Source organism: Paenibacillus sp. ISL-20 (assembly GCF_018613005.1).
Taxonomy (GTDB): Bacteria; Bacillota; Bacilli; order Paenibacillales; family Paenibacillaceae; genus Paenibacillus_AQ.
In genome coordinates this window covers 1-57,671 of record NZ_JAGGRD010000055.1, presented here as the reverse complement: position 1 = coordinate 57,671, position 57,671 = coordinate 1, and the positions used below count along the sequence as shown (strand labels likewise).

The 57,671-nt window shown below is 47.2% G+C and carries 48 protein-coding genes (1 of these 48 running past the window's edge); 45 read left to right on the top strand and 3 right to left on the bottom strand.

Going from position 1 to position 57,671, the window contains the following annotated elements; genetic code table 11:
* The 38 genes from metK to argH form a co-directional block, all read left to right on the top strand.
* Nucleotides 1-378, top strand: partial view of a methionine adenosyltransferase gene (gene metK, locus J7E85_RS27300; RefSeq protein ID WP_215163102.1) — the final stretch only. The gene continues 828 nt to the left of window position 1, outside the view; the window shows 378 of its 1,206 coding nt (coding positions 829-1,206); the start codon falls outside the window, past its left edge; it ends in the stop codon at nt 376-378.
* 453 nt (nt 379-831) lie between these two features.
* Nucleotides 832-3,534 carry a stalk domain-containing protein gene (locus J7E85_RS27295; RefSeq protein ID WP_215163106.1) on the top strand — a complete coding sequence of 901 codons (2,703 nt, stop codon included), beginning with the start codon at nt 832-834 and terminating at the stop codon, nt 3,532-3,534.
* A gap of 45 nt (nt 3,535-3,579) precedes the next feature.
* Nucleotides 3,580-4,734, top strand: coding sequence for a sensor histidine kinase (locus J7E85_RS27290; RefSeq protein WP_215163101.1), 1,155 nt, complete (start codon nt 3,580-3,582; stop codon nt 4,732-4,734).
* A gap of 4 nt (nt 4,735-4,738) precedes the next feature.
* Nucleotides 4,739-5,461, top strand: coding sequence for a response regulator (locus J7E85_RS27285; protein ID WP_076324006.1), 723 nt, complete (start codon nt 4,739-4,741; stop codon nt 5,459-5,461).
* A gap of 220 nt (nt 5,462-5,681) precedes the next feature.
* Nucleotides 5,682-6,104 (top strand): hypothetical protein, encoded by a 423-nt coding sequence (locus tag J7E85_RS27280; protein WP_215163100.1) that lies wholly within the window; start codon nt 5,682-5,684, stop codon nt 6,102-6,104.
* A 205-nt stretch (nt 6,105-6,309) separates the two neighbouring features.
* Entirely contained in the window at nt 6,310-8,208 is a 1,899-nt protein-coding gene (locus J7E85_RS27275) for a helicase-related protein (RefSeq protein ID WP_215163099.1), read from the top strand.
* Between the two features lie 530 nt (nt 8,209-8,738).
* Nucleotides 8,739-9,446 (top strand): ComF family protein, encoded by a 708-nt coding sequence (locus J7E85_RS27270; protein ID WP_251036084.1) that lies wholly within the window; start codon nt 8,739-8,741, stop codon nt 9,444-9,446.
* A gap of 113 nt (nt 9,447-9,559) precedes the next feature.
* A complete protein-coding gene (locus J7E85_RS27265) occupies nt 9,560-9,970 on the top strand; it encodes a TIGR03826 family flagellar region protein (protein ID WP_076324009.1) in 411 nt (136 codons plus the stop codon).
* Between the two features lie 87 nt (nt 9,971-10,057).
* A complete protein-coding gene (gene flgM, locus J7E85_RS27260) occupies nt 10,058-10,354 on the top strand; it encodes a flagellar biosynthesis anti-sigma factor FlgM (RefSeq protein ID WP_098749202.1) in 297 nt (98 codons plus the stop codon).
* Nucleotides 10,351-10,851: a flagellar protein FlgN gene (locus J7E85_RS27255; RefSeq protein WP_215163097.1), complete on the top strand. Its 501-nt coding sequence runs from the start codon at nt 10,351-10,353 to the stop codon at nt 10,849-10,851. The genes flgM and J7E85_RS27255 overlap by 4 nt, the downstream gene beginning before the upstream one ends.
* Before the next feature lie 18 nt (nt 10,852-10,869).
* A complete protein-coding gene (flgK, locus tag J7E85_RS27250; RefSeq protein WP_215163096.1) occupies nt 10,870-12,444 on the top strand; it encodes a flagellar hook-associated protein FlgK in 1,575 nt (524 codons plus the stop codon).
* A gap of 12 nt (nt 12,445-12,456) precedes the next feature.
* Nucleotides 12,457-13,350, top strand: coding sequence for a flagellar hook-associated protein FlgL (gene flgL, locus J7E85_RS27245; RefSeq protein WP_215163095.1), 894 nt, complete (start codon nt 12,457-12,459; stop codon nt 13,348-13,350).
* A gap of 12 nt (nt 13,351-13,362) precedes the next feature.
* The gene (locus tag J7E85_RS27240; protein WP_215163094.1) at nt 13,363-13,938 is read left to right on the top strand and encodes a DUF6470 family protein; all 576 of its coding nucleotides are present in this window, start codon (nt 13,363-13,365) and stop codon (nt 13,936-13,938) included.
* Between the two features lie 74 nt (nt 13,939-14,012).
* Complete coding sequence (fliW, locus tag J7E85_RS27235; protein WP_215163093.1) at nt 14,013-14,474, top strand: flagellar assembly protein FliW; 462 nt, start codon at nt 14,013-14,015, stop codon at nt 14,472-14,474.
* On the top strand, nt 14,452-14,688 hold the full coding sequence (csrA, locus tag J7E85_RS27230) for a carbon storage regulator CsrA (protein ID WP_215163092.1): 237 nt from the start codon (nt 14,452-14,454) through the stop codon (nt 14,686-14,688). The genes fliW and csrA overlap by 23 nt, the downstream gene beginning before the upstream one ends.
* Nucleotides 14,689-14,853: 165 nt before the next feature.
* A complete protein-coding gene (locus tag J7E85_RS27225) occupies nt 14,854-15,699 on the top strand; it encodes a flagellin N-terminal helical domain-containing protein (RefSeq protein ID WP_215163091.1) in 846 nt (281 codons plus the stop codon).
* Between the two features lie 76 nt (nt 15,700-15,775).
* The gene (locus J7E85_RS27220) at nt 15,776-16,114 is read left to right on the top strand and encodes a flagellar protein FlaG (RefSeq protein WP_215163090.1); all 339 of its coding nucleotides are present in this window, start codon (nt 15,776-15,778) and stop codon (nt 16,112-16,114) included.
* A gap of 14 nt (nt 16,115-16,128) precedes the next feature.
* Nucleotides 16,129-17,556 carry a flagellar filament capping protein FliD gene (fliD, locus tag J7E85_RS27215; protein WP_215163089.1) on the top strand — a complete coding sequence of 476 codons (1,428 nt, stop codon included), beginning with the start codon at nt 16,129-16,131 and terminating at the stop codon, nt 17,554-17,556.
* Nucleotides 17,557-17,607: 51 nt separating this feature from the next.
* Entirely contained in the window at nt 17,608-18,000 is a 393-nt protein-coding gene (gene fliS, locus J7E85_RS27210; RefSeq protein WP_215163088.1) for a flagellar export chaperone FliS, read from the top strand.
* Nucleotides 17,993-18,328: a hypothetical protein gene (locus J7E85_RS27205; RefSeq protein WP_215163087.1), complete on the top strand. Its 336-nt coding sequence runs from the start codon at nt 17,993-17,995 to the stop codon at nt 18,326-18,328. Before fliS ends, J7E85_RS27205 begins: the two co-directional genes overlap by 8 nt.
* 18 nt (nt 18,329-18,346) lie before the next feature.
* Nucleotides 18,347-23,380, top strand: coding sequence for an IPT/TIG domain-containing protein (locus tag J7E85_RS27200; protein WP_215163086.1), 5,034 nt, complete (start codon nt 18,347-18,349; stop codon nt 23,378-23,380).
* Between the two features lie 69 nt (nt 23,381-23,449).
* Nucleotides 23,450-24,544, top strand: a complete 1,095-nt coding sequence (locus tag J7E85_RS27195) for a tetratricopeptide repeat-containing glycosyltransferase family 2 protein (RefSeq protein WP_215163085.1) — start codon at nt 23,450-23,452, stop codon at nt 24,542-24,544.
* 9 nt (nt 24,545-24,553) lie between these two features.
* Complete coding sequence (locus J7E85_RS27190) at nt 24,554-26,434, top strand: glycosyltransferase (protein WP_215163084.1); 1,881 nt, start codon at nt 24,554-24,556, stop codon at nt 26,432-26,434.
* A gap of 79 nt (nt 26,435-26,513) precedes the next feature.
* Nucleotides 26,514-29,138, top strand: a complete 2,625-nt coding sequence (locus J7E85_RS27185; RefSeq protein WP_215163083.1) for a glycosyltransferase — start codon at nt 26,514-26,516, stop codon at nt 29,136-29,138.
* 16 nt (nt 29,139-29,154) lie between these two features.
* Nucleotides 29,155-30,897, top strand: a complete 1,743-nt coding sequence (locus J7E85_RS27180; protein ID WP_215163082.1) for a glycosyltransferase — start codon at nt 29,155-29,157, stop codon at nt 30,895-30,897.
* A 371-nt stretch (nt 30,898-31,268) separates the two neighbouring features.
* On the top strand, nt 31,269-31,466 hold the full coding sequence (locus J7E85_RS27175; protein WP_009594275.1) for a cold shock domain-containing protein: 198 nt from the start codon (nt 31,269-31,271) through the stop codon (nt 31,464-31,466).
* Nucleotides 31,467-31,663: 197 nt separating this feature from the next.
* Entirely contained in the window at nt 31,664-32,230 is a 567-nt protein-coding gene (hpf, locus tag J7E85_RS27170; protein ID WP_215163081.1) for a ribosome hibernation-promoting factor, HPF/YfiA family, read from the top strand.
* A gap of 714 nt (nt 32,231-32,944) precedes the next feature.
* Nucleotides 32,945-35,458, top strand: a complete 2,514-nt coding sequence (gene secA / locus J7E85_RS27165) for a preprotein translocase subunit SecA (RefSeq protein ID WP_215163080.1) — start codon at nt 32,945-32,947, stop codon at nt 35,456-35,458.
* 383 nt (nt 35,459-35,841) lie between these two features.
* A protein-coding gene (gene prfB / locus J7E85_RS27160; protein WP_215163079.1) for a peptide chain release factor 2 occupies nt 35,842-36,955 on the top strand; the annotation gives its coding sequence in 2 pieces (ribosomal slippage) (nt 35,842-35,913 and nt 35,915-36,955; 1,113 coding nt in all).
* 26 nt (nt 36,956-36,981) lie between these two features.
* On the top strand, nt 36,982-37,887 hold the full coding sequence (locus J7E85_RS27155) for a YitT family protein (protein ID WP_215163078.1): 906 nt from the start codon (nt 36,982-36,984) through the stop codon (nt 37,885-37,887).
* A 293-nt stretch (nt 37,888-38,180) separates the two neighbouring features.
* On the top strand, nt 38,181-38,750 hold the full coding sequence (locus J7E85_RS27150; RefSeq protein WP_215163077.1) for a GNAT family N-acetyltransferase: 570 nt from the start codon (nt 38,181-38,183) through the stop codon (nt 38,748-38,750).
* Nucleotides 38,751-39,143: 393 nt separating this feature from the next.
* Nucleotides 39,144-40,199, top strand: a complete 1,056-nt coding sequence (gene argC, locus J7E85_RS27145; RefSeq protein WP_215163076.1) for an N-acetyl-gamma-glutamyl-phosphate reductase — start codon at nt 39,144-39,146, stop codon at nt 40,197-40,199.
* 18 nt (nt 40,200-40,217) lie between these two features.
* A complete protein-coding gene (gene argJ, locus J7E85_RS27140) occupies nt 40,218-41,444 on the top strand; it encodes a bifunctional glutamate N-acetyltransferase/amino-acid acetyltransferase ArgJ (RefSeq protein ID WP_215163075.1) in 1,227 nt (408 codons plus the stop codon).
* A 31-nt stretch (nt 41,445-41,475) separates the two neighbouring features.
* The gene (argB, locus tag J7E85_RS27135; protein ID WP_215163074.1) at nt 41,476-42,312 is read left to right on the top strand and encodes an acetylglutamate kinase; all 837 of its coding nucleotides are present in this window, start codon (nt 41,476-41,478) and stop codon (nt 42,310-42,312) included.
* A 235-nt stretch (nt 42,313-42,547) separates the two neighbouring features.
* On the top strand, nt 42,548-43,768 hold the full coding sequence (locus J7E85_RS27130; RefSeq protein ID WP_215163073.1) for an acetylornithine transaminase: 1,221 nt from the start codon (nt 42,548-42,550) through the stop codon (nt 43,766-43,768).
* Between the two features lie 58 nt (nt 43,769-43,826).
* Complete coding sequence (gene argF / locus J7E85_RS27125) at nt 43,827-44,783, top strand: ornithine carbamoyltransferase (RefSeq protein WP_215163072.1); 957 nt, start codon at nt 43,827-43,829, stop codon at nt 44,781-44,783.
* Nucleotides 44,784-44,889: 106 nt separating this feature from the next.
* Complete coding sequence (locus J7E85_RS27120) at nt 44,890-46,122, top strand: argininosuccinate synthase (RefSeq protein WP_215163071.1); 1,233 nt, start codon at nt 44,890-44,892, stop codon at nt 46,120-46,122.
* Nucleotides 46,123-46,252: 130 nt separating this feature from the next.
* Nucleotides 46,253-47,668: an argininosuccinate lyase gene (gene argH / locus J7E85_RS27115; protein ID WP_076324036.1), complete on the top strand. Its 1,416-nt coding sequence runs from the start codon at nt 46,253-46,255 to the stop codon at nt 47,666-47,668.
* 134 nt (nt 47,669-47,802) lie between these two features.
* On the opposite strand, the gene J7E85_RS27110 is transcribed toward argH, so the two are convergent.
* Nucleotides 47,803-48,576 carry an alpha/beta hydrolase gene (locus tag J7E85_RS27110; RefSeq protein ID WP_215163070.1) on the bottom strand — a complete coding sequence of 258 codons (774 nt, stop codon included), beginning with the start codon at nt 48,574-48,576 and terminating at the stop codon, nt 47,803-47,805.
* 328 nt (nt 48,577-48,904) lie between these two features.
* On the opposite strand from J7E85_RS27110, the gene J7E85_RS27105 reads away from it, so the two are divergent.
* Both J7E85_RS27105 and J7E85_RS27100 read left to right on the top strand, forming a co-directional pair.
* Nucleotides 48,905-49,633, top strand: coding sequence for a bactofilin family protein (locus tag J7E85_RS27105; RefSeq protein WP_215163069.1), 729 nt, complete (start codon nt 48,905-48,907; stop codon nt 49,631-49,633).
* 11 nt (nt 49,634-49,644) lie between these two features.
* Nucleotides 49,645-49,833: a hypothetical protein gene (locus tag J7E85_RS27100; protein WP_215163107.1), complete on the top strand. Its 189-nt coding sequence runs from the start codon at nt 49,645-49,647 to the stop codon at nt 49,831-49,833.
* On the opposite strand, the gene J7E85_RS27095 is transcribed toward J7E85_RS27100, so the two are convergent.
* On the bottom strand, nt 49,820-51,256 hold the full coding sequence (locus tag J7E85_RS27095; protein ID WP_215163068.1) for a VanW family protein: 1,437 nt from the start codon (nt 51,254-51,256) through the stop codon (nt 49,820-49,822). The two genes, J7E85_RS27100 and J7E85_RS27095, sit on opposite strands and share 14 nt — an antisense overlap.
* A 206-nt stretch (nt 51,257-51,462) precedes the next feature.
* Here J7E85_RS27095 and ftsE point away from each other — a divergent pair, with 206 nt between their 5' ends.
* From ftsE to J7E85_RS27070, 5 genes are all read left to right on the top strand, one after another.
* Complete coding sequence (gene ftsE, locus J7E85_RS27090; protein ID WP_076324040.1) at nt 51,463-52,149, top strand: cell division ATP-binding protein FtsE; 687 nt, start codon at nt 51,463-51,465, stop codon at nt 52,147-52,149.
* Nucleotides 52,139-53,047, top strand: coding sequence for a permease-like cell division protein FtsX (gene ftsX / locus J7E85_RS27085; RefSeq protein WP_215163067.1), 909 nt, complete (start codon nt 52,139-52,141; stop codon nt 53,045-53,047). Before ftsE ends, ftsX begins: the two co-directional genes overlap by 11 nt.
* 27 nt (nt 53,048-53,074) lie before the next feature.
* A complete protein-coding gene (locus tag J7E85_RS27080) occupies nt 53,075-54,343 on the top strand; it encodes a murein hydrolase activator EnvC family protein (RefSeq protein WP_215163066.1) in 1,269 nt (422 codons plus the stop codon).
* Nucleotides 54,344-54,472: 129 nt separating this feature from the next.
* Nucleotides 54,473-55,942, top strand: coding sequence for a S41 family peptidase (locus J7E85_RS27075; RefSeq protein WP_215163105.1), 1,470 nt, complete (start codon nt 54,473-54,475; stop codon nt 55,940-55,942).
* Nucleotides 55,943-56,035: 93 nt separating this feature from the next.
* Nucleotides 56,036-57,358, top strand: a complete 1,323-nt coding sequence (locus J7E85_RS27070; RefSeq protein ID WP_215163065.1) for a PDZ domain-containing protein — start codon at nt 56,036-56,038, stop codon at nt 57,356-57,358.
* Nucleotides 57,359-57,468: 110 nt separating this feature from the next.
* Here J7E85_RS27070 and J7E85_RS27065 read toward each other — a convergent pair.
* Nucleotides 57,469-57,671, bottom strand: a 203-nt coding sequence (locus J7E85_RS27065; protein ID WP_483311346.1) for a transposase, incomplete at its 5' end; no start/stop codon positions are given.

Below are 57,671 nucleotides of genomic sequence, written 5' to 3'. Positions count from 1 at the left end.
GCATTTTCCGGTAAGGATCCTACAAAGGTTGACCGTTCCGCTGCTTACGCGGCTCGCTACGTGGCTAAAAACCTGGTTGCCGCAGGACTTGCGGACAAGTGCGAAATTCAATTGGCTTACGCTATTGGTGTCGCTAACCCAGTGTCGATTAGTGTTGATACTTACGGAACAGGTAAAGTGAGCGAAGAGAAGCTGGTTGAGCTTGTGCGTAACAACTTCGACCTGCGTCCGGCTGGAATCATCCGCATGCTGGATCTTCGTCGTCCGATCTACAAGCAAACCGCTGCATACGGACACTTTGGACGTACAGATCTGGATTTGCCTTGGGAACGCGTAGACAAAGCGGAAGCACTGAAAGAGCAAGCTGGCGTAAACTAAGGTAATCTTAAGATATGTTCCAGATATAAAGATTAGGCATGTGCTGATTTAATTTTTCTTCTGAAAAAATCGGCACATGCCTTTTTTCTGCTTCTTAATTCTCATAGTGAGTAGAGATTCAACTCAGCTGACATGAAAATATGACAAAAATGAAATAATTAAAAAGTTGATACCCACTATAGTTATCAGCTTTTTTAATGAATAAATGGAAAACGAGGAATAAACTTTATGACAAACTAGTTACTTTTACATAATAATATAGTAACATAGGATTGATTTACATAGACTTCTATAAAATGCCGCTACAAATTTTACAAGACTTGGTGTACGATACGCGAAAGTGTTTTTTTTTATAACAAATTCGTAACTTTTCCGCAAAAATGAAGTCTATTAATTAGAGACTTTATATGTTCGGCATCCGTGTTGAACGATAGATGGGAGAGTTACGATTACATGGTTAGTCAGGGGAAAACACTGAAGTCTACAACATCAGGTGTAGGCAAGAAATGGTTGATTATTACATTGGCAGGAGTCATCTGGGTAGGTCCTCTGCTGAGCAGCGGAATACCAGTGATAGGGAATCTATCAACATCCTCGGTAGCTTATGCGGCATCAACATCGGCTAAGAAGCTTGGCGAGGAAATCATTACTTCCGGTGCGGTTTTGATGAAGTATCAGTATATCAACAGTACAGGCGCAAAATCGCTGGCGAATGTCGTTCGGGTGGATCTGAACAACAAATACGTGAAACTGGATGTCATGACAGGCCAAGGGAATAAATTTACAACGAGACAAAGCACGGGCGGAATGGCTAAGGAGAACGGCGCGGTAGCTGCTATTAACGGTGACTTTTTTAATACCGGCAGCGAAGGGGCTCCGATGGGTGCTCAAGTATCGAATGGTCTGTTGATGTCAACGCCTTCGGATCTGAAAGGCATGTATGCTTTTGGAGTAACGAACGATGGAACGCCTATTCTGGATGAGTTTGCATTCTCGGGGGGTATTACAGCTGAGAATGGGGCCTCATTCCCGCTCGCGGGTATGAACAAAACGTCCTATGCGCCAGAGGGTACCGGAGCTACGTATAGCCATGCGAATTCAGCTTATATCTACACCAGCGCATGGAAGGCTGTTGAACGTCCTAAGAACAGCTCGACAACGCCAACGGAGGTTATGGTAAAGGATGGGGTCATAACCGATATTTCAGTAATGGCAGGATTGCCAACAGCGATACCGGAGGGAAGCTACATTTTGCGAACCCATGGGGCTGCAGCAGAGTTTGTGAAAAAAAATCTGGCTGTCGGTCAAAAGCTGGAAGCGAATTATGCACTGGTGTCCAAGAAATCAGGTAAAGAACTGGACCCATCTACACTCCAAATGATGATTGGCGGTCATACAATTCTGGTGGATAACGGCAAGGCAACGTCATTCTCTCGAAACGTGAATTCGATTGGAGGGAGCAGGGCGCGTACAGCCGTAGGTTACTCCAAAGACGGACGTTACGCCTACCTGATTGCAACGGAGAGCAACGATAACAGCAAAGGCATGACACTGCAGCAGCTTCAGGATTTTATGACGAAGGTTGGAGTATGGAAGGGAATGAACCTCGACGGCGGCGGATCGACAACGATGGTAAACCGTCCGTTAGCCGAGATGAATACGCAGTTGACCTTCAACACGGAATACGGCACCACGCAGCGCAGCATCGTTAACTCACTTGGCGTGTTCTCCACAGCACCTCAGGGCAGTTTGAAAGGCTTGAAAGTAAGTGGCAGCAACACGCTCCTGATCGGGCAAATCGGCACATATGAACTAAAGGGTTACGACACTTACTATAATCCCATTGAGGCAGGTTCGATTAAACCGACTTGGAAGTCCAGCAACGGCAATCTAGCGGTCAACGGACAAAGCATTAAAGCGACGAAGCCGGGCGCCTCAACACTGACGGCAGTAAGCGGCAGTACGAAAGCTACAATGCAAGTCAAGGTGCTGGGCGCGAATGATCTTGTTGCTTTGACTACCGGCGTATCAAGTGCACCGCTGCAGGCAGGAACGAGCGTTTCCGTGCCGGTGACGGCCGTAACGAGCAACGGCCAAAGCTTGGAGGTTCCGAGTAGCGCACTGAAATGGGAGTTTATCGGATTTGAAGGCAGCGTCAAAGACGGCCGCCTGACCGTATCTTCCGTGAATGGCAATACGAAAGTCGGTTATGCCATCGCACGCTATGACGGCTTTAGCACGGTCGTTATTTTGTCGGCAGCGGGCGAAAGCACGTGGGAGAACTTCGAGAATGTGAATTATCCGGTGAAGTTCACGACCAATGTGCCGGCCGTTACCGGGACTGCAGCGATCAAAAATGGCAGCGGAGCAAAAGCATCGTCCAAAGTCTTGAATTTGACCTATGATATGACAGGCGGATTAGGGCAAAAAATGTACGCTTACGCCGAGTTGAATGGCACAACTGGCAAAGTGATTCCTGCACAGGCCACGGCCATGACGATTGATGTGGAGGGAGATAACAGCCTGAACTGGCTGCGCGCTGAACTCCAAGACAATAACGGGAAAACCGTGTACGTTGACTTGGCAAAAGCGATTGATTGGAGCGGTTGGAAGACACTGAACCTCGATCTCAGCGGACACAACATTGCATTCCCGGCACAGATGAAGCGGTTGTATGTGGTGAACGTGGAAGAAGGCCAGGACGAGCGTGCATTGACAGGAGCTGTATCTTTTGACGATATCCGCTTCACAATGCCTTCTCTATCCGGGAATGAAGGACTTCCAACCGGCAAAGCGGTCATGACCATTGGGCAAAAATCGCTTATGCTGAATGGTTCGAAAGTGGCAATCGATTCGGCGCCAATTCTGAAAAATGGAACGACCTACGTTCCGATTAAGCACGTGCTCGACGCATTCGGCGGGCAAGCAACCTGGAACCAATCCGCTCAGCGGGTAGGTGTTCTAAGGGGCGGCATGTTCATGGAATTAACGGTCGGCAAGAAGGAATTCACTCTAAACGGTAAGCGCAGTTCGGCGGCTGTAGCACCTATGGTCCAAGGTGGTAGGACTTTGGTCCCTCTTCGTCTCGTTTCCGAGCAATTAGGCCTTAAAGTAAAATGGGACAAGAACACGAAGACCGTTACGATCGAATCGTGATATGGTATGATATGTATATGAAACGTTAGAAATGGAGTAGAGTGCGTGGATTATCAAGCCGATGCCATCGACCGTGTCATAAAAAATGCCATCAAAGTGATGGAGGACAGCAAATACCAAATGTTCGAAATATTGGAGGCGTCGCGGCAAGAGCTCACGTCTCTCAATCATGAACTGCAGCGGACATTAAAAGAAACGACGGAAACCTTAGAGAAGGTAGATCAGCTGGAGCTGAACTACCGCCGTTCCCGGATCCGGCTGACCGAGGTCAGCCGGGATTTTGTCCGGTACAAGGAAGAGGACATCAAGCAGGCGTATGAGAAAGCAACCCAGCTACAGCTTGACCTCATGATCTACCGGGAGAAGGAAATGTATCTGAAGGCAAGACGAGATGAGCTGCAGAAGCGGGTTCGTAGTGTCGAGAACTCGGTGGAGCGCGCAGAATCGATCGGATCTCAAATGGGCGTGGTGTTGGAATACTTGTCCGGAGAGCTGGGTCAGGTATCTCGAATCATCGAATCTGCGAAAAACAGACAGGTCATTGGTCTCAAAATTATTTTGGCGCAGGAAGAAGAACGGAAGCGCATATCCAGGGAGATTCATGATGGACCTGCACAATTGCTGGCGAATCTGGTTCTTAGGACGGAAATTGTAGAAAGAATGCTCGCAAAGCAGGAATTTAAGATGGTGCAGGACGAAATAGTAGATTTGAAGGGCCAGGTTCGATCGAGCTTGGAGGAAATGCGAAAAGTCATTTTCAATCTGCGTCCAATGGCACTCGATGATCTAGGATTAATCCCCACATTGCGTAAATACGTGCATGATTATGAAGAAAAATCGAAAATCCGCACGATCTTCGAGACACGGGGAAAAGAGCATCGTCTCTCTTCTGCGATGGAGGCGGCCATCTACCGGTTGGTGCAGGAAGCACTTTCGAATGCTGCAAAACATGCTTACCCGACTTATGTGCTTGTTGAAATCACGTACCAGGCGCAATTGGTCAAAATCGTTGTACAGGACAATGGCCTGGGATTCAATGTCAATTTGCTGGAGCAGAAAAGCAAGGACCACTTTGGGTTAATTGGCATGCGGGAGAGGGTTGAGCTGCTCGAAGGGAGAATGGAGATCGATTCAGCTGAGAATCAAGGAACGAAGATCGTGATTCATATCCCGACGAACGTAGAAAAGAGAAAGGAGTAATCGGATGGAACATTTGGAGAAAGAGAACGCGATTATTAAAGTATTATTAGCGGATGACCACCAGCTGTTTAGGGAGGGTCTGAAGCGTATACTGAATATGGAGGACGACATTGACGTTATCGGAGAATGCGGCGATGGAATTCAAGTGCTTGAGTTCTGTAACGAAGTGAAGCCGGATATCGTGCTGATGGATATCAACATGCCCACCGAAAATGGCGTTCAAGCAACTGAGAAACTACGTGAAATGTTTCCTGAGATCAAAGTTATCATTCTGTCGATTCATGACGATGAAAGTTATGTGTTTGAAACGCTCCGTAAGGGAGCAAACGGTTACCTCCTGAAGGATATGGAAGCCGAGTCACTGATTAATGCGATTCGTTCGGTACATGAGGGATATGCATTTATCCATCCGAAAGTTACGGGTAAGCTCATTCAACAGCTCCGCCGAATGACTTATGTAAACGAAGCAGGCGCTATGGCTGAGGGCGGTTCGCGTGAGGCTGGAGTCAAGTTTGTGGCAGGCGAGAATAACCCATTGACAAGGCGCGAAGCGGAAGTGCTTAGACTAATGGCCGAAGGCAAGAGCAACAAGATGATAGGGGAATACCTGTTCATTAGTGAAAAAACTGTAAAAAACCACGTCAGCAGCATTTTGCAGAAGATGGAAGTGGACGACCGTACGCAAGCGGTTATCAACTCGATCAAATATGGCTGGGTGACGTTGTAATCGCCGATCCGAATGCACGGACGCGTCTTACATAGGGAGGGAACTGCCAAGGGCGGTTCCTTTTTGTTATGATGATTTATAGGTTGAAGTAACACGATAGGCGTTTTTCTTATGGTGTTTGAGCCGTTCCCATTAAGTTCTGTGTGGGCTCTGGTTACATCACTGTCACCGTACCCTCCTGATCAGCATATATTGTTGATAAGAAAAGGAGGTGAGTCTCATGGTTGCCCAATTGCTGTGGATACTCGCGGTGTACGGGATTGCTGTTGCTCTGATTCATATCGTGCATGCCCGTCATCTTAGAAGAGCTGGTGAAGGCACGGAGCGGCGCAGGCATTATGTGCTGATCACGTCCAACCATGAGCAGCAGGTGGAATGGTATTTGAGAGCCCTTTCATGGTATGCCCTGCTGAGCGGGACGCGCGTGCGTGTCACCGTCCTTGATGATCAGTCGTACGATGATACGCTTAAGATTGTCCAGAGACTGACCCATTTGTCCGGAATTGAACTGGTATATGGGACTTGGAAGTCCGATGACTCGGCATCACGGGAAATGCGTGCCGTTCCGAATGAAGAAGAAGTAATACGGATCGATCTAAGAAACCCGATGGAGGCTGTTCGGATTCCATATGTACAGGGATAAACATCAGCAAGTTGTTTTGGTTACCAGGTTCGTATTCATATTGTTAAAGGCGTGAAGCACACTCCTAGCGTAAGCGAAGGGTGTGTTTTTTGCGTTTCTGGGGAGGAGCGGCTATCTAATATCAAAATGAAACATGTGCTTCTTAATAACGTACCAGCACTTGGCCTTTTACCAGCTTATATGTCTCGATATTGGAGTTGATGTCATGCAGATTGCCATTTATGCCATTCGAACATCAGAGAAATGGAAGTGTTGTCTCTCGCTGGATATGCGGGTGGATTTTCAATGGTGGTATGGAGTGAAACGATGGACGGATGAGAAAGCCGGCGCATGCTCATTAGTGCTGTTATCAACACAAGTTCCATTAGGGTGGGCCGTTGTCATTCAAGAGAGATTTCGATCCAACCGAGACATGGATCAATGGGGGAAATCGGAATGGCAGAAATATTTGTTCCAGGGCTTAAATTCGTTCTTACTACAAGAGCCTGAAGGAAACAGATCACAATGGAGTGTTTTGTTTACGGAGATTCAGCTGTTTGACGAATCGTATGTAAATTCCTTTATCGGAAAGAGGAATGTGGTTGAGGATTGGGCTTTGTTGATGCAGCAGGCGGAGCTGCTGATTCAGTGCATGGCAGGACGAGCCTTGCTTGCCGGCGAGGTCGAGGCCTTGTTGGCGGAAGTCGCCGGGGACACCGGCGACTGGCGCTCTGCGGCCCAGCTCGGCGTCCTGCTGGGCCGCCTGCGTTTGGAAGCGGGGCTGGCACAGCCCGCCCCGCAGGGTGCGCCCGGCTGGCTGCGCCGCCGGGCCATGGCCCTTCGCTGCCGGCGATGCGGCAGCGAGGCTAAGAGCCGCACGGCATGCGCCGCGTGCGGCTCGGCGGCTTGCGCCTATTGCGAGGCCTGCCTCGCGATGGGGCGCAGCCGCGCCTGTGCCCTGCTGCTGCATGGCGCAGCAGGATCGGCCGTGCGGGGCACGGCCGGGGGTTCCCCCACCGCGGCCTTGGGCCGGTGGGGGCTTAGCGCAGCGCAGAGCGCCGCTGCTGGCGCTGCGCTGCAGTTTTTGGCGGAGCCGCCCGCAGGGGGCTCCGCGGGGCCCGCCCGGTTTCTCATCTGGGCGGTGACAGGTGCCGGAAAGACCGAAATGATCTTTCCGCTGCTGCAGTCTATTCTGGATGCGGGTGGGCGCGTGCTGGTTGCCGCGCCAAGACGGGACGTGGTGCTGGAGCTGGCACCACGCTTATCTAAGGCTTTCCCGGAACAGACAGTGGTCACGTTATACGGGGGAAGTCCGGACAGATGGAAGCAAGGGAGCATCACACTGGCAACGACGCATCAACTTTTGCGTTTCAGGAGAGCTTTTGACCTGGTCGTGATCGATGAGATTGATGCGTTTCCTTATCATAATGATCCGATGCTGGATTTCGCGGCCAAAGGAGCTTGCAAATCAGGGGGGAAGTATATCTATCTGTCAGCCACTCCACCAACGCCTTTACAGCGTGCGGCAGCTGCAGGACGATTGCCGCATGCTAAAGTCCCCGCACGCTTCCACGGTCATCCATTACCAGTGCCGCAAAAGCTGAAAATCTCGACGGTGAACCGCTGTCTACAGGAAAAAAAGATTCCCCCACCCTTGGTTCGTAGTTTGAGCGCATCTCTTTCCCGTGGTGCTCAAGTGTTCCTGTTTGTTTCCCGCATTAAGCATATTGATCCGATGCTGGAGCTGCTTCGCAAGGCCATTGCCAATATGCCGATTGAAGGAACTTCATCCATCGATCCGGAACGGGCAAGCAAAGTGATGTCCTTTCGTAACCGTGAGATTCGCTTGCTTGTTACAACGACCATTCTTGAACGAGGGGTAACGGTTCCGAAAAGTGACGTGTTTATTTTAGATGCGGACAGTGAGCTTTTTGACGAAGCTGCATTGGTTCAAATGGCCGGCCGCGCGGGCCGATCCAAGGATGATCCGGCAGGACGGGTGGTATTTGGTGCGTCCCAATGGACTCGGAGCCAAAGCTCGGCAGTCCGGCAAATCAAGGCGATGAACCGAATCGCACGTAAAGGCGGGTATTTACGGCCAGTTCAGGAATTATCGAATGACTAGGGGGTTGAGTTAAACTTGATATTTAGTGTTAGCTCTCATAGACTCTCATAGCTCTGAAGTACTCCCATGGCTCTCATAGACTCTCATAGCTCATAGTTCATGAAACCTCATGGAGCCTCATAATTCTTCATATAACTCCTCTATCACAAACGATTGATAGATGAAACAGCCACAATCGAATGATAGAAGGAACAGAAATAAGGCTGGAACAGGAATCATTTTAACAATTCCAATTTAGTTGAGAAAAATACTACCAGGCATACATCGACAATCGTGGCAATGGGTATGCGATATGCACGCGCTGTATGATTTGTACTCTTTTTATTTCGTTGAACGCTGTTCTTTATTCTATCTCTCTGAGAAAGGAAGGAGCATATTTGATATCAAATGTCTTTAACCATCTGCTCGGGCATATGCATCGTTTGCTCAAACCAATTGACGAAACCTGCCTTACTTGTGGAAAAACAGGTTCATTCACCCGGGAACTTCCGGGAATATGCCGTGCCTGTTATCGGAATATCCCCTGGATTATGAAACCCAAATGTTGGCGATGCGGGCGGGGAATCGGCTGTCCCGACTGTATTCGATTAGGCATGAACGAGCGGAGTTTTATTTTAAACCGGAGTGCGGTAACCTATGATACACAGATGAGAGAGTGGTTGGCCCAGTACAAATATAGGGGGAATGAGCGTTACGCTCCTCTTTTGATAGAAATGATGTTACGGGTGTACACGCTGCTTCATCGGGAAGCGAACATCCATTTGGGCAATAAGGGGTCACGGAATTCTGGCAACATACCATGGAGTATACATGCCGTCACTTCGGTTCCGGTCAGTGAGGAAAGGCTTCAGGAGAGGGGGTTCAATCAAGCGGAGGTGCTCGCACAGGGGCTTGCACTTAGAATAAAGGTGCCTTGTGTCCGTATGCTGGAACGTAGACGTCACACGGATAAACAGAGTTTCAAGAGTCGGATGGATCGGCTAAAGGATATGGAGGGGGTTTTTGGTGCGTTGCAGGATGCACCCGATGTACTGTGGTCCATAAGCAGGCAGGGCGTAGAGCATACCCGATCTCAAGTGGGGACATCACGGATCAGAGGACCTTTACGTATATTATTGGTAGATGATATCTACACAACCGGGAGTACGATTAACGCTTGTGCTCAGGTTTTGCGGAGATATGAATCCATTGTAGAAATGCCCATCGAGATCTATAGTTTAACCTGGGCTCGTTCGTAAATGATTAAAATAGGAAAAATGTGTGGATTCTGTTACCGAATGATAGACGTAAGGCCTAAGATAATGTAATCTAGGGGTATTAAAGGTTCTATGTGGCATGGAGGTTGTTGAGCATGAATCTGGGGAATTGCCCTCGGTGCGGCAAGTTATATACGGTTAATATTCGGGAATTATGTCCTGATTGCATGAAGGTTATTGAGAAGGAATATGAGAAATGCGCAACCTTCCTTCGTGAGCAAAAAGGTGCAACGATTCATGAGGTATCTGAGGCTACGGAAGTATCTGTGCGGCAAATTACGAAGTTTATCAAGGAAGGCCGGATCTCGATTGCAAACGCGCCAAACCTGGCGTATCCTTGCGAAGTATGCGGAACATTGATTCGTGAGAGCAATATGTGCGAGTCCTGCCGGACGCGATTAACGAGGGAGTTAAGGCAGGCTGCTGCTGGCAACCAGGAACATCAGCCTGGGTCCGGAAAAGACAGAGAGACTTACAGTGCAGTCGATAAACTGCGCAAATACTAACTTTTGAACTATTAACAATGTTTCATATCCGACCGATAAACTTAGTAAAGCTTATCGGTCTTTTATTTTAAGTGAGGTGAATAGGGCGTGAAGATTAACGAATCGGGACGTGTGAACGGCATCAATTCGTATCAACGGAATATTGAATCTCGGGAGATGCAGCATATCGATAAGAAGAAGCGCCGCAAGGATGAAGTATCAATCTCCTCGGAGGCGATGGAACTGAGTGCACAGAGTAAAGTACAGGATCCGGAACGCGCGGAGAAAATTCAGCGTTTGAAGGAATCTGTAGCTAATGGTACTTATGAAGTGCCAGTCGACCGTTTGGCAGACAAATTGCTCCCGTATTTTCAATCCTACAATAAATCAGGTGAGTCCAAGTGAGTGCTAGGTCCATAATCGAATATATGAAGCGTCAGAATGAGCTGCATCAGCAGCTCATAGAGGCAGGGAAAGATAAAAGGCAAGCCATTTTGGATAATGATGTAGAACGGCTTACAGCGGTCATGACCAAGGAGAACCGCCTGCTGAAGCAGGTGGCGGAAACGGAAGCGCTACGTCAAGGTGCCGCAGATGATTTTTTACGTGAGAAGGGCATCCGCTCCCAGCTTCAGCTGACGGTTACTGAAATGACTCGTCTTGTATTTAACCCGGAGGAAAAAACAGAGCTGCAGGATGTGCAGCAGCAATTAATGGACAGGCTCATGAAACTCAAGGAGCTGAATGCGATTAACCGGGAGCTAATTGAGCAATCCCTCGCGTTTATTGATTACAGTTTGAATTTGTTAGTCAGCCGTCCGGAGGATGATTTGCTTTATCAACATCCGAAGAATCAGAATCCTGCCGGCAAGGGTCGAAGCATGTTTGATACCAGGGCATAAGCAGAAAGGAAAATGTAGATGAGATCCACATTTCATTTGCTCGAAATCGGAAAGAGGGGCTTGATTGCCCAGCAAGCTGCAATTAACACAGCTGGTCATAACGTTACGAACGCCAATACGCCAGGATACTCTCGCCAGACTACTCGCCTTGTTGCAGCCAACCCCATTGCTTTCCCGGGATTGCAGCGTTCCCAAGCGGCCGGTCAGCTCGGGATGGGCGTAGAAGCGGAAAGTATTCAGCGGGTACGGGACTTTTTATTGGATATCGAATACCGCAATCAGAATACGAATTTGTCGACATGGAGCGTTCAGCAAGAGACGCTTTCTAATATCGAGGGGATTTTTAACGAGCCTTCGGACAGCAGCTTGAGCGCAAGTATTGCCGAGTTCTGGACGGCTTGGCAGACGCTGAGCAAGAATCCGAGCGACACCGATTTATCCGCCCGTATGGCGGTTCAGCAGAAAGCGATCGCTTTGACGGAGACTTTTAACCATATTTACTCCCAATTGGATACCCTCAGCAATAACTTGACTTCTCGTATAGACACTAAGGTTGCTGAAGCAAACAACTATATCGACCAAGTTGCAGAGTTAACCCAGAGTATTAAACGGATTGAGGGTCTTGGTGACAACGCGAATGATCTGCGTGATAAGCGGGACCTGCTCATCGATCAGTTATCATTGCTAGGGAACGTAAATGTAACGGAGACCGGGGACAGTTATCAAGTGACGTTTGGCAACCAGGTCGTGGTTGACGATATGACGTCCACACCGATTACGAACGCGATTGCTGGCGCATTGACCGGCGGGGAGATCGCTGGTTATGTGACCTCTCGGGACGTGCATGTTCAAGGATATATCACCCAGTTGAACATTATGGCCAACACACTGGCTACAGGCAAAGTGGAAGTGACCCTACCGGCTGGAACGATTCTTCCGCCAGGCGTGAACATTCCGAATGCCGTTATGGATGCGAATAATCCTCGCAAGCTTGCTGAGGATGTGAAGCATACGGTTGATGGCCTCAACGGATTACATAAGCTGGGTTATACCCTCAATGAGCCGGCCACCACCGGTGGAGACTTCTTTGTATCTGCTAACGGCGGGCCAATTTCCGCCGGGAATATGAGACTAAGCCAGACGATTCAATCCGATCTGAAGAACATCGGGGCCTCCCTGCGGACAGAAATGAAGACTGATCCGACAAACGGTACGACCTCCGAGGTGGTTCTGAAAGGGAACGGCGGCATGGCACTTCTGATCGCGCAACTGTCAGAACGTACGTTTAATTTCAATCCGAATAACAACAGTGGTTCAGTAACGGACATCACGAATTTTGAAGGATATCTGCAGTCCGTTATCTCCAAATTGGGTACGGACAGCAGCAATGCCAAAAAGATGGTGGAGAACGGCACGTTGTTGGTGGAGCATGCAGATACACTCCGTCTATCGATTAGCAGTGTATCACTTGATGAAGAGATGTCGGATCTGATCCGCTTCCAGCATGCTTACAGCGCCTCATCACGTGTTGTCACTACGATTGATGAAATGTTGGATAAATTAATTAACGGTACCGGCGTCGTCGGCAGATAGGAGGAATAAATCATGCGCATAACCCAATCCATGATGACTAGCTCCATGATGAGTGGTTTGCAAGGCAACTATCGCAGACTGGATAAGTATCAGGAGCAGATGATGACCCAGCGCCGGATTAATCGTCCTTCCGACGATCCGGTGGGTGTAGCCAGTGCGCTCCAATACCGTGGCCAAATCACTGCTACAACGCAGTTTGAGCAAAATGCGGATGATGCGGATGCATGGCTAAAGTATGGAGATACGGTAATGACCGAAGTTACACAGATTATCCAGAAGCTCTCGGAGCTGGCGGTGCAGGGTGGAACGGATACTGTGCCGAAGGATGCCAGGGAAAACATTGCCGCTGAGGTGGATCAGTTATTCCAGCAGCTGGTTTCTCTCGGTAATTCGCAATTCAAAGGGAAGTATATTTTTAATGGTGAGAGAACCGATGAGAAGCCTTTTCCGGATGATCCCACCCAAACTGCGTATAAATTAGACGATGGGGAAGTCCATTATCAAGTTGGCGCTGGTATCACGGTGTCCGTGAATACGTTGGGAGAGCAAGTGTTTGGAGCATTTGGAGATGCTGCGGGAATATTTGCTGTGGTAGATAATTTTAAGAAGGCGTTATTGGCGGACAATACGGCAGGCATTCAGAATGCTATTCCTGCACTGCAAAAAAACTTGGAAACTACCATTACTGCGCAGGCCGAGATGGGAGGAAAGCAAAATCGTCTGGAATTTACTCTTAGCAGGCTAAGCGACCTGAATATTAATTATATGGACCTCCATTCTAAGGTAGAGGATGCCGATATCTCGAAAGTTATAATCGATCTAAAGACGTCTGAGAGCATCTATCAGGCTTCATTGGATACAATGGCCCGGATTATTCGCCCGAGCTTGATGGATTTTCTAAGATAAGGGGGAGTATGTATGAATATCCCACGTATTCAAATCCAGCAAGGATATTCAAAAATCGGGCTTGAAACAACAAAAGGGCAACATAGCATTGAGCAACCAAAGCCCTCTCTTAATATGAGGCAACAGAGAGGCAAGCTAGAGATGGAGAGAACTAGTTCCGAATTGAAGATTGATTCGAGCAGGGCTTGGTCAGCTCTTGGAGTGGCGCCTATTGCAGAGATGAATGATCGTATAGCGCAATCCTCATATCAGATCTCTATGCATAACATAGCGGAGATTGCCCGCAACGGTGATCGTATGATGGCCATTCAGGAAGGCGGAAATGTATTTGCGGAAATTGCCCGTGAAAATGTGTTTAAAGACCGGCCGAGAATTGAAGTGACAGGCGAACCGGGATATGACAATGTGGATATTACCTTTATCCCTGGACAGGTCAATACTACTTATATTCCAGGTGAGGTCACTTTTAATCCTGAAACTCATAAACCGGTTATTGATTACCAGCTTGGCAAGGTCAATACTTATTTAACACAAAAAAATTATATAAATATATCTGTAATTGGGAATCAACTGGATACAGTTGTCTGACTACAGGTTTACAATAGCTATAATGGACAATAGTCATTATAGCTATTGTTGTTAGAAAAGGAGGAAAGTATAGCGTGTTTATAAATACTAAGAGATTCGGGCCTGTAGAGGTGAAAGAAGATCAAGTGATTACGTTTGTAAGTCCTTTATTAGGCTTTGGAGATTTAGCCAAATATATTTTTGTTCAATTAGAAGAAGACCGACATCCATTTGAGTTTTTACAATCTATCGAGGATGAAAACCTGACTTTTATTGTGATGGATCCATTCTCATTTTATAAAGAATATGAATTCCAATTGGAATCGCACTGGATTGAAGCTCTAAATGTAGAAAGCGAGGAAGAACTTCGGGTCATGGTGATTGTAACAGCACGTTCTGCAGAAGATATAACATGCAATCTAAAGGCGCCCATCGTTCTAAATTGTGCTAAAAATATTGCTGCCCAGATTGTTTTGGAACACGGTGATTATACGACTAGGCAATCGCTGATGGAAGGGAAAGGAGAGGCTCCCGATGCTGATCTTATCAAGAAATAAAGGGCAGAAGATCATGATTAATGATAACATTGTTCTTTCCGTTATCGAAGTAAATGGTGATCAGGTCAGAATTGGTATTGAGGCTCCTGCGAATGTGACCATATATCGCGATGAAATTTATGAAGCTATCAAGCAACAGAATCAAAATGCAGTTGATTTCAATGAGGATATACAAAATATCTTGCAGACTGTCATTCCAAGAAAAAAGAAATAATTTTATTAGGAATTGTTATTCTGCTATAAACAATAGAGCAAACTTTCCGATAAATATAATATGGGTCGAAAGACATGGCAGTGACGGCCGAACGCCATGTCCCCGATCACAATAGGGTGAAGCAAGGATGCTAATCACCAACATATTCCAAGGAGGAATTTTATTATGCGTATTAACCACAATATTTCGTCTTACAATGCTCAGCGTCAATTGTCCATCAACAATAACGCTCAAGGCAAATCTTTGGAGAAATTGTCTTCCGGTTTCAGAATCAACCGTGCTGCAGATGACGCGGCTGGACTTGCAATCTCCGAAAAAATGCGTAACCAAATCCGCGGTTTGGAACAAGCCTCCAAGAACTCTCTTGACGGCATTTCCCTGATCCAAACGGCTGAGGGTGCTTTGAATGAAACTCACGCTATGTTGCAACGTATGGCTGAACTGTACGTTCAAGGCGCTAACGAAGTTTTGACAACGACTGACGCTGCGAAAATCGACTCGGAAGTTAAACAATTGTCTCAACAAATCGGATCTATTGCAACACAAACACAATTCAACACCAAGAAGCTCCTTGATGGAACAGTTACTGCGATTTCCTTCCAAGTTGGTGCTAACTCTGGTGAAACAATTGGTTTGGGCTTGCAATCTGCTACAGCAACTGCTCTTAATGTGTTGTTCGGTGCAGTTGGCTCGGGCTTGTCGGCTCTGTCGAACTCTAATGCGTTGAACTCCGACGCTGCTGCCAACCTTTCGGTTGTACAAGTGGCAATCAACACCGTATCTGAAATTCGTTCGAACCTTGGTGCTGTTCAAAACCGTCTGGAACATACCATCAACAATTTGGGAACAACTGCTGAGAACTTGCAAGCGGCTGAATCCCGTATTCGTGACGTTGACATGGCAAAAGAGATGTCGGAATTCACGAAGAATGGTATCCTGCAACAAGCTGCTCAAGCGATGTTGGCTCAAGCGAACCAGCAACCGCAAGGCGTTCTGCAACTGCTTCGTTAATCTGTTTTTTCTCAGCCGGCCGGGGATCCGGCCGGTTTTTTAATATAACCGATAGTCGGATTGGGAGGATATTAAGATGAGAGTTGATTCAAATTCTCCATCGACTTCCTTAATACCATGGTTTAAAAGTCTCACAAATGAGAATTTTATGGGGGAAGTTACTGATTCGAATTCTCTTTCAAAAGAACAGCGAAAACATACAATTCCACAGCTTGTAGATCAAGTGAACAAAAAACTTGAAGAAGCAGGTACTTATATTCAAGTTAAAGTTCATGAAAAAACCAACACGATTATGGTTGTAGTGCTGAAAGATGAAACGAACGAGGTTGTTAGAGAAATCCCTAGCGAGAAAATGATCGATGTGATGTATAACCTTAGTAATAAGGTTGGCCTGTTTGTTGATGAAAAGATGTAAAGGAGGTGGACGGGATGGCGGGTATAACTTCACCTAATCGTCTGACCGGGTTTAGCGGAACGCTCGATACGGAAAGTGTCATTAAAAAATTGATGGACGCCGAAAGAGCTCCTCTTAATAATATCTACAAGAAAAAGCAGTTGGCTCTTTGGAAACGAGAAGACTATATGTCGATGAACACCAAGATGCTGTCTTTTCGAAATACTGTTAATGAACTTCGTTTTGAAAGTAGTTTTGAAAAAGTAACTGCGACATCCTCGGATACGTCTGTTTTGGCGATTACTTCTTCCGGCCCTAACGTTTCAACAAGTAATATCGCAGTTACTCAATTAGCAGAGTCTGCTATGTTGATCGGCAAGGTACCGGGAGCGGCCTCGACAGTGGCTTCTGCCGGGAAAATAACGATCAATTCAGTAAATGTTGAATTTTCAGCCCAAGCTACGGTCGATTCGATCGTAAAAGATATCAATTCAAAGTCAAGTGACACAGGAGTCCGCGCAAGTTACGACCAGAACAGTGGGGCCTTGTACCTGACAAGTACAGCCACCGGAAAAAATTCCTTGGTTGAAATCTCGGGTGATGTGGGGTTGCTTGGCTTTAGCACATTGAAAGATGAGGGTGAAGATGCTGTATATACTGTCAATGGGGTAACTTTGAATTCTTCCACAAACTCTGTGCTCCTTAATGGGAATCAGGTTACTTTAAAGGGCAAAGGACAAGCTACGATTGGTGCGGTCACGGATCGCAGCGGGATTGTCGACAAAATAAAAGCTTTTGTAGAACAATACAACGCATTAATTGATACATTTGCCACTGCTGCTACAACGAGGAAGAATAGAGATTACGCTCCTTTAACCGACCAGGAAAAGGAGGCAATGACAGATAAGCAAATTGAACAATGGGAGAAAAAGGCGAGGGAAGGCACTTTATATAATGACTCAATATTAAAGGATGCTTTATCTTCCACGCGCATTGGTTTGAATACCCCCCTAAATGTTGATGGTGGCCAGATTTCTATGCTCTCTCAAATTGGGATCACGGTCAAGTCTTCGTATACAGAAAATGGTAAACTTGAAATTGACGAAGCCAAACTGAATGCTGCGATCAATAATAACTTTGATGAAGTTAAGCAATTGTTTGTTACAGGTTCTTCAAAAACCGAAGTGAACGGGAAAAGCAACTTGGGGATTGGAGACAGAGTATATAACATTCTTAATAATCAGATCGATGCTATTAAGGATAAAATCGGAAGCTCCGGTAAAGTTGATAATATTGACGACAGTATTATGGGGAAAGAACTTAAAGAGTTTAATACACAAGAAGCAAGATGGAAGTCAAAACTTTTGGATATCGAGAATCGGTACTACAAACAATTTGCTGCAATGGAGCAAGCCTTGCAGAAATTGAATAATCAGAGTTCGATGTTTGCTTCTATGGGTTGATAAAAAGAACATAGCATCTCTAACAATAATGAATGATGGAGCGAGGTAACGATGCAAAACGCAATTCAACAGCAGTATTTAAAGGTTCAAGTTGAGACAGCTAGTCCTGGTGAATTGACTTTAATGTTGTATCAAGGAATGGTTAAATCATTACTTTTAGCAAAAAGCCAATTTGCTCATAAACAGTACGAAGCAATGAATGAGTCTCTGTATAAAGTTCGTTCAATTATTAGCGAACTGATGATCACATTAAATATGGATTATCCCATTGCTAAGGAGCTTTATCGACTATATGAGTTTTATAATGGACATCTTGCTAGATTTATGATTAAAAGAGAAGAACCTATGCTGGATGAGGTTTTGGAGTTTGCTCGGGGACTTGCTGATACATGGAGGAAGGCCTTACACTCATTAAAAACAACTTCGGGTGAAGAGAATGTCTAAACAGGAGTCTAACCCGCTTCTTGAACTCATGCAAATTTATCGTACAATCCTGGAAAAATCGGATTTTGAAGTATATGAGAATTATGCTGATACAGTAGATCGGTTGTATGTTGAGATAAACCTGATGAAACTGACACCAAGCGACCTTGAGATATTGACAGAAGTTCGAAAGTTGCATGAGAAAATCATTCATTTTATTACGTTGGAGAAGGATAATTTAGGGCAGGAGATCATCATGCTCAAAAAAAGAAAGCGTATGACACAGGACTATGGAAAGTCTTATAACGCCTATGATGTCGACGCTTTTTTTGTAGATTTCAAAAAATAATAAAGGAGGAGTGAATATATGAAGTCTCGATATACGAGGCTACTTTCTGTTTTACTTACAGCCGTATTACTGGTGTCACAGTTCTCTTTATCTCCATCAGTGATGGCGGCAAGCGGAAGCGTCCAAGTAACAAAAGTAGTGAGTCCTTCGGAAATCACCGAGGGGAATGAAGCTGATATTCGGTTGAATGTTGTGGGTTCTCCAGATGTCAGTGTAGTAAAACCGAACGACATCATCTTAATTATCGACCGCTCGGGCAGTATGGCTGCAAGCTATGGGCCGAACAATGGCGAGGATAAGATGAAAAATGCAAAGAATGCAGCCAAAGGATTTATTGACCTTGTGGATTTTAGTAAGCACCGGGTTGGGGTTGTAGATTTTGCGAGTGATAAAAAGTCTACAGGGTTATCAGATAATCCCACAGAACTAAAAAATTATATTGATAAAATAACCGCTGGAGGAGGAACTGGTACAAGGGATGCCATAGCCTTGGCACAACAGCTTCTTAAAGATCATAGAGCGGATGCTCAACCGGCAATTGTACTCATGACGGATGGACAAGCCACTGAGCCTTCACCAGATTCGCATGCCCGGCAAGTAGCCTTAGAGCAAGCGAATTCAGCAAAAGCTGAAGGCGTGGTATTCTACACGATTGCACTCTTACTTCCGAGTGAAAATCCGGAGACAAGTGCTCCTAACTTGCTTATGAAAGATATGGCAACGACAGCTCACCATCACCATTTTGTACTGGGATCTGTAGGTTTAGCCGAAATTTATGCAGCTATCGTGGATGAGATCGGGTTAGCAAGTGCATACAATGTAACTGTTAAGGATACTGTATCTCCAGAATTTGAAATTGTACCTGGTTCCTACCAAGATAACATACCGCAACCGGTTGTAAATGGTAATAACCTAACATGGACATTCAATGAACTTAAGAAAGATACTCTGACCTTCAATTATAAAATTCGTCATAAATCGGGATCCAAAGTTGGTGTTCTTCCGGTTGGCGATAAAGACATTAGTATCAAGTATGACGATTATTTGGGCGTAGAACATAATTATAATGTTCCCAATCCAACCATCTCTGTTAAATATGCAGCACCTGAGATCACCTTAGTAGAGAAAGACCAGGGGGATATCAAAGGAAATGAGTCTGTTGTAATTACAGGGAAACATTTTCGTCCAAACTTGAAAGTTGAATTCGGTGGAGTTCCTGCTACGTTTATTCAATTTATTGATTCTACAAAAGTCATTGTTACTACCCCAGAAAATACTCAAGGAACTGTTGATGTGGAGGTTACCAATGACGATGGGCAGAGTGCAACGGCAAAATATAAATACTTTGCTATACCCGTTATAAACAATATTTCGCCAAATGAAGGTCCGCTGTCGGGTAATCAGGAAGTGACAATTGATGGGCAATACTTCATGGACGGAGCTCAAGTTAAGTTTGGGCAGAATACTGCGACAGTAGTCTCTTCGACTTCTACCAAGATTGTAGTCAAAACTCCTTCAGCAGCACAAAAAGGGGCTGTATCAGTTGAGGTAGAAAATCCTGATGATACGAATGCCGTGAAGCCGGATGCCTACTCCTATATTTTAGGACCGGAATTATCCTCGGTATCGCCTTCACAAGGCTTGACTACGGGTAATGAAGAAGTAACCCTTACCGGTATCAACTTTAAACCGGATGCAAAGGTGTATTTTAATAGTAAAGAGGTCCCCGCTACCTACATCGATGACAAAACAATCTCCTTACATACACCAAAGTGGAATACCGCAGAGATTGTTTCTGTAAAGGTTGTTAACCCGGATGGCCAGTTCTCCGAAGTGAGTCAAGGGTACACCTATATTTGGCCAGCACCACAAATTACTTCGCTTAATCCGGACAATGGATTAGTAACTGGTGGAAATATTGTAAAAATCAACGGTGCCAATTTCCTTCAAGGAGCAAAAGTTTACTTTGATAGTAAGCTGGTTTCGTCAACAGTTTACAGCGGCGAAGAAATTCGAGTGCAAGCTCCGAGCTGGGCGAATTCCGATACGATTGATGTAAGGATTGTCAACCCGGATAATCAGGAAGCAACCCTTAAAGATGGTTACAATTATGTGCTGCCAAGTGAGGCTCAAATTTCGAGTCTTACTCCAAACAGCGGTCCTCAAGCCGGAGGAACGGTCGTAACTATAAAGGGTACAGGATTCCTCCCGGGATCGAAGGTTTACTTTGACAGCAAGGTAGTGACCATATCGACATTTACTACCTCAGAAATCACTGTAAGGACGCCTTCTTGGGATGTTGCAGGTAAGGTCGATCTAAAAGTCGTGGATGCTTACGGAAGAGAAGCGATATTAGAAGATGCTTTTGAATTTATTAAACCACCGGCACCTGAAATTTCGGCTGTGACTCCAAATGAAGATTTGACTTCCGGTGGATCAGTTATTACCATTAGTGGGAATAATTTTTCTACTGCGGCAAAAATTTATTTTGACGATGTTTTGCTCCAGTCGACGATTTATAGCTCAAATCAAATTAAATCGATCGTTCCGAAGTGGCAGGATGTAGGTAAAGTGGATGTGAAGGTTGTAAACCCTGACGGACAAGTTGGGATTTTAGAGAAAGGTTTTACGTATCTAGCACCTCCACCTCCTCCAGCGCCAGAAATTACAACAATCACACCTGATAAAGGATTGATAACAGGCGGTACATCTGTTGTTATTAATGGTCTGAACTTTATCAGTGGAGCCAAAGTAAAGTTTAAAGATAAAGAGCTTACTACTACATTTGTGAACTCAACTCAGTTAAAAATCAAAACTCCTGTTTGGGGAACAGGGGAAACGATTGATGTCAGTGTAGTAAATCCTGACGGTCAAGTCGGTACTAAGGTACAGGCGTTTACCTTTGAAGTACCGCCACCTCCACCACAACCTAGTATCACTAGCCTAAGTCCGAACGAAGGTGAATTAGCTGGAGGACTTTTGATTACGATAACTGGCGAAAATTTTAATCAGTCCTCAAAGGTATATTTTAATGATACCTTATTGCAATCAACCACTTACGGCGGAACACAAATAAAAGCACTTTCTGCTAAATGGACAGTAGGCGGATTTGTGGATGTAAAGGTTGTAAATCCGGATGGACAGTCTTTTGTATTGACGGACGGATTCATGTATTTAACACCGCCGCCACCGCCCGCTCCGGAAATAACATCAATTGCTCCGAATGAAGGAGAAATGGCGGGCGGATTAATCGTTACCCTTAGCGGAACAAATTTCAACACAGCAACGAAGGTATATTTTAACGACAAATTATTGCAATCTACTACCTATGGTTCTACTCAAATCAAAGCGCTGACTCCAAAGTGGACTTCAGGTGGTCCTGTCGATGTTAAGGTAGTTAACCCAGACGGGGGAAGCAATACTTTGACTGAAGGATTTACGTATTTGGCCGCTCCAGCTCCAGTAGTAACTAAGCTATCAGTAAATAAAGGCTTGACAACTGGGGGAACGGTCGTCACCGTTGAAGGTTCTAATTTTGTGTCAGGTGCAAAAGTTAAATTAAAAGATAAGGACGTAACGACAACTTATCTGGCTTCTACGCAGTTGAGATTTACAACACCTGTTTGGCCAATTGCTGAAACAGTAGATATAACGGTTACAAATCCTGATGAACAAACAACTGTTTTACAGCAAGCCTTTACCTTTGAGACACCGCCTCCCCCGCCAGGACCGGTGATCGATAGCATTAGTCCTAAAGAGGGGTTGCAAGCTGGCGGGGTGACTATCTCGATTAAAGGAAGTAATTTCTCGACCGGTTCAAAGGTGTATTTTAATAACACGCTATTGCAATCTTCGACATACGGCACAACTGAAATTAAGGCTATCGCACCTGCATGGTCAAATGCGGGAGCAGTAACGGTAAAAGTAGTGAACCCGGATTCCCAATATGATGAATTGGAAAATGGCTTCACTTATATTCTGCCCCCTCCACCGCCAGGTCCGGAGATCAGCGGAGTTAGCCCAAGCCAGGGAGAATTGGCTGGCGGTCTGATAGTTACAATTACTGGTACTGGTTTTAATAATGCTGCAAAGGTGTATTTTAACGATACTTTGGCGCAATCGACGACATATAGCGCAACGATGATAAAAGTTATAGCTCCTAAGTGGACCACACCAGGGTCTGTGAACATTAAAGTGGTTAACCCGGACGGCGGTATTGAAGTAAAAGATCAAGCCTTTACTTACATTACCCCCCCAGCGCCAACCATAGTGTCACTTACACCGAATAAGGGGTTAATTTCAGGCGGAACCTCTGTAGTAATTAGTGGCACCAACTTTGTTAGCGGAGCAAAAGTAAAACTGAAGGATAGAGAGTTGGCGACTACATTTATTTCTTCAACGCAATTAAGAATTGCAACTCCTGCTTGGTTATCCGCAGAAATCGTTGATTTAACGGTAACAAATCCGGATGGACAAACAGCGACGTTGGCTCAAGCTTTTACTTTTGAAGCACCTCCACCTGCTCCTGAACCGGAAATTGTGAATATTAGTCCAAATGAAGGGCAGATCGCAGGAGGGCTTGTCATCACGTTGACGGGTACGAATTTTGAACCGGGGACGAAGGTGTACTTTAATAACACCCTTTTGCAGTCAACGACTTACAGTTCTACTCAAATCAAAGCTCTTACGGCCAAATGGACGAGCGGGGGAGTCGTTGATGTCAAAGTCGTAAACCCAAGCGGGCAGTCCTTTACGATGAGTAGCGGGTTTAGTTATCTCACGCCACCACCTCCACCAGCCCCTGCGATCACAGGCGTAACACCTAATACCGGAGGATTAGGGGGAAGAGCCGTCATTACAATTACAGGGCAGAACTTTGACCCTACAGCAAAAGTGTATTTTAACGATACATTGCTTCAGTCAACAAGATATAGCTCTACTGAAATCAAGGCACTTACTGCACAATGGACAACAGTTGGAGCTGTCACGTTAAAAATAGTAAATGCCGACGGCCAAACGGTAGTTTTGGATGGCGGGTTTACTTATAATTAATTGTAGGTCATATCAAGAACTGCAGGTATCCTTAGTGGGTACCTGCTTTTCTATAATAGGGGGATGAGAATGATTGATATATCGGTCTGCATGATAACTTATAATGAAGCCAATACCATTTCTAGAGCAATTGAGTCTATAAGTCCTTTTGTAAAGGAAGTAATCGTGGTGGATCATTATTCTGAGGATGATACCGCCTTCATAGCTGGGGAACTGGGTGCGAAAGTATATCAGCGGAGATGGAGCGACCACTTTGCTGACGCGAGAAATTTCAGTATCGGTATGGCTAAAGCAAATAGTATTCTCATAATGGATGCGGATGAAGAGTATATCGGGGATGGTGCTTCATTAAATGAAGCTTATCAATTGATGAAGGATCAAACTGGAGTTGCATTGCGAGCAAAAGTAAAAAACTTAGCGCTGAATAATCAAGTAACACGTTCTTGCATTACTCGGATGTTTCCCAAAAATTCAGGCTATCAATTTGTTGGCAGGATCCACGAACAACTTTTATTCAACGGGGAAGAACCGAAAATATTTGATTCGACGATTGAACTTAACCATTATGGATATACGAAAGAAACAATAGTGAAAAAAGGAAAATACCAGAGGAATGTGAATCTATTATTACTCAGCCTCGACGAAAAACCATTCGACCCTTATATTTTGTTTCAATTGGGAAGAACTTATCGGCTTATGGAGGATTACGAAGAATCAAGGCGACTTTTGGAGAAATCATTACAATTTATTCCTTATCCATATCCCAGTTATCACAGTACTTTAATGTTGGACTACTCCACTACATTAATGAAATCCAAACGCTGGAATGAATTATTTGGTATTCTTAATACTGCTATTGAAAATTACCCGGATTATACCGATTTATATTATATGTATGGTTCTGCGATTATTGAATCTCAAAATCTTGAGTGGTTTTCTCAGATCCCTGATGTATTTTCTGCCTGTATTCAATTGGGGGAGGTACAACATGGAAAATATGAAACCGTTCAAGGAGTAGGGTCGTACAGATCCGCATTTAACCTAGGTTTATACCATGAGTTGATTGGAAATAAGGACGAAGCGCTAAAATACTACAGGTTCTGTATCGAACAGAATTTTGAGGATGCTCTTGTGCGTATTGAATCTTTGACTAACATGAAATGAGGAAATGCAATGGGGAAGCAATCTATTTCGCTCTGTATGATTGTAAAGAACGAAGAACGATGTCTTGAAAGATGCCTTAACAGTGTTCAAGGCATTGTTGATGAAATTATTATCGTGGATACGGGTTCAACAGATAAAACCTTAGAAATTGCAAAACGATATACGGATAAAATTTACTTTTTTGAATGGATAAATGACTTTGCTCAAGCCCGCAACTTTGCGTTAGAACATGCAACAGGGGACTATATTCTTCATCTAGATGCGGATGAATATCTATATGAGGGCAAAGAGCTATTACAGCAAGGTTTTGATAAATCATATTATTTCCTGCGAATACGTAATGAGTTAGGCTTTGGCCAAGCAGAGCTTCATCAATTTGTAAGATTGTTCCAAAATTCCCCTACCCTTAAATATGAAGGGGCGCTCCATGAACAAATAAATTTAGAAAAAAATGCTCATTTGCCTTTCGGATTCCTGAACTGCTTAATTTATCATGATGGATATTTGGAACAAATTGTTAAGGATAAAAATAAAGATCAAAGAAATATGGATATTGCCAAGGCCGCGCTTAAGGGCAACCCGACTCCTTTTAATTACTACAATTTAGGGATGCAATATGCATTCGAAGGCAAGTATGTAAAAGCGATGGAAAATTTTAAAAAATCTTATTCATTAGCAAATAACCAATCCTATACTCCCAGGTTATTAATCCTGTTAATGAAGTCATTGTTTGAATTGAAACAGTATAAGGAAGCGCTAGATATTGGTTTCGACAGTGTTCTGCTATTCCCTACCAACACTGATATTTGGTATTTAATGGGGAGTATTTATGATAATTTGGATTATATTGAGGATGCGAAATATTGCTACAATAAATGTTTGGAAATAGGTGAAGAGGCTAGTGTTAATGAATTCAACCACAATGAGGGCTCGGGTTCATATTTGGCCTACGGAAAACTAAGTAGATTATATTTGCAGCAAGGAAATAAAGAAAAAGCCCAAGAGTACTTCATTCTAGCAGCACAAGAGGCTCCCGACTTACTCTATTTAGTCAAGCTTTTTACGGATTTGCATCCTAGTCTATCTGGTAAAGAGCTTTTGGCTGCCATGCTTAAAATTTGGCCGTTTAAGGATGGAAAATGGATTCAAAATATGATGACACTGCTGTATGAGTTTCGTCATCCCGCGGCCTATGAAATTATTAAATGTTACCATGTCGAGCTTCCTCTGGAAGTTGAAGCCTGGGTGGATATTATTGAGGGGAACTATGATCTTGCCATTGAAAAATGGAATCAGATGAAGGAGTTACAGGATTACTTTAAGAGGGATCCTCTATTGTTAGCCTTTATGACTCGAGATTTTGATATATTATGTCAATTTAAAAATGATTTTGGCTTCAGGGAACGAGAATGGAAATGGTGGAGAAATCTTATTCAGAATCGTACAGACGGCGGGCTAGAGTTGTCTAAAGAATCAGAGGAAAGCTGGGTTAATTTATGCTACGATTTAATGAAACTTCAGAAATATGAACACTTGGAGGAATTAATTAGCAGCACTCGATCTCCAAGACTCAGATTTTTAATTGCTGAGGAATTAAAAAGGAACGGTTTTAATGAACTTGCACTGCAAATTGTAGTGGAGTCCGATAACCAAAAGGATAACGAAAAAGTTTATAGTTTAGTAAGTGATATCCTGAAAGAGGAAGATGAAGTGAATGATGCCATTTACTATGCGAGTATGGCTCGCTCAATAAATAATAGTTTTTTAAATTCATACAAGTTGTATAATCTATTGAAGCTCTCCGGATTGGTGGAGGATGCTGCTCAACTAATCAATGAAGTCAAAATAGACAGTATAAGATCTCCTTGGCTCGATTCTTTAAATATTTGAGTGACTTGGTGAAATTTATTACTAGAAGATTCGGCAAAATTGAACAAGATATAAATGGAACCCTCTAAGGAGAACTGAAATGAAGCCACAATCTATTACATTATGCGCAATAGTACAGGACGATGAGGATAAATTAGAAAGATGTTTGCAAAGTGTTCAGGGTGTTGTTGATGAAATTATTATTATCGATCTTGGCGTTCGGAATGATACCGTTGCAATAGCTAAGCAGTATGCGGCTAAACTCTTGAATGTTAGTGATCATAATGACCTGTTGGGGGCAAAAAACTATGCAGGTCAAATGGCTACCTGTGATTATATTCTGTGCCTTGATGCAAATGAATATTTAGATCCAAGGTGTAAAGCAACCTTAAGCCAACCACTTACGGCAGATTACTATTTTTTCAAAATTCGGACCATGTATAGATATGGATTGGTGGACACACACTCAAGTATCAGACTGTACTCAAGGGATAAAGGATTTGTTTATAAGGGGACCTCGATTGAATGGGTGGACACTGAAGAGTCATCTCGAGTAACAGGGGATCTTATGCAAGTCATTATTAATCATGACTCCCTTATGCTTAGAAATATACGTGAAGACGATAAAAACTATCTTCGTCTTAAATTGCTCGAAGAAGAATTGGAGAAAAAGCCGACGTTGTCGGGTTATTTCAGTTATATCAACGAAGTGAGGGCTCTGGGGGATAAAGGGATTTTTAGTATTGATCTGAGTCAATCACGCGGTCTTTACCCCAACAGTCTTCAAGCGTCTAAGGTAATTGTCTATCAGGCACAGAACTTGATCCGACAAAAACTATATCAAGAAGCACTGGCCATTCTGAAAGATGGACTCGTCCTATTTCCCACCTTCACGGATTTGCATTATTTAATGGGGATTTTATACTTGGAAATAAACTACTTAAAGGATGCCGAAAGGGCCTTTTTGAAGTGCTTGGAGTTAGGAGAAATAGATTCACCGTTCTATTACTCTGTTGAAGGGGCGGGTACCTGCTTTGCAAATGCTTTCCTTGCGGAGATTTATTTGAAACTTAATCAATACGAACTTGCAGGACAATATATTGTACAAAGTATTAGTCAGAATAAAAGCGATATTTCCTCTTTCGCATTGTTTATGAAAATATTTAAAAATGCTGCTCCCGAAGACTTATTGATCCAGATAAAAAGGATATATGGTACGGAATATTCAACTTACACTGAACTGATCTCAAAAACCCTATACTCCATGAGGCACCCGCTAGCTTTACTGATCCTGGAAGAAAAGAATGTTGCAATTGACAGCAAATCGAATGCATGGAGACTGCAGGTTCATGGGAAATATGAAGAAGCAAAAGAAATATTGTTACAAAGTTTGGACGATTTTGAGCATCGTGAAGTGATATTCTTATCGATTTTAACAAAAGACACCCATTTTTTCGAGAAATTCAAAAGTAGTTTCAGTCAACAGGAGTGGGAGTTTTTAAATAAGATGGTCAGTAGGCTTCATATTATTCCCTATGAGGTCAATGATCAATTGAACAACAACCTGAAAAATTTATTCTACGATATCTTGATGCTTCGTGAATATGAAGTTGTTGAATATGTTATTAATCAAGTTAATGAGCCTATGATTCGTTTTGAGTTATCTGAAATACTTTATGAATACCAATTTAGCGAATTAGCATTACAGGCAATTATGGAGCCTCAAAAACCGAATGAGAAATCAAAGGTGTTCTTATTAACTGGTGATATATTGAAAAAGTTGAATATGCATGGGGATGCGTATCATTACTATTTACGTACTTTGGAGGATGAGCCCCCTACATTTGAAAAACTGTACAATATATTTGAATTAGCGACAATCGTAGGAGATGAGTCTACCCAAATTGATTATCTAGATCGAATGAGTAAAATTATTCCGGAATCAGAATGGGTTAAGGTACAGAGAAGAGTTACCGGGAATTCGAAAGAGTATCTATTCGAATACTTCTCGAATATTTTGATTAAACCATTAATTTCATTAATTATTAGAACCAAAAATAGACCGGATTTATTGCAACGTTGTTTGCATAGTGTTGACAGTCAAATATACCCCTCAATTGAGGTTGTTGTTGTTAATGATGGGGGGGCGGATGTTTCCAGATTACTTGAAGAAGTACGTTTCCCTGTTCGTTATGTCGTACATGAAGAATCGAAAGGAAGAGCGGCTGCATTGAATGCTGGACTCCTATCAGCTACAGGGGAATATATCAACTTTTTGGACGATGATGATCTATTGTATCCAACGCATGTCGCCATGTTAGTTAAAACAATTTTGAACGAACAAGTGCCGGTAGTTTATTCGGACTCAATGCTTAGACTAGAAACAAAGTCAGAGCATGATTGGGTTGTTATTCATAAGAAAAAAGAATACTCGCAAGAGTTCGATCCAACTTTGCTACGAAGAATGAATTTCCTACCGATTCTCACGGTGATGTTTAAAAGAGAATTAATCGCTTGTACTGGACTCGTGAATGAAGGCTACAATGTATTGGAGGATTGGGATCTCTGGATAAGACTGAGTAATTTTGCGGATTTTATACATGTCGCCGAGGTCTCATGCGAGTATTCCCAGCGGGTAAATGGTGACAATGCAACTCAAAACGAGGGAGAGAGCTTTCAAATCATCAGGTCCCAAATCTACGAATCGACCCAATCACTCGGATGATTGCGAAGGAGATATTATGAAAACAAGTATAATTATCCTGACATATAACAAACTTGATTATACAATTCAATGCATTGAAAGTATACGATTATACACAAGACCTGGAACCTATGAAATCATTGTTGTGGACAACAACTCAACGGATGACACAAGAGCGTGGTTGAAGCAACAAGGGGACGTAATTAGCATCTTAAATGAAAATAATGTGGGATTCCCAAGGGGATGCAACCAGGGGATTGAAATAGCTACCGGTTCAAATATATTACTTTTAAACAATGATGTTATTGTTACCGAAAATTGGCTGGATAATATGTTGAAGTGCCTATACAGCAGCGATAAAATCGGAGCAGTCAGCTGCGTTACGAATAGTTGCACTTACTTGCAGGCCATTCCGGTAGAATACACTAATTTGGAGAGTATGCAGGCCTTTGCCACCCAATATAATAGCAAATCCAATCCTTCTGCATGGGAGGAAAGATTAAAATTGATCGGTTTTTGTATGTTGATTAAAAAATCCGTAGTGGATCAGATTGGTTTGCTTGATGAAATCTTTTCTCCAGGGAACTACGAGGATGATGATTATTCCTTGAGAATAAGAATGGCAGGATATAAGCTGCTTTTATGTAGAGATACATTTATCCATCATTATGGGAGCACGTCTTTTAAAGAAAACAAACGATATTTAGACCTGCTCAAAAGGAATAAAAATAAATTTATAGATAAATGGGGATTTAATCCCGATAAAGATTTTTATTTCAGCCCGGACATAGTAGAGCTTATAGAACTGCCAATAGATGCTGAATTTAAATTGTTGGAAATTAACTGTGGTTGTGGCGGTACTCTTTTGAAAATTAAGGGAAAGTTCTTGAATAGCAAGCTTTATGGTGTTGAAACAAATGAAAGCGTGGCAGAGCTATCGGCAAAGGTTGCCAAGATGATAAATGCAGATCTCGACTTCAACCTTATTGATAGTCCAGAACAAACCTTTGATTATATTATCATATCTAACTCTCTGCAGCGTTTTTACGACCCGAATCAAATTGTTTCCAAGATGAAGAGATATTTAACACCTCAAGGAAAACTACTTATGTCAGTTCCTAACGTGATGCACCATTCTGTTATCAAAGGCTTGTTAAAAGGGGAATGGACATATAGCGAATATGGAGTACTGGACAATGAGACCCTCCGATTCTTTACATTAAAGGAAATATACAAGATTCTTTTGGAAAGTGGTTATTCAAATTTATCAGTCATCGGCCAAAATGATGGTAGAAAAGCGAACCCTGAATGGTTGGAAAGTTTATCTGGAGTTATAGACAAAGAATTAATTTCTCAATTGGATGCATATCAATATCTCGTGTCAGCCAGCAATAATGATATAGAATCGATTATCCAAGAATTGCGCGTTGCAGAAGAGTTATCTGTAGATTGCTTAATAAAATTCGATGATTTTCATATCGATGAAATTTTTAGTAATATGGAGCTTGCTGTAGAAGGCGATGAAGTTTTGCAACTATTAAATAAAATTGGTTCGTGGTATTTTGAAAAAGGAGACTACAAAAGGGTGCTACCCTTTTTTCAAAAAAGCCTCGAAATAAACAGCACTGATTCTGATACGCTTTATAACGTATCCTATTTCTTAATGTTTATAGGCGAAACTGAAGTAGCAACGAACTATATTAACCAGCTATATAAAGTGGATCAAGCTGCGTATAATGATTTATTAATGGTATTGGCTGATTTTAAAATAGATAGTTAAGGATATAACCCCTGAATTCCAGGGGTTATTTTTTCGTGGAAATTATAAACTCTGTTTTTGAGACTTGATAAATTGAATAGTACATCAATTTCAATCAGATGGACCATTCAGGAAGAAGCTGCCAATTCTCGATCAGGTAAAATTACTACTGTAAGATGTTTCACCCCCCTTCCCTGCTGGGTAAATATCGATAAAGTATATTTCCGCAGTGCCCGCCAACTCAGTCGTGAAGCCAAGTCGACATTTTTCCCGGTTTTGTGCAAAAGAAAACCTTTTCCTTGGTAATTGACAGTGGATAAGGCGGGTGCTATAGTCGGAAATGTGGACAATTAGTGTCACACTTTATTTGACAATGAAGGGAATGTTAGTGCATGCAAGGTAAAGTGAAATGGTTCAACGCAGAGAAAGGTTATGGCTTCATCGAGACTGAGGACGGCGGCGACGTATTTGTACACTTCTCCGCGATCCAATCCGAGGGCTTCAAGACTCTGGAAGAAGGACAATCCGTAGAATTCGAGATCGTTGAAGGCGCTCGTGGCCCGCAAGCAGCTAACGTAATCAAATTATAATCATCCCGGCACAGCCGACCTACATAAACGGTATAGATGGTTAACAATTCGAGATTCGCTAGCCCGAGACTCCGGTTCATCCGGAGTCTTTTTCTGTGCGCCGCTCCCTGAAAAGTATTGTGCTAAAATTCACAATTCTGACTTTTTACATAACCTTAACAAAATGTTATAATGAAGGTGCAAAGGAGGAGTGCCCAATGCAATTCACTATCCGAGGTCAACAAATTGATGTGACCGATGCTTTGAGGGACTATGTTGACAAGAAACTCAGCAGGCTAGATAAGTATTTTGATGCACCCCCCACCTCCGAAGGATATGTCACACTTAATGTCATTCGAGGATTGCACACAGTGGAAGTGACCATTCCGCTCACAGGCGTGGTACTGCGTGCGGAAGACCGAAGCGACGATATGTACGCTTCCATTGACGCTGTTGTGGACAAGTTGGAACGTCAGATTCGCAAGCACAAAACCAAGCTGAACCGTAAGTTCAAGCAAGAGGGCGGATTGAAAACGCTCATTGCGACGAACGGAGCAGCGGCAACCAGTCAGATGGAGGCAGAGCAAGTCGATTATGACGAGGACAATTACGAAGTTGTCCGTACGAAACGTTTTACCATGAAGCCGATGGACGTGGAAGAAGCGATCCTGCAGATGAACATGGTAGGCCATAATTTCTTTGTATTTTCCAACATTGACACACAAGAAGTAAATGTCGTTTACAAGCGTGATGACGGCAAGTACGGATTGATCGAGCGGGACTAAGCCTTAGTGGCGTTCCAGCGGAATGCAGAAGCAGCTGGACCTGATTCGAATTTTAAAACGGTGGAATGAAATTGAAATGTAAGATGAGCCTTCATCCGTGTAAGCGGGTGGGGCTCTTTATTTGGATATATACGTTTTTGATGCGGCAGGCATCGTAAAGATGGTGGTATTTGATGGTAAACCCATCAGAGTATGCTGAATAGTGCAACCATTATTTTAATGAGATGACTTATAGGGGACTTCGGGGCCGTTTCTTAAACAGCTTCAGGTATCACGTCTTAAGGACTTCCTATATAAGAGGATTCGCGTTCGGTCAGCCATGATTGAACAGCATCACCGGGGCTGAGTCCTTGTTATTTCCCGACAATGGGAGATGAATATTTCACACCCAATTAGATGTAGAGTTTCATTTATGAAATGAATATAATTCCATTGTTTAACACTGGGTAAATGCTCGACGCAACTTTTTTGAGCCTTCCCGCGTCTCATAGAGTAGGGCTTCACGTAACAGACATCTCTTGTAATAGCACATATTGTTGCGGCATCCCTTACAAACTGTTACAATTTATGCAAACCCTCATTTTATGGGACGGGCTTTTTAGCCTGCATGAAATGGGACCATCATAAGGAATCAATGAATCGATTTCATCATTTAACCCTTTGGCATTTAATGAAGTTGATTCTATCACTTGTTTTGCACGAAAGGGGTTAACCATGCTAGGACTTGTCAAAAAGATTTTCGGCGACACCAACGAGCGTGATGTCAAACGTCTCATGAAGACGGTCGATGTAATCAACAAACTGGAACCGGATTTTGAGAAGCTCTCCGATGAGCAGCTGCAAGCCAAAACCGAAGAGTTCCGTGCGCGGATCGAGAAAGGTGAGACGCTGGAGGAAGTGCTTCCTGAAGCGTTTGCGACAGTTCGTGAAGCTTCCAGACGGACACTCGGCAAGCGTCACTATGACGTGCAGTTGGTCGGGGGAATGGCCCTCCACGAAGGAAGAATTGCAGAGATGAAGACCGGTGAAGGTAAGACCCTTGTAGGTACGCTGCCGGTTTACTTAAATGCCCTGCTTGGCAAAGGTGTTCACGTTGTAACGGTCAATGATTATCTGGCGCAGCGTGACAGCCAAGAGATGGCGCAAATATATAATTTCCTGGGAATGACGGTCGGGGTTAACCTGAGCGGTATGGAACACCCGGATAAACAGCAGGCGTATGCTTGCGATATTACGTATGGTACGAACAATGAGTTCGGCTTTGACTATCTGCGGGACAACATGGTCCTCTACAAAGAGCAGATGGTTCAGCGTCCGCTCTATTTCTGTATCATTGATGAAGTGGACTCCATTCTGGTTGACGAAGCGCGTACGCCGCTCATCATCTCGGGACAAGCTCAGAAATCGACGGAGCTGTATTTTGCAGCCGACCGCTTTGTGAAGCGTCTGACTGCGGAAGAGGATTATACGGTAGACATTAAGGTCAAATCCGTGGCCTTAACCGAAAAAGGCGTGGCGCTAGCGGAGCGTTCCTTCGGTATCGATAACCTGTATGACCATAACCACGTAACATTGAACCACCACATTGTACAAGCGCTGAAAGCGAACGTGATCATGCGCCGCGATGTGGATTACGTTGTTACCGACGACGAAGTGGTTATCGTTGACGAATTCACGGGACGTCTGATGGCTGGACGCCGCTATAGCGACGGTCTTCACCAGGCGATTGAAGCGAAGGAAGGCATCGAGGTTCAGAACGAGAGTATGACCCTGGCAACGATCACCTTCCAGAACTACTTCCGGATGTATCGCAAGCTGGCAGGTATGACCGGTACGGCGAAAACCGAGGAAGAAGAATTCAAGAAGATTTATGGCCTTGAAGTGCTGCAAATTCCTACGAATAAACCGAATCAGCGTGTCGACATGCCGGACGTGGTTTACAAGAGCGAAGAGGGCAAGTTTAAGGCGGTTGTAGCGGAGATCGTAGAACGTCACAAAAAGAACCAGCCAATTCTGGTAGGTACAGTTTCCATTGAGAACTCCGAGCGTTTATCGGAACTGCTGAAGCGCAAAGGCGTCCAGCATAAAGTTCTGAATGCGAAGTACCATGCGGAGGAAGCGGAAATCATCTCACGCGCCGGTCAGCCGGGATCGGTAACGATCGCGACAAATATGGCGGGACGCGGTACGGATATTTTGCTTGGTGAAGGTGTACAGGATATTGGCGGACTTCACATTATCGGTACAGAACGTCACGAATCGCGCCGGATCGATAACCAGCTGCGTGGTCGTGCCGGTCGTCAGGGTGACCCGGGGTCAACTCAGTTCTACCTGTCCCTCGGTGATGAGCTGATGAAACGTTTTGGTACAGACAACGTGCTGAATATGATGGATCGTCTTGGTTTTGAAGAAGATCAGCCGATCGAGAGCAAAATGATTACCCGTGCGGTTGAATCCGCGCAGAAGCGGGTAGAAGGCAACAACTTCGACATGCGTAAAGTTGTTCTCCAATATGATGACGTCATGAACCAACAGCGTGAGATCATCTACAAACAGCGCCGCGAGATCTTGGAGTCCCAAGACATTAAGCAAATCGTTGTAGAAATGATTAAGCCGGTCATTGATCGGGTTGTGCAGGCTCACTGCAGCGATGATATTCCGGAGAACTGGGAATTGCAAGAAGTGGCAGACTACGTCAACAGCAAGCTGCTGGACGAAGGTTCCGTCACTCGCGAAGATCTGTGGGGCAAAGAAGCCGAAGAGATTACCGAGAATATATTCGAGCGAGTGATGAAGAAGTACGAAGAGCGTGAGCAAGCCATCGGCGAAGAAATGGTACGCGAGTTCGAAAAAGTTATCGTACTGCGTTCGGTGGACAGTAAGTGGATGGATCATATCGATGCGATGGACCAGCTGCGTCAAGGTATCCACCTCCGTGCATACGGCGGTACCGATCCGCTTCGCGAATACCAATTCGAAGGCTTCGAAATGTTTAATGCCATGATCGCAACAATCCAGGAAGAAGTGGCGACGTACATCATGAAGGCCCAAATCGCAACGAATCAGGAGCGTCAAGCAGTTGTGGACGAGAATAAAGTCTCCACGAACAGCAGCAGCGAACCTGCGGAGAAGCGCCCGGTCCAGGTGGCTGAACAGATCGGCCGGAATGATGCATGTCCTTGCGGCAGCGGCAAGAAGTATAAGCACTGCCATGGACAGAACGCTTAAGCGATCTAGCCAAGTGGCGATGAATAGAAGAAAAGCATCTATCGACGTGCTTTCACAGAAACTAGACCGCGTTTAGAGGATATTTTTCTTGCGATGATTGAATTTGATCAGCATTATTGTAAACTTCGATCATCCTTATATAGCCCGTCCAGGTTATGGGCGCAAACTTTTCAACTCCCTTAAGAGCGGCAGATGAACCGGGTGACTGTGGTCTATTCCACCGTGATCCGAAATCATTGCTGCGTTTAAGGGAGTTTATCTGAATAAACAGCGAAATATTTTGTGAAGCGATGTGACGTGGATTTTCTCTTAAATGGAACGTTTTCCATGCAGGAGAGGGTATACTGAAATTATTACATGTAGATAAGAAAGGACGAGGACTCATGATCGATCCAAGTGTGAAGCAGGACCTGCGTGAAATCAGCAAGAAACTAACCAATCTTAGGGGGTCTCTTTGACTTAAGTTTAAAGCAGGAGATGATTGAGAACTTTGAGGAGAAGATGGCAGCCCCGGATTTCTGGGATGACAATGAGAAGGCTCAGGCGCTTATTACCGAGATGAATGCCGTGAAGTCATCGGTGGATCACTACCAGAAGCTGCAGGTAGATTACGATGATGCCGTCGTGATGATCGAGCTGGCGGATGAAGAAGGCGATGACTCCCTTGCAGGAGAAATCGGAGAAACGATCAAGGACCTGGTTGGACGTGTAGAAGAGTTTGAACTCCAACTGCTGTTGAACCAGCCTTACGATAAAATGAATGCCATCCTTGAGCTGCATCCGGGCGCGGGGGGAACCGAGTCTCAGGACTGGGGCCAAATGCTGCATCGCATGTATACGCGTTGGGCGGAGAAACGCGGCTTCAAGGTGGAGACACTGGATTACCTGCCCGGGGATGAAGCGGGAATTAAGAGCGTGACACTACTCATTAAGGGCTACAATGCATATGGGTATTTGAAGGCTGAGAAAGGGGTGCATCGCCTGGTTCGGATCTCCCCGTTCGATTCTTCCGGCCGTCGCCATACCTCATTTGTGTCCTGTGACGTCGTTCCTGAGATTAACGATGAAATTGAACTGGATATCCGCACGGAGGACCTGAAGATTGATACTTACCGTGCGAGCGGCGCCGGTGGTCAGCATATCAATACGACGGACTCGGCTGTACGGATCACGCACTTGCCAACCGGTGTGGTCGTAACCTGTCAGAATGAACGGTCCCAGATCAAGAACCGTGAGCGTGCGATGACCATGCTTCGTTCCAAGCTCTATGAGCGCAAGATCGAAGAGCAGCAGAAGGAATTGGCGGAAATCCGCGGCGAGCAGTCCGACATCGCATGGGGCAGCCAGATCCGCTCGTATGTATTCCATCCGTACAGCATGGTGAAAGACCATCGTACACAAGTGGAGACCGGTAATATAGGAGCCGTCATGGACGGCGATCTGGATCCTTTTATCGATGGATATTTGCGCAGTCAGATCAAGCTGGAAGTCGAGTAGGACGTTGAGGAGAGATTTGAAGAGCTATGGCGCAATTCGCTGGTAATCCATCGATTAACAAAAGAAAAAGAGAACCCCTGATTCCGATCAACGGTCCCCTTCGACAGACGGTGGATACCGTTTTTATCATCATCGGCTCCTTTATTATGGCGCTGTCATTTAATCTGTTTTTCCTGCCTAACCACATCGCCTCAGGCGGTGTGTCCGGATTATCGGTCCTTGTGCAGGCATGGCTCGGGTTTGAACCGGCCTTTACGCAGTGGACGATAAACATTCCCTTGCTGGTGCTAGGCTTCTGGCTGCTTGGCCGAAATTACGGCCTGCGTTCCCTGTTAGGTAGCGTGATATTGCCGTTGTTCGTTTTCTTGACCAATGACTGGCCTATACCAACGTCCAATCCACTTCTGGCTTCCATCTATGGCGGTATCGGCGTGGGGATCGGAATGGGACTGGTTTATCGGGGCAGAGGTTCAACGGGGGGAATGGCCCTTGTGGCACAGCTCCTGCAAAAATACAGCGGCCTCAGCTTCTCCCTCTGTGTCGTGCTCTTAGATGCGATTGTGATCTCTTCGGCAGCCCTCGTGCTGTCGCTGGAGCAGGCGTTGTATGCACTCATTGGACTGTACGTGACAGGCAAAGTGATTGATGCCATTGAGCTGGGCTTTAGCTTCACCAAGGTGGCTTACATTATATCCGATCATACGGAGCCGATAACGAAGGCCATTCTCAAGGATCTCGACCGTGGATTAACCAAGCTGACCGCAGAGGGCGGCTATACGGGTGAACACCGGACAGTTCTGATGGTCGTAGTCGGACAAAGTGAAATTCCCCGTCTGAAAACGGTGGTGCAATCGGTGGACCCGAATGCGTTTGTCATCATTAGCAATGCCCATGAGGTATTGGGTGAAGGCTTCCGCAATATTAAGGCGTAACATAATAGCAGCGGTGTCGAGAGGTTCTCGACACACGAAGAGGCGGTGTATATCACCGTCTCTTTTTTTGTGGAATTATAGAATCGATAAGGTTTCAGCGAAGCTGAACCATTCGGTAATCGTAAGCAAAACTCCCTCTAAACGCGGTCTGTCATTTGTGAAGGACGCCGATAGTCGTTTTTCTAATGGAATCGGCTTTTCGGTGGGGGCTGATCGATGACCTTGAATTTTTCTTTATTTTTCTAGCAAAGAGCATATAATGGTATCTAATATTGTTCAGGGGGTGGGGGATTATGGAAATCGAACAGATCTTTGCTAATTTGCCGGTGCTGGAAACCGAGCGCCTGCGGCTTCGCAGAATATCGATGCAGGATGCGGATCAGATGTATACCTATGCCTCTGATGATGAGGTTGCCAAGTACGTAACATGGGAAACCCATCGCTCGATCGATGACAGTAAGAAATTCATCCAGTTTATACTAGTCCAGTATGCCAAGCATGATATTGCCCCTTGGGGGATCGAGCTGAAGGAGAGCGGGCGTTTGGTGGGGACGGTGGATTTTGTGTGGTGGAAGCCCGAACAGCAGAGTGCGGAGATCGGTTACGTACTCGCGCGGGATTGTTGGGGACAAGGTCTTATGACGGAAGCAGCCTCCGCGTTACTGAAACTCGGATTTGGCGAAATGGATCTTGTGCGCATCCAAGCTCGTTGCATAGAAGGGAACATCGGCTCTCAGCGTGTCATGGAGAAGGTCGGCATGTCCTATGAGGGAACCTTGAGGAAGGGGATCAAGATCAAGGGTCTGCATTGGGACCTCAAATTGTATTCCATTCTAAAAGAAGAATATGAATCGACTCTTTAGACATTGAAGGCGATTGGTATTCATTTGCAAATGGGGACCAAATTTGAATAATCCATTGTATTTATATGAATACAGTCGTATAATAATACATATTTATGAGACGGATAAAGTCAATGAATACCTATGACGAAAGCGTCGTTTTAATGCAGGAGACAGAAGACTTCCGAACAAGATCATCACTAGCCTGACTGCTTCACGATGGAAAACCATATCAAGAGCATCAGCAGTCACTTGATTTCTATGGCTTACCATATCAAGGACAGGGCTCAGGGGGCAATGTGAATCGATCGGAGGATGGAAACGGATGGGCATGACGTAGAGATGAAGGGAATGGATGAATGGGACCTTGCATAAGGTCCTTTGGCTGTTCCTTGGGGAGAGGGATGAGGATAAATGACGGACACAAACACAGTAAAAGTTGCTATTGTTGGATCTACCGGTTACGGTGGCGTGGAACTGATCCGGTTGCTGCAAGCACACCCGCGCGTTGAGATTACATCGGTAATCTCTTCATCGACTGCAGGCGTACCGATATCGGACGGTTTTCCGCATTTGACGAATATCATGACCCGGAACTTGGATGGTGTTAATCCAGCGGAAATCGCGGAGGTGGCAGACCTGGTGTTCGCCGCCACACCTTCGGGCGTCAGTGCCAAGCTGGTGCCAGAACTGCTGGATGCAGGCCTGAAGGTCATTGATCTTTCGGGAGATTTTCGCTTGAAGGACGGGGCAGTGTATGAACAGTGGTATAAGCACACGGCTCCGAGTGCGGAACTTTTGGAGAAGGCCGTATATGGCCTATGCGAAGTGTTTGGCGAAGAGGTCCGTGATGTGGATTTCATCTCCAATCCGGGCTGTTATCCGACAGCAACGCTGCTCGGGCTGATTCCGGCAATTAGCGCGGGATGGATTGATGCCTCTTCCCTTATTATCGATGCCAAATCCGGCGTGTCCGGTGCAGGCCGGGGAACGAGTTTGATGACGCATTATGCTGAGATCAACGAGAACTTCAAAGCCTATAAGGTGAATAAGCACCAGCATATTCCCGAGGTTGAGCAGGTATTGACTCAGGTAGCGGGTGAACCGATCACCGTTACCTTTACGACCCATCTGGTCCCGATGACGCGGGGAATCATGAGCACCATGTATGCCACGCTGAATGGTCCTTATACGGAAGAGGATTTCATTGAGCTGTACCGACAGTATTTCAAGGACCGCCGGTTTGTGAGAATCCGTGACTTGGGTGTATGGCCTGCGACAAAAGAAGTCAGTGGGTCGAACTTCTGCGATATCGGATTTGCGGTGGATGCGCGTACGAACAGAGTGACCATTATATCGGTCATTGATAACGTGGTGAAGGGTGCGGCCGGTCAGGCAATCCAGAACCTGAATTTGATGATGGGATGGGAGGAGAGCCTCGGACTTACGTTTACGCCGATTTATCCGTAAGCGGCTGGGGATACAGACATGGGAGAGAATATGTTTGCGATTATTGATGGGGGCAGCATCGTAACGCCGCAAGGCTTCAAAGCTGCCGGACTCCACTGTGGACTTAAGAAGACCGACCGTAACGATCTGGGCGTCATCGTATGTGACGTGCCTGCCGTGGCGGCTGCTGTATATACGACGAACCTTTTTCAAGCGGCACCACTGAAGGTGACGCGTGAAAGCCTGCAGGACGGCAAGCTTCGCGCGATCGTCGTCAATAGCGGGAATGCCAACGCCTGTACAGGTAAGCAGGGTGAAGAGGATGCTTATACGATGCGAGCTAGCACGGCTGCGCAATTCGGTCTGGAAGAGAACGATGTGGCTGTCGCCTCAACGGGAGTCATCGGGGAACTGCTGAAGATGGACCGCGTTACCTCGGGTATCGCCGGCCTGCCTGCACGACTCAGCGGCGGAAGCGAAGGGGCTGAGAGCTTTAGCCAGGCGATTTTGACAACTGATCTCGTGAAAAAAGAAGCCTGCGTCACCGTTCAAGTCAACGGTACGAAGGTGACTATCGCCGGAACAGCGAAGGGGTCGGGGATGATCCATCCAAACATGGCGACCATGCTCGGATTTATGACGACAGATGCGGTCATTGGTCAGGAAGCACTGCAGCTGCTGCTGCGCCAAACGACCAATCTGACCTTTAATATGATTACGGTGGATGGGGATACAAGCACCAACGATATGCTGGTTGCGATGGCCAGCGGCCTGGCAGGGCATGACGTGCTATCGCCGCAGCATCCGGATTGGGATGCATTTGCAGCCGGCTTCCATTATGTATGCCAGCAGCTGGCGAAGGCAATCGCTCGTGACGGAGAGGGAGCTTCCCGCCTGATCGAAGTTCGCGTGAACGGCGCCGAAAGCGACGATGACGCGCAAGCCATCGCCAAGACGATCATTGGTTCCAGCCTGGTCAAATCTGCGGTGTTCGGCGCAGATGCCAACTGGGGGCGCATTATTGCGGCTGTCGGCCGTGCGGGCCGTCCTGTCAATCCGGAGACGGTGGATATTGCCATCGGCCCGATTTCGGTGCTGGAGCAGTCAAGGCCCGTTGCTTTTGACGAGGATGCGGCTCTGGTTTACCTCCAGGGTGATACCGTGGATATTGACGTGGAGCTGCATATCGGAAATGGCTCGGCTACGGCCTGGGGCTGTGATTTAACTTATGACTATGTCCGTATTAATGCGGCTTATCGTACGTAGATAAATAATCAGTAGGACGGAGGAGACGGATATGAAGAGCACGATCGATCAAAAGGATACGTTGCCGGTCCAAACAGCAGGGGCAGATACGTTTGTCATGAAATGCGGCGGCAGCACGCTCGCTGCGCTTCCTGACAGCTTCTTCGAGGATTTGAAGGATCTGCAGCAAAAGGGAGTCAACCCCGTTATCGTTCATGGCGGCGGACCCGCGATCTCCGGCAATCTTGAGAAACTCGGCATTGAGACCGAGTTTGTGAACGGGCTGCGCAAGACGACGGAGGATGTGCTGGACGTCGTGGAGATGGTCCTTGCGGGCACCATCAATAAACAGATCGTAAGGCGGATTCAAAGCGTGGGCGGCTCTGCCATCGGCTTGTCCGGCTCGGACGGCGGGCTGATCGAGGCCAAACCGGTAACGAACCATGCGCAGGTTGGCTGGGTAGGCGATGTGACATTTGTGAAGTCGTCAATTCTGAGCGGCGTGCTGGAAATGGGCTACATGCCTGTGGTTGCCCCAATCGGGGTAGACTCATCCGGTCAGCGCTACAACATTAATGCCGATACGGCGGCTGGTGCCGTTGCCTCCCATCTGGGGGTACATCGGATGATTGTTGTCACCGACGTACCCGGGATCTTGAAGGGAGCAGGCGGCGAGAAGCGGGTGCTTCCGACCGTGACGGTGCAGGAGATCGAGGACATGATCGGGACAGGCGAAATCTACGGTGGCATGATACCGAAGGTCAGAGCGGCCATCAGCTGCATTCACGGCAAAGTGAGCGAAGTCGTCATCGTGGACGGAAGCGAGCCGAATGTACTGAGCCGAGTGTTGGGCGGAGAAGTGCTGGGAACGCGCATCGTGCGGATGTAGATTGAGTTTTGAGTTTGTAGAATAGAGCGGCTTCAACGGAGAAGGTGGAATTGTTCTGGAGAAGCAACGCGGTCGCCTTTGCCCCCGGATTTTATCCGCTGCAGCCATTTCAATAAAAATCGGGGGCAACAGCGATCGGAAGAACAATCCACATGCGTAGTGATGTCAGGGGTGTCAGAGTTCAGGAGTAATCATGAATCTGGTTTGTCCATATGCAAAGGAGTGTGTAAAGGTCATGGGAAAAGAAGCAGCAGCAGGCGGTGTTAAAGCAGCGAATGAAAGCTCATTGTTCCAAACGTATGCCAGATATCCAATCGCCTTGGTCAAAGGGGAAGGCAGCTGGTTATGGGACGATCAAGGCAACAAATATCTTGATTTTATGGCGGGTCTGGCCGTAACGAATCTCGGCCATGCTCCGGTAAAGGTGAAAGAGAAGCTGAAAGCCCAACTGGATGAATTGTGGCATGTCTCGAACCTGTTCCACATTCCCGGTCAGGAAAAAGCAGCTGAGCTGCTGACAGCGAACACCTGCGCGGATGCGGTTTTCTTCTGCAACAGCGGAGCGGAAGCGAACGAAGCGGCCATTAAGCTGGCGCGCCGTTACCATCAGAAGGTGAAGGGAACGGGACGTTACGAGGTCATTACGTTTACCCAATCCTTCCATGGACGGACGTTGGCTACGCTGACGGCTACCGGTCAGGATAAGGTAAAGGAAGGCTTCCTTCCGCTTCCGACAGGCTTCAAAAGCGTTCCGCTGCATGACCTTCCGGCACTGGAAGCGGCCATTAACGACAACACCGCCGCCATCATGATCGAAATGGTGCAGGCGGAGGGCGGCGTGCATCCGGTGGAGCCGGAGTTTCTTCAAGCCGTCACTAGACTGTGCAAGAAGCACGGACTGCTGCTGATCGTGGACGAGGTGCAGACGGGCATGGGCCGGACCGGCAAGCTGTTTGCGCACGAGCATTACGGCATTGAGCCGGATATTTTTACCGTGGCCAAAGGGCTCGGCTCCGGGTTCCCGGTCGGCGCGATGCTGGGCAAAGCTTACTTACGCGAAGCTTTCACGGCAGGAAGCCATGCGACGACGTTTGGCGGCACGCCGATTGCCAGCTCCGTCATCCAGGCCACCATCGAGACGATGCTGGAGGACAACGTGCCGCAGCGCGCGGCCGAAGCTGGAGAATATTTGATGGCGAAGCTGAATGAGAGCCTGGGCAGTCATCCTTTTGTGAAGGCGATCCGGGGTAAAGGCTTGCTGATCGGCATCGAATGCGCTGAACCGGTTGGCGAGCTGGTACTGAAAGGACAGAGCCGCGGGCTGCTGTTCGTAACGGCAGGACCGAATGTGATCCGGCTGCTTCCGAATCTGTACGTCACAAAACAAGAGATCGACCAGGCGGTATCGATTGTTACGGAACTTATACATGAGCATACGGCGGTTAGCCAAGCATAGAAGAATCGTGCAGCAGCATTTTGGACAATAACAGCATGGTTAAGGAGGACTGAAGGATATGGCCGCAAGCGGACAAGTGAAGGAATTGAGCCTGAAAGGGCGGGATATGATCGAGCTGGATGAATACTCAACGGAAGAGATTCAGTTCTTGCTCGATTCGGCGATTGAGATCAAACGCAAGCAGAAGAACGGCCAAGTTTATCAGCCGCTGAAAGGCAAGACGATCGGCTTGATTTTTGAGAAGTCGTCCACGCGGACGCGGGTGTCGTTCGAGGCTGGTATGTTCCAGCTGGGCGGACACGCACTCTTTTTGAGCAAAAACGATATTCAGCTTGGGCGCGGCGAGCCGATCAGCGATACGGCGCAGGTGATGTCCCGTTATTTGGACGGCCTGATGATCCGTACCTTCGGGCACGACAACGTGGTTAACCTGGCGAAATATGCCTCCATTCCGGTTATCAACGGCCTGAGCGACATGGCGCATCCATGTCAGGTGCTGGCTGATTTGCAGACCGTGCTGGAGCACAAAGGCAAGCTGAAAGGCCTCAAAATGGCCTTTATCGGCGATGGCAACAATATGGCGCATTCACTCCTGATTGGCGGAGCCAAGATGGGCATGCATGTGGCTGTGGCCAGTCCCAAGGGCTACGAGGCGGATGCCAGCATCGTGAAGCTGAGCGAGGAGATCGCAGCGCAAACGGGCGGCAAAATCACGATCACCCAAGACCCGATCGAAGCCGCGAAGGATGCGGACGTGATCTATACGGATGTATGGGCAAGCATGGGCTTTGAAGAGGAGCAGGCACAGCGGGAAGCCGCGTTTGCGGACTACCAGGTGAATGAGGAGCTGGCGAAGGTTGCGAAGCCGGATTACTTGTTCCTGCATTGTCTTCCGGCCCACCGTGGCGAAGAGGTCAGCGAAGGCGTAATCGACGGTACCAACTCCGTCATTTTTGATCAGGCTGAGAACCGTCTCCATGCCCAGAAGGCTTTGATGGTTGCTTTGATGGCTTAGAGTCATTCAATTGCAACGAACATTCTCTATGAAAATGCGTTAATGGACGTTATCTTTAGTATAATGAACGACAGGGTTGTTAGTAACAAAGAGAGGGAGTTTAACCATGGCAAAACAAAAAATCGTACTGGCGTATTCCGGTGGCCTGGATACGTCCGTTATTCTGAAGTGGCTGAAAGAAACCTACGATGCGGAGATCATTGCTTTCACGGCCGATATCGGCCAGAAGGAAGAGCTGGACGGACTTGAGGAAAAAGCGCTGGCGACAGGCGCCTCCAAAGTATACATCGACGATCTGCGCGACGAATTTGCAACAGATTTCATCTATCCGATGTTCCAGGCGGGTGCCATGTACGAAGGGCAGTACCTGCTCGGGACCAGCATCGCGCGTCCATTGATTGCTAAACGCATGGTGGATATCGCACGTGCGGAAGGCGCGACGGCGATTGCGCACGGCGCTACGGGTAAAGGGAACGATCAGGTTCGCTTTGAGCTGGGCGTTGCCGGCTTGGCACCGGACATTGAAGTAATCGCTCCTTGGCGCATCGAGGAGTTCCGTAACTCCTTCCCGGGACGTGCGGAGATGATCGCATACGCGGAAGCGCACGGTATTCCGGTAACGGCATCGGCAGCCAAATCCTACTCCATGGACCGCAACCTGCTCCATATCAGTTATGAGAGCGGTGTGCTGGAAGATCCTTGGTTCGATGCAAGCGCGGAGGATAGCAAGGATATGTACCTGCTCAGCGTATCGCCTGAGGATGCACCAGACGAGGCGGAATACCTCGAGCTTACGTTTGAACAAGGGAATGTCGTTGCGCTGAACGGCGAATCGATGAGTCCGCTGCAAGTAATGGAGAAGCTCAACGAGCTGGGTGGCAAACACGGCATCGGTCGCGTGGATATGGTAGAGAACCGCTTCGTTGGCATGAAGAGCCGCGGTGTCTACGAGACACCAGGCGGAACCATCCTGTTCACCGCTCATCGCAAAATGGAATCCATCACGATGGACCGTGAAGTGATGGATCTGCGCGACAGCCTGATTACCCGCTATAGTACCTTGGTTTATAACGGTTTCTGGTTTGCGCCGGAGCGTCTGGCACTGCAAGCGCTGGTAACGGAGAGCCAGAAGAACGTATCCGGTACGGTGCGCGTGAAGCTGTACAAAGGCAACATTATCGGCGCAGGTGTGAAGAGTCCGGTCAGTCTGTACAACCCGGATATCGCAACGATGGAAGCCGATCCGACGCAAGCTTATGATCAGGGCGATGCGACCGGCTTTATCCGCTTGAATGCATTGCGTTTGAAAGTTGCAACCGGCGTGAACCAGAATCAATAAGTTTACAATAATGAACAGGCTGAAGGCCGTTTCATGCTAGGGAGCTCCGCTGATTCTCGCGTAACCGGGATGAAAGGGACTTCTTAAGCGGGAAGCGGCCCTCTGCCTTAAACAGAGAGGGGCAAGTGTTGTGAGCAAGTTATGGGGCGGACGCTTTACGAAGCAGACCAACGCATTGGTAGAGGAATATACGGCATCCATCGGTTTTGACAAGCAGCTGGCCGAAGAGGATATCCAGGGAAGCCTTGCGCATGTGTCTATGCTGGGCAAATGCGGCATCGTGCCGGCCGAAGACGTGGAGACGATCAAGGCTGGCTTGAACAAGGTGTTGGAGCGCATCCGTGAGGGCAGCATCGAGTTCTCCGTATCGGATGAGGATATTCATATGAACATCGAGAAGAATCTGATTGAGGAAATCGGACCTGTCGGCGGCAAGCTCCACACAGGCCGCAGCCGTAACGATCAAGTGGCTACGGACATGCATCTGTATTTACGTAACCGCGTGGTGGCGCTGACTGGCATGCTGCATGAGCTGCAAACCGCGTTGATCGGACAAGCCAAGGATAACCTGGATACGATTATTCCGGGGTATACGCATCTGCAGCGTGCACAGCCGATTCTGTTCGCACATCATCTGATGGCTTACGTGTCCATGTTTCAGCGGGATATCGACCGTCTGATCGACAGCTATAAGCGTATTAACGTATTGCCGCTCGGGGCAGGCGCGCTTGCGGGTACAACGTTCCCGATCGACCGCCATTTCGTGGCGGAGCAGCTTGGGTTTGATGGTGTTTACGAGAACAGTCTGGATGCGGTCAGCGACCGCGACTTCATCCTGGAATTCCTCTCGGATGCTTCCATCATCATGATGCACTTGTCCCGCTTAAGCGAGGAGCTGGTGCTTTGGAGCAGCACGGAGTTCAACTTCATCGAGCTGGATGATGCGTTCTGCACGGGCAGCAGCATTATGCCGCAGAAGAAGAATCCGGATGTGCCTGAGCTTGTTCGCGGCAAAACCGGACGGGTATACGGCAATCTAATCGGTCTTCTCACCGTGCTGAAGTCCCTGCCGCTTGCTTATAACAAGGATATGCAGGAAGATAAAGAGGGCATGTTCGATACGGTGGCTACGCTGGAAGGCGCATTGCAGCTGTTCGCGCCGATGATCGCCACGATGAAGGTCAACAAAGGCCGCATGCGCGAAGCGGTGAATACCGACTTCTCGAACGCAACCGACATCGCGGACTTCCTGGTGGGCAAAGGACTTCCTTTCCGTCAGGCGCACGAAGTGATCGGCAAGACTGTATTGTACTGTATCCAGAACAACAAGTATTTGCTGGACCTGACGCTGGACGAATTCAAGCAGTTCTCGGAGCTGTTCGACGACTCCATTTATGGCGTCCTTCAACCGGAGACGGTGGTCAATGCGCGTAACGTATACGGCGGCACGGCAACAGAGCAAGTGAAGGCGGCCATTGATCGGAGCGTGCAGACCCTTCAGGTCACGGAGGAATGGCTGGGTCTCCGTCAAGGGAATGTAGAGTAACGGCATAGAATACTTGGCGTGAAAAAAATAGAGGTGGATCGGCAAACATGACATTTGCCGATCCACCTTTTTTAAGATATCAGAAGATACAGTTGAACGAACCGCCAGCCCGTCCAGATGTGCCTATAGGTTCATCAGGCCTTCAACGGTAGCCACTTCAGCACATCCTGAATGTGGGTATCCCAATATCCCCAATCATGATCGCCTGGACCTTCCTGATAGGTGAGTTCGAGGGAGGTTTCTTCGCAGGCTTTGCGGAACGCTTGATTGTCTTCATAGAGGAAGTCTTCGGTTCCGCAGCATTGATACAGCAGCGGCTTAGGCCCTTCGGATCGTTCGACTTCCTGAAGCAGCCACAGCAAGTCATTGTCGGTACCGGTAATATCTTGATCTCCGTAGACTAATTGATGTTCAAACAAGGCCTCATTCCTCCGGATATGACCCGCCATATCGAGCGCGCCCGACAAACTGGCAGCCGCGGCAAAGGATTCCGGGTAGCGGAGCGCCAGCTTGAATGCCCCGTATCCGCCCATGGACAAGCCGGCGACAAAGTTATCTTCCCTCGCGTGGGATAACGGGAAGAAGGAACGGGCAATGGCCGGCAGCTCCTGACTGATGAAGGTCCAGTATTTGCCGCCGTATTCCATGTCGGTATAGAAGCTGCGGTGAACTTGCGGCATCACGACGGCAATGCCCATCTCGGCCACGTAGCGTTCAATGGAGGTTCTGCGCAGCCAGATGGAATCGTCGTCGGACAGGCCGTGCAGCAGGAAGAGCGTCGGATGCAGACCGCTTTTGGCATGATTGGTCATACCGATCTGCGAAGAGGTTTGCTGAGGGAGAATGACGGTCATGGAAGTACTGAGACCGAGTACCTCCGAGTAAAAGCGACATTGCATAAGAGCCATGATGATGTATCCCCTTTCACTTTAATAAATGAGAGATCAATGACGAGCCTATTTGAATCATATCACAATCAATCTCCCTTGCTCCAAGCAAATACGAACCATCATTTGCAGGAAAAGACGAGATAAAGTGCCTGAGAACGCCTCGGTCTTGGGACCGAGGCGAAGTTCAGCCATCGGGCTGTTCTATGAATAGCGGGGTTGTGGTATCTTAGAGGGAGATTATGACTCCACCTGGTGGAGGACGGACATTTATTGTAGAAATAACGGTTGTGATGAAGAAGTTAAGATATAGATAGTAATCACTTTGTAAATCTGGAGGAGGATACTCATGATACCACATGACGACAAGCTGTCCGATCTGAAAATTACGGGAACCGGAAGTTCGAGCGGCGGTCAATACGATAAGGTACGCATTGACGGTGCCGGGCAGGTGAATGGAGATCTGGATTGCCGGGAGTTAATAGGCAATGGAACGATGAGCGTTAATGGCGCCGTAGCTGCCCGTACGATTCGCGTGAACGGTTCGGGAACCATTAAGGGGGCTGTGGAGTCTGAGGAGCTGCATGTAGCCGGCAGCCTGAGTTTGAAGGATGGATTGCGCAGCCGCTCCATCTTTATCGGGGGGCATTGCAGCATTCATGGAGATTCCGAATCGAAGAAGCTTGAGGTCACCGGAAACCTGAGAAGCCGTGGTGACGTGCGGAGTGAATCCGCCGCGTTGCAAGGGGGATTTAAGATCGATGGCCGCCTGCATGTTGGAACAGCGGATATCCGAGTATTGGGCCGCTGCCTTGCACAGGAAATCGTTGGAGACCGGATAACGGTCCGCAAAAAAGGGAAGCGGCTCTGGGAAATGCTGTCCTTGCCTTTACGGGGAACACGGCTGGAGGCTCGTATTATTGAAGGCGATGTCCTTGATCTCGAGTATGTTGAAGCCGATATCGTCCGCGGTAACCGGGTGATCCTAGGCAAAGGGTGCGAGATTCGGCAAGTGGAGTACAGAGATGAACTGTCACAGCATCCGGAAGCCGAGGTCAGAGCGTCTCGGCGGTTTTAAGGGTAAGAACGATGCCCTTCCGGATGGGACATCTGAATGCCGAGCTGATTGAAGGCGAGGATATCCGTCTGGAGAATACGAGAGCTGCTATAAAGTCGATACATTACATTGAAATAACGGCAAGGCAAACAGCCCGGATTCGCGGTTCTATTCGCGAATCCGGGCTGTTCCATGTTGTCTTCAGGTTTACGGGGTACTGATACCGTCCTCAACCACTTCCTCTTTCGGGGTATCATTCGCTTCAGGCATTCGGACATCGTTCGTCGGATTGATGGCAACGATGCTGTTCTGGGGGCGGTAGGTATCCTTGGATATTTTGACGTTCTCCACAACCTTGCCGTTTACTTTCTTGGTTCGGTAGGTTTCAACCACATAGCCTGGCTTCCCGTTCTGAACCACCTGCTTGAGTCCTGGCGGCAGCGAGTTATTGTGAATGATTTTCTCTGGTGACGGCAAGGTTTCAACGGTGGTAGACACAAGCTCATATTCCGTATTTTCCGGGAAGGTGCCGAACATCTTTAGTGTTAAATTACCGTGCGATACCTCCGATAAAATAAGCAGATGCTTGCCTGTATTGTTTCGGAAGCGAAAATTGATCACCCCTTCCGCAAAGGTGGCATCCTGCCCCTTGGGCAGGTAGCTGACCGGAAGGGAATGATTGCGCCGTTCGGTGATCTCCAGCCCAATGAGCAGAGCCGCATGATAGACCGTGCTGGATACCTGGCAGATCCCGCCGCCGATCCCGGGAACCAGTTGGCCGTTCACGATAACGGGAGCTTCTTCAAAGCCGTACTCCTTATTCGCGGTATCAATAATATGAGCATAATTGAATTCATCGCCGGGCTTCAGAATCATGCCGTCTACGGCTTTGGCAGCGGCAGTCACGTTATGAACACGTCCAGGCCCGCTGGATCCGAGACTGGTAGAGAATTCGACGATTTTGCGCTCAATCCCCTCATCGTGCAGCGATTTTACGGTAACGGGGGGTTTTTGACGGATGAGAGGCAGCTGAACTGTAATGATCTCGTCCAATTTCGGCTCGGTGAAGTGAGACTCATTCGGAAGCACAGCGCCGAACCCTTCATAGAATGTCGGCCAATCGATGCGGTATGCCGTTTTCTCCGGGGTGTACCGGACGACGTCATCCTCGGATATGCTCCGCACCGCATTGACGGGTTCGCCAAAGCGTTCCGTTTGCCAGTCTTCGCTCAATCGCTCTTTTAACACATTGCGATCCCAGTCCGTGGATATATGCCACTCCAGCTGAAAGTTACGCCGGTAAAGAACCTGATCCCATAATGATCCTTCGGACAACCTGGCGATAGCTTCCCGAAAATCGGCTGCGCTGAATTGAACTCCGGCTTCCCGGAGAGTGAAGCTTTCCGTGTGCCCTTTCAGAGTGTCCGATTGCAGTTCTACCTTCAATGCTGTCATCGCCTGCAGCCGTTGATCCAGCTCTGACAGCACCTCGTCTGCGGGTGTACCGCCTACCTGCCAACCGGAGAGAACGACCCCCTTCGGGAGTTCCTTCTGGTTCACGTACATCGTCAATAGACCGAAGCCGACGGAGAGGAGAAGACCGAAACTGATGACAATGATGAGACCAAGATGAATTTTTTTCATTCGAACCACCTTCTTAACTTCGTAATGGCCGCAGTTCATGCACTTTTTTATGTATATGTCACGGTGGGCTTAAACTTTCGGGTACTCAAAAGGTAACAAATTTGTTACAATAGACGATGTCGTGAGGATTTTTCATGGATTTTAAAGGAATTCGATGGAAACTGTCGAAAAGTATAATGGCTAATTAAGGATTGGGAAGTGATGAAGTGATCGAAATGCAGGACGTATGGAAGACTTATCCGAACGGCGCTCATGCGCTTCAAGGAGTTTCCGTCAAAATCAATCGAAATGAATTCGTCTATGTTGTCGGACCGTCAGGTGCTGGCAAATCGACGTTTATGAAACTTATCTATAGAGAAGAAGTGCCTACTAAGGGGCAAATTTCTGTTAATGGATTTAATATCGGGAAGCTGAAGCAGCGCAAAATTCCCTATGTTCGCCGAAATATCGGGGTTATTTTTCAGGACTATCGTCTGCTGCCCAAGCTGACTGCTTACGAAAATGTAGCTTTTGCCATGGAGGTTATTGAAGCGCCGCAGCGTCTCATCAAGAGACGGGTCATGGAGGTGCTGGAGCTTGTGGGCCTGAGAGCCAAGGCGAACCGCGAACCTTCCCAACTCTCCGGCGGTGAGCAGCAGCGGATCGCAATCGCCAGAGCGATTGTGAACAACCCCTCCGTCATTATTGCGGACGAGCCTACAGGTAACCTGGATCCGGAAACCTCGTGGGGCATCATGCAGCTGCTGGATGAAATCAATTTCAGGGGAACCACCATCGTAATGGCTACCCACAACAGGGATATCGTGAACACCATGCGTAAACGCGTTCTTGCGATTGAGCATGGACAGATCGTCCGTGACCAGCAGAGAGGAGATTACGGGTATGAATTTTAGAACCTTCTTGCGGCACTTGCGGGAAGGGGCGAAGAGCGTTTTCCGGAACGGATGGATGTCGGTCGCATCCGTTACTTCCATCGTAGTGTCTTTGTTTATACTGGGCGTGTTCATGCTATTAGTCATGAATGTTAACGCTTTAGCCGATAAAGCAGATAGCAATGTGCAAATTAATACGTACTTAAATCTCAATGTGGATAAGAAGCTGCGCGAAACCATCAAGAGTGAAATCGAGGCTATGCCGGAGGTCAGCGCCACCAAGTTCGTGTCCAAGGAAGAAGGCATGAAGGAGCTAGAGGAAAGCCTGGGCTCCGAATGGGTGGAAGGCTTCAGCGAGGCGGATCAGAATCCGCTTCCGGATGCATTCGAGGTTTCCGTTATTGAACCGACCACGGTCGGTTTTGTTGCCGACAAGATTACCCTACTTAACCAGAAGTATACGGAGGAGCCGATCCTGCGAGTCAAGTATGGGGAAGGCACGGTCGAAACTCTGTTCAAGATTACGAAGACGGTGCGGAATATCGGCTTTATTTTCGTTGCGGGACTTGGCTTGATGTCCATGTTCCTGATTTCGAACACCATTCGGGTGACGATTTTGGCCCGTCGCCGCGAAATTGGCATTATGAAGCTTGTCGGCGCGACCAACAACTTCATTCGCTGGCCGTTTTTCATTGAAGGTGCCATGATCGGCCTGATGGGCTCTATTGTAACGGTCACACTGTTGTTTGTTGGCTACAATCGTCTGTACGCCGCATCGCAAACTGATTTGACGTTAGCGCAAAGTTTAATCCCTCTAGGAGATTTGTGGCTGCGGCTCGGCATCATTATTGTTGGGCTGGGCATGGTCATTGGCATCTGGGGCAGCACCATGTCGATACGTAAATTTTTGAAAGTATAAAACAAGGTAAAGGATGGGGAGCGAAACTTGAAGAAAATCGCCGCAGGAGTAGCAGCCTTATTACTGGCCACTGTTATGATCCAACCGACCGTCGGACAAGCCGAGAAGAAGACTTCAGCCGATGTAGATCGAGAGCTGAGCGTGCTTCAGGAGCAGGTCAAGAAAGCACGGGCACAGAAGAACAAAGCAGCGGAAAATAAACAAGAAGCCCAACATTACAAGAAAAAAACAACGAAGAATTTGAAATATGTGATGGAGCAGATCAGCATCGTCAGCAATGAATTGACCAAAATCTCCATGAAGATCGAGGAGACAGAGGATCTGCTGAGAAAAACGACCAAAGAACTTGAAGCGGCAAAGGAGCGTATCGCCTCCCGTGAGAAGCTGTTGGAATCCCGGATTCGCCTCATCTATATGGATGGGCAAGTATCGTATCTGGATGTGCTGCTCTCCTCGACCAGCTTCAGTGATTTTATTGAGCGTGCGGATTCCTTGAAGACGATCGTTAACCAGGACCAGGATTTGCTGGTAGAGCATAAGCAGGACAAGCTGCTGGTCATCGACAAGAAGAAGGAACTTGAAGGACAGTATGCAACAGCCAAGGACCTGTATGGCCAAATGGAGGACCGCAAGAGTATCCTGAACGAGAAGGAACAGGAGAAGCGCGTACTATTGGCCCAGTATGATCAGGATATCGAGGATGCGGAAATCTTGACCGAAGAGCAGGATAAAATGTTGGTTGCCCTGGCAAGCAAACGCTCGGATCTGCAGAAGGAAAAGAATAAGCTTGCGGCTGAGGAAGCTGCCCGTAAAGCAGCGGCTGCCAAAGCGGCTGCGGCGAAAAGAGCCAAGGCGACCACCCTCGGCGGTAGTAAAGGTGGCGGCGGATATACAGGTAACGGCGGACCATTCGCGTTCCCGGTTTCCGGTGCCAGACTTTCATCGGGTTATGGGCCGCGAGTTCATCCGGTAACGGGCCAGGTTGGCAAGATGCATACAGGCCAGGATTTCGCGGTACCACAGGGGACTGAGATCCGGGCAGCCGAGAGTGGCACGGTCATCTTGGCCGAGTGGTGGAGCGGTTACGGAAACTGTGTTATTGTTGATCATGGGGGCGGCGTATGGACCTTGTATGGACATATCCGCAATGGCGGCATTAAAGTCAGCGAAGGCGACAAGGTGTCCAGAGGGCAGAAGATTGCCGAAGTGGGTTCCACGGGTCAGAGCACAGGACCGCATCTTCATTTTGAGGTTCGGATCAATGGATCGCCGGTCAATCCTTCGCCTTATCTGTAACAAATTTTTAGGACTTATACCATACAACCTTCAGACCGCTGTATAAATATTCCCGGCAAGCCAATCATATACTAGGTGGACGGGATTCCCCATGTGTAGCAGTTGAAACGTACAAAGGCGGTGAAGTACTTGCTGAAAAAACGAACGGCTGTCTTTCTGGTCATAGCTGCCATGCTGTGCGGCGTGCTGTTAACGATGGCTTTGACCCAGCTGCCCGCTCCTAGCCAGACCGGAGACGGTGAGGGGCTGCTGGCCAGTATAGCAAACAGGAATGGACTGGAGCAGTCTGAAGCGAAAAAACTGGGGACAGCGATTGACCTCATCGAAAGCAATTATTACAAGGATATCGATCGGTCGAAACTGATCGACGGCGCCATCAACGGGATGATGGAAGCGCTGGAAGATCCATATTCCAACTATATGGGAAAAGAAACGGCAGCCCAGTTTGAAGAGAGCATTGAGGGCTCCTTCTCAGGGATTGGTGCGGAGGTATCCTCTGTAGATGGCAGTGTCGTCGTTGTATCCCCGATCAAGGGATCTCCTGCGGATAAAGCTGGGATTCGGGCAAAGGACACCATCCTCTCAGTCAATGGGGAATCCTTGCAGGGTCTGGAGTTGAACGCGGCAGTCAACAAGATTCGCGGTCCGAAAGGCTCCAAGGCCGTCCTTCAAATTAAGCGTGCAGGCTCTGAGCAGCCTGTCGAGTATGTTATCGTTCGTGATGACGTCGATCTGGAAACCGTTTCGGCACGGATGGAGAAGGGCGGAATCGGCGTTATTGAGATCTCCCAATTCTCGCTGAATACAGGCGAACGCTTTAAGGAAGAACTCAAGAAACTGGAAAGCCAAGGCATGAAGGGACTGCTGATCGACGTCCGGAACAATCCTGGCGGCGTGCTGTCCGTTGTCATTGACATTGCAGAGCAGTTCGTACCTAAAGGCGAATTGATCGTTCAGGTAGAGGATAAGGATAAGAAGCGGGAGAAGCATCCTTCTGGCGGTGAGGCGAAATCCTATCCGATTACGGTGCTGATGAACAAGGGCAGCGCCAGCGCTTCCGAAATTTTGGCGGGCGCACTGCAGCAATCGGCAGGAGCTACCTTGATGGGTGAGCATTCCTTCGGAAAAGGTACCGTGCAAACGAGCTTTGATAAGCAGTTTGGCGATGGAAGCCTGCTGAAAGTAACGATTGCCAAATGGTTGACGCCAAACGGTACCTGGATCCATGAGAAGGGAATTGAGCCGGATATTCAGGTGTCACAGCCAGAATACTTTACCGTTGCACCGATCGATAAGAAGAAAACTTATACGTTCGACACGAATAGCACGGATGTGAAGAATGCACAGATCATGCTTGAAGCGGTTGGTTATAAGATCGGGCGTACAGATGGCTATTTCGATCGGAATACAGAGAAGGCCATTAAGAGTTTCCAGAGCAAGCATAAGCTGAAAGCGGACGGTATCCTTAACGGCGCTACAGCCGAGGCATTGGAAGCCGCATTGATTGAGAAGATTCAGGATCCGAAAGAGGATAATCAAATGAATCGCGGAATTGCCGAGGTCCGGAAGGAAATCGCCGCCAAGGCGTCGAACAAGTAAGAAGGCTGAACGTTAGCCTTCTTTTTTTCTTTTAAGATATCTGAAAGTATAGACTTCGAAGCATCTTTAAGCTGAAAGGAGCGTGGCAAGCTGTTGGAGACATTGAAACAACTGCTGATGTATGGGATAGATGCAGGCATACAACTGCTGACGCAGCCCTTTTATTATATTTCGATTTTGTTTGTCATGCTGTTCTACCGAAGGCAGGTGTTGGTGGAGCGTAAGCTGTTCCATGTGAAGCTGCATTCCTGGGGATTGCAGACATGGCGAACGTTTCTGGGTGGGCTGCTGGCAGGAATCGGCGTGTCCATCGTAGTAGCCTTCCTGGGAATATCCTTAAGCCTGGAAGCCATTATATGCATATGGGTGACTTCCCTGGTCCTGATGCTGTTTCATATCCGGTACTTATGCTTTGCCTATTCCATCGGTCTTCTCGGGATCATTCAGTTTGGATTAGGCTGGTTTCCGAATTGGCAGCCGGAAGGCTGGGTCAGTCACATAACGGCAACGATTGTTGGATTGGATATTCCCGCACTGCTGGCTTTATCTGCCGTTCTACATTTTGCAGAAGCCTTGCTTGTCAGGATACAGGGTTCGGGTTTTGCTACACCGCTGTTTCTTGAGGGCAAGCGTGGCAAGCTCGTTGGCGGTTATCACATGCAGAGCTTCTGGCCTTTACCCTTGTTCTTGCTTGTTCCGGCGGTAAGCGGAGGCAGTGTGCTGCCATGGACGCCATTCTTTGGTGGTGATGCCTGGAGTACAGGTTTTACCATGATGGCACTCCCGGTCGTGATTGGCTTCGGGGAAATGACGCAGAGTATGCTCCCGCAGGAGAAGGCAGGCATCACATCGAAGCGGCTCATTTTTTACGGAGCCATTGTGCTGGCATTGAGCCTGCTGGCCGAGTGGTGGACACCGCTCACGATCGTGGCAGCATTAGCGGCATTACTGCTGCATGAAGGCTTGGTGTGGTACAGCCGTTACGAAGAGCAGCAGCGCAGTCCGATCTTTGTGCATCCGATTCGGGGACTACGCGTCCTCGCGGTGCTTCCGAATAGTCCGGCAAGCGAACTTGGCATTCTGGCAGGAGAAACGATCCTTAAGGTGAACGGTAAACTGATTCACAGCAAGGAACAGCTGCATAGTGCGCTTCGTCAGAATTCAGCTTTCTGTAAGCTGGAGGTTCAGAACCATCAAGGGGAGAGTAAATTCCTGCAGCGTGCACTCTACGCGGGGGATCATCATCAATTGGGAGCTATCGTTGCCCCCGACCCGAGGGATGGCATAGCCGTTGGGTTGAAGCCGGTAAGCTTAATCACGCTGCTGGCGAATAAACTTCATATTCGCAGCAAGCGGGGGTCTTCCGGTAGCAAGACGACCGGCGGCTCCGAAGAAGCCGGATTCCATTCATCATGATACTGAAAGCGGGCCTTTGTCCTTTATGGACAAGGGCCCGCCTTGTTTTGCATAAGCTATGAAATGTTTTGAATGGAGCTATCCCTGCAATTTTTTTAGATGACAGATTGTCAAGCTAAGTGCGACAGAGCATCCATAAAAGATTCGTGAGCAGATTTCCAGCCAAGACATTTCCTGGGTCGGTGGTTGATAAGGTAAACGGCATGTGCTAAATCCTTGTCAGTGACCTCTGCAAAATCCTTACCTTTAGGGAAAAATTCCCGAAGAAGTCCATTGCCGTTTTCGTTGGAACCTCGCTGCCAGGAAGAATAGG

Excerpts from the sequence above, each read along its gene's own strand:
- argF (WP_215163072.1), top strand. The coding sequence starts at position 43,827 with ATGGCCGCAAGCGGACAAGTGAAGGAATTGAGCCTGAAAGGGCGGGAT.
- J7E85_RS27120 (WP_215163071.1), top strand. The coding sequence starts at position 44,890 with ATGGCAAAACAAAAAATCGTACTGGCGTATTCCGGTGGCCTGGATACG.
- J7E85_RS27100 (WP_215163107.1), top strand. The coding sequence starts at position 49,645 with ATGCCCTTCCGGATGGGACATCTGAATGCCGAGCTGATTGAAGGCGAG.
- J7E85_RS27270 (WP_251036084.1), top strand. The coding sequence starts at position 8,739 with ATGAAACCCAAATGTTGGCGATGCGGGCGGGGAATCGGCTGTCCCGAC.
- J7E85_RS27175 (WP_009594275.1), top strand. The coding sequence starts at position 31,269 with ATGCAAGGTAAAGTGAAATGGTTCAACGCAGAGAAAGGTTATGGCTTC.
- hpf (WP_215163081.1), top strand. The coding sequence starts at position 31,664 with ATGCAATTCACTATCCGAGGTCAACAAATTGATGTGACCGATGCTTTG.
- J7E85_RS27185 (WP_215163083.1), top strand. The coding sequence starts at position 26,514 with ATGAAGCCACAATCTATTACATTATGCGCAATAGTACAGGACGATGAG.
- fliS (WP_215163088.1), top strand. The coding sequence starts at position 17,608 with ATGCAAAACGCAATTCAACAGCAGTATTTAAAGGTTCAAGTTGAGACA.
- csrA (WP_215163092.1), top strand. The coding sequence starts at position 14,452 with ATGCTGATCTTATCAAGAAATAAAGGGCAGAAGATCATGATTAATGAT.
- J7E85_RS27205 (WP_215163087.1), top strand. The coding sequence starts at position 17,993 with ATGTCTAAACAGGAGTCTAACCCGCTTCTTGAACTCATGCAAATTTAT.
- flgL (WP_215163095.1), top strand. The coding sequence starts at position 12,457 with ATGCGCATAACCCAATCCATGATGACTAGCTCCATGATGAGTGGTTTG.
- J7E85_RS27155 (WP_215163078.1), top strand. The coding sequence starts at position 36,982 with ATGGCGCAATTCGCTGGTAATCCATCGATTAACAAAAGAAAAAGAGAA.
- J7E85_RS27295 (WP_215163106.1), top strand. The coding sequence starts at position 832 with ATGGTTAGTCAGGGGAAAACACTGAAGTCTACAACATCAGGTGTAGGC.
- J7E85_RS27225 (WP_215163091.1), top strand. The coding sequence starts at position 14,854 with ATGCGTATTAACCACAATATTTCGTCTTACAATGCTCAGCGTCAATTG.
- ftsX (WP_215163067.1), top strand. The coding sequence starts at position 52,139 with ATGAATTTTAGAACCTTCTTGCGGCACTTGCGGGAAGGGGCGAAGAGC.
- secA (WP_215163080.1), top strand. The coding sequence starts at position 32,945 with ATGCTAGGACTTGTCAAAAAGATTTTCGGCGACACCAACGAGCGTGAT.
- flgK (WP_215163096.1), top strand. The coding sequence starts at position 10,870 with ATGAGATCCACATTTCATTTGCTCGAAATCGGAAAGAGGGGCTTGATT.
- J7E85_RS27095 (WP_215163068.1), bottom strand. The coding sequence starts at position 51,256 with ATGAAAAAAATTCATCTTGGTCTCATCATTGTCATCAGTTTCGGTCTT.
- argB (WP_215163074.1), top strand. The coding sequence starts at position 41,476 with ATGAAGAGCACGATCGATCAAAAGGATACGTTGCCGGTCCAAACAGCA.
- argC (WP_215163076.1), top strand. The coding sequence starts at position 39,144 with ATGACGGACACAAACACAGTAAAAGTTGCTATTGTTGGATCTACCGGT.
- J7E85_RS27130 (WP_215163073.1), top strand. The coding sequence starts at position 42,548 with ATGGGAAAAGAAGCAGCAGCAGGCGGTGTTAAAGCAGCGAATGAAAGC.
- J7E85_RS27240 (WP_215163094.1), top strand. The coding sequence starts at position 13,363 with ATGAATATCCCACGTATTCAAATCCAGCAAGGATATTCAAAAATCGGG.
- J7E85_RS27220 (WP_215163090.1), top strand. The coding sequence starts at position 15,776 with ATGAGAGTTGATTCAAATTCTCCATCGACTTCCTTAATACCATGGTTT.
- fliD (WP_215163089.1), top strand. The coding sequence starts at position 16,129 with ATGGCGGGTATAACTTCACCTAATCGTCTGACCGGGTTTAGCGGAACG.
- J7E85_RS27265 (WP_076324009.1), top strand. The coding sequence starts at position 9,560 with ATGAATCTGGGGAATTGCCCTCGGTGCGGCAAGTTATATACGGTTAAT.
- J7E85_RS27110 (WP_215163070.1), bottom strand. The coding sequence starts at position 48,576 with ATGGCTCTTATGCAATGTCGCTTTTACTCGGAGGTACTCGGTCTCAGT.
- J7E85_RS27195 (WP_215163085.1), top strand. The coding sequence starts at position 23,450 with ATGATTGATATATCGGTCTGCATGATAACTTATAATGAAGCCAATACC.
- J7E85_RS27150 (WP_215163077.1), top strand. The coding sequence starts at position 38,181 with ATGGAAATCGAACAGATCTTTGCTAATTTGCCGGTGCTGGAAACCGAG.
- J7E85_RS27280 (WP_215163100.1), top strand. The coding sequence starts at position 5,682 with ATGGTTGCCCAATTGCTGTGGATACTCGCGGTGTACGGGATTGCTGTT.
- J7E85_RS27105 (WP_215163069.1), top strand. The coding sequence starts at position 48,905 with ATGATACCACATGACGACAAGCTGTCCGATCTGAAAATTACGGGAACC.
- argJ (WP_215163075.1), top strand. The coding sequence starts at position 40,218 with ATGGGAGAGAATATGTTTGCGATTATTGATGGGGGCAGCATCGTAACG.
- J7E85_RS27200 (WP_215163086.1), top strand. The coding sequence starts at position 18,347 with ATGAAGTCTCGATATACGAGGCTACTTTCTGTTTTACTTACAGCCGTA.
- J7E85_RS27180 (WP_215163082.1), top strand. The coding sequence starts at position 29,155 with ATGAAAACAAGTATAATTATCCTGACATATAACAAACTTGATTATACA.
- J7E85_RS27285 (WP_076324006.1), top strand. The coding sequence starts at position 4,739 with ATGGAACATTTGGAGAAAGAGAACGCGATTATTAAAGTATTATTAGCG.
- J7E85_RS27275 (WP_215163099.1), top strand. The coding sequence starts at position 6,310 with ATGCAGATTGCCATTTATGCCATTCGAACATCAGAGAAATGGAAGTGT.
- J7E85_RS27190 (WP_215163084.1), top strand. The coding sequence starts at position 24,554 with ATGGGGAAGCAATCTATTTCGCTCTGTATGATTGTAAAGAACGAAGAA.